This window comes from Cupriavidus sp. 96C5-1 (genome assembly GCF_057798855.1).
The window spans coordinates 91,623-147,086 of the sequence record NZ_JBYOJU010000021.1 but is presented as its reverse complement, the minus strand read 5'-3'; the positions used below and the strand labels follow the sequence as shown (position 1 = coordinate 147,086).

52 protein-coding genes, 3 pseudogenes and 1 riboswitch (1 of these 56 cut by a window edge) are annotated in these 55,464 nt (G+C 65.9%); of the genes and pseudogenes, 36 read left to right on the top strand and 19 right to left on the bottom strand.

The window, feature by feature from the left end; translation table 11 throughout:
• Positions 1–315, top strand: a pseudogene (locus tag AC3FOF_RS22600) (hypothetical protein); its annotated part reaches 1,219 nt to the left of the window's first position; the annotation flags it as partial.
• Between the two features lie 284 nt (positions 316–599).
• A pseudogene (locus tag AC3FOF_RS22595) lies at positions 600–764 on the top strand (IS5/IS1182 family transposase); the annotation flags it as partial.
• Positions 765–905: 141 nt separating this feature from the next.
• Here the strand turns inward: AC3FOF_RS22595 and AC3FOF_RS22590 are convergent.
• Genes AC3FOF_RS22590 through AC3FOF_RS22580 form a run of 3 tightly spaced genes read right to left on the bottom strand, consistent with a single transcriptional unit; the run spans position 906 to position 3,558 of the window.
• Positions 906–1,259 carry a hypothetical protein gene (locus tag AC3FOF_RS22590; protein WP_488727842.1) on the bottom strand — a complete coding sequence of 118 codons (354 nt, stop codon included), beginning with the start codon at positions 1,257–1,259 and terminating at the stop codon, positions 906–908.
• 13 nt (positions 1,260–1,272) lie between these two features.
• Positions 1,273–2,616 carry an NTP/NDP exchange transporter gene (locus tag AC3FOF_RS22585; RefSeq protein ID WP_488727841.1) on the bottom strand — a complete coding sequence of 448 codons (1,344 nt, stop codon included), beginning with the start codon at positions 2,614–2,616 and terminating at the stop codon, positions 1,273–1,275.
• A 9-nt stretch (positions 2,617–2,625) separates the two neighbouring features.
• The gene (locus AC3FOF_RS22580; RefSeq protein ID WP_488727840.1) at positions 2,626–3,558 is read right to left on the bottom strand and encodes an aldo/keto reductase; all 933 of its coding nucleotides are present in this window, start codon (positions 3,556–3,558) and stop codon (positions 2,626–2,628) included.
• A 160-nt stretch (positions 3,559–3,718) separates the two neighbouring features.
• Here AC3FOF_RS22580 and AC3FOF_RS22575 point away from each other — a divergent pair, with 160 nt between their 5' ends.
• From AC3FOF_RS22575 to AC3FOF_RS22565, 3 genes and pseudogenes are all read left to right on the top strand, one after another.
• A complete protein-coding gene (locus AC3FOF_RS22575; RefSeq protein WP_276265176.1) occupies positions 3,719–4,174 on the top strand; it encodes a DUF3995 domain-containing protein in 456 nt (151 codons plus the stop codon).
• 52 nt (positions 4,175–4,226) lie between these two features.
• Positions 4,227–4,505: pseudogene (locus AC3FOF_RS22570) on the top strand (P-loop NTPase family protein); the annotation flags it as partial.
• A gap of 143 nt (positions 4,506–4,648) precedes the next feature.
• Positions 4,649–5,290 carry a DUF6869 domain-containing protein gene (locus AC3FOF_RS22565; RefSeq protein WP_488727839.1) on the top strand — a complete coding sequence of 214 codons (642 nt, stop codon included), beginning with the start codon at positions 4,649–4,651 and terminating at the stop codon, positions 5,288–5,290.
• Here the strand turns inward: AC3FOF_RS22565 and AC3FOF_RS22560 are convergent.
• A complete protein-coding gene (locus tag AC3FOF_RS22560; RefSeq protein WP_488727838.1) occupies positions 5,271–5,516 on the bottom strand; it encodes a hypothetical protein in 246 nt (81 codons plus the stop codon). The two genes, AC3FOF_RS22565 and AC3FOF_RS22560, sit on opposite strands and share 20 nt — an antisense overlap.
• 54 nt (positions 5,517–5,570) lie before the next feature.
• On the opposite strand from AC3FOF_RS22560, the gene AC3FOF_RS22555 reads away from it, so the two are divergent.
• Together AC3FOF_RS22555 and AC3FOF_RS22550 are read left to right on the top strand one after the other, a co-directional pair.
• Complete coding sequence (locus tag AC3FOF_RS22555) at positions 5,571–6,257, top strand: alpha/beta fold hydrolase (protein WP_488727837.1); 687 nt, start codon at positions 5,571–5,573, stop codon at positions 6,255–6,257.
• Between the two features lie 70 nt (positions 6,258–6,327).
• Positions 6,328–6,885 carry an NADPH-dependent FMN reductase gene (locus AC3FOF_RS22550; RefSeq protein ID WP_488727848.1) on the top strand — a complete coding sequence of 186 codons (558 nt, stop codon included), beginning with the start codon at positions 6,328–6,330 and terminating at the stop codon, positions 6,883–6,885.
• 65 nt (positions 6,886–6,950) lie between these two features.
• On the opposite strand, the gene AC3FOF_RS22545 is transcribed toward AC3FOF_RS22550, so the two are convergent.
• Positions 6,951–7,838: an isocitrate lyase/PEP mutase family protein gene (locus AC3FOF_RS22545; protein ID WP_488727836.1), complete on the bottom strand. Its 888-nt coding sequence runs from the start codon at positions 7,836–7,838 to the stop codon at positions 6,951–6,953.
• A 187-nt stretch (positions 7,839–8,025) separates the two neighbouring features.
• Here AC3FOF_RS22545 and prpR point away from each other — a divergent pair, with 187 nt between their 5' ends.
• The 5 genes from prpR to AC3FOF_RS22520 all read left to right on the top strand — a co-directional run bounded on the left by prpR (position 8,026) and on the right by AC3FOF_RS22520 (position 12,530).
• On the top strand, positions 8,026–9,981 hold the full coding sequence (gene prpR / locus AC3FOF_RS22540; RefSeq protein WP_488727835.1) for a propionate catabolism operon regulatory protein PrpR: 1,956 nt from the start codon (positions 8,026–8,028) through the stop codon (positions 9,979–9,981).
• 102 nt (positions 9,982–10,083) lie between these two features.
• Positions 10,084–11,034 carry a fatty acid desaturase gene (locus tag AC3FOF_RS22535; RefSeq protein ID WP_488727834.1) on the top strand — a complete coding sequence of 317 codons (951 nt, stop codon included), beginning with the start codon at positions 10,084–10,086 and terminating at the stop codon, positions 11,032–11,034.
• A gap of 343 nt (positions 11,035–11,377) precedes the next feature.
• Positions 11,378–11,698 (top strand): YgaP family membrane protein, encoded by a 321-nt coding sequence (locus AC3FOF_RS22530; RefSeq protein ID WP_488727833.1) that lies wholly within the window; start codon positions 11,378–11,380, stop codon positions 11,696–11,698.
• Between the two features lie 2 nt (positions 11,699–11,700).
• Entirely contained in the window at positions 11,701–12,237 is a 537-nt protein-coding gene (locus tag AC3FOF_RS22525) for an RNA polymerase sigma factor (RefSeq protein WP_488727832.1), read from the top strand.
• Positions 12,238–12,287: 50 nt separating this feature from the next.
• Entirely contained in the window at positions 12,288–12,530 is a 243-nt protein-coding gene (locus AC3FOF_RS22520; protein ID WP_488727831.1) for a hypothetical protein, read from the top strand.
• A 51-nt stretch (positions 12,531–12,581) separates the two neighbouring features.
• Here AC3FOF_RS22520 and AC3FOF_RS22515 read toward each other — a convergent pair whose 3' ends face one another.
• The 3 genes from AC3FOF_RS22515 to AC3FOF_RS22505 are packed head-to-tail and all read right to left on the bottom strand — an operon-like array spanning position 12,582 to position 16,217.
• Positions 12,582–13,703 carry a Rieske 2Fe-2S domain-containing protein gene (locus AC3FOF_RS22515; RefSeq protein ID WP_488727830.1) on the bottom strand — a complete coding sequence of 374 codons (1,122 nt, stop codon included), beginning with the start codon at positions 13,701–13,703 and terminating at the stop codon, positions 12,582–12,584.
• A gap of 4 nt (positions 13,704–13,707) precedes the next feature.
• Positions 13,708–15,294 carry a GH3 family acyl-acid amido synthetase gene (locus AC3FOF_RS22510; protein WP_488727829.1) on the bottom strand — a complete coding sequence of 529 codons (1,587 nt, stop codon included), beginning with the start codon at positions 15,292–15,294 and terminating at the stop codon, positions 13,708–13,710.
• Positions 15,294–16,217, bottom strand: coding sequence for a fatty acid desaturase (locus AC3FOF_RS22505; RefSeq protein WP_488727828.1), 924 nt, complete (start codon positions 16,215–16,217; stop codon positions 15,294–15,296). Before AC3FOF_RS22505 ends, AC3FOF_RS22510 begins: the two co-directional genes overlap by 1 nt.
• Positions 16,218–16,371: 154 nt before the next feature.
• On the opposite strand from AC3FOF_RS22505, the gene AC3FOF_RS22500 reads away from it, so the two are divergent.
• The 3 genes from AC3FOF_RS22500 to AC3FOF_RS22490 are packed head-to-tail and all read left to right on the top strand — an operon-like array spanning position 16,372 to position 19,282.
• Positions 16,372–17,472 (top strand): acyltransferase family protein, encoded by a 1,101-nt coding sequence (locus tag AC3FOF_RS22500; protein WP_488727827.1) that lies wholly within the window; start codon positions 16,372–16,374, stop codon positions 17,470–17,472.
• On the top strand, positions 17,430–18,374 hold the full coding sequence (locus AC3FOF_RS22495; RefSeq protein WP_488727826.1) for a metal-dependent hydrolase: 945 nt from the start codon (positions 17,430–17,432) through the stop codon (positions 18,372–18,374). The genes AC3FOF_RS22500 and AC3FOF_RS22495 overlap by 43 nt, the downstream gene beginning before the upstream one ends.
• On the top strand, positions 18,371–19,282 hold the full coding sequence (locus AC3FOF_RS22490; protein WP_488727825.1) for a lipase family protein: 912 nt from the start codon (positions 18,371–18,373) through the stop codon (positions 19,280–19,282). The genes AC3FOF_RS22495 and AC3FOF_RS22490 overlap by 4 nt, the downstream gene beginning before the upstream one ends.
• Before the next feature lie 5 nt (positions 19,283–19,287).
• On the opposite strand, the gene AC3FOF_RS22485 is transcribed toward AC3FOF_RS22490, so the two are convergent.
• The gene (locus tag AC3FOF_RS22485) at positions 19,288–20,403 is read right to left on the bottom strand and encodes a hypothetical protein (RefSeq protein WP_488727824.1); all 1,116 of its coding nucleotides are present in this window, start codon (positions 20,401–20,403) and stop codon (positions 19,288–19,290) included.
• Positions 20,404–20,411: 8 nt separating this feature from the next.
• Positions 20,412–21,122, bottom strand: coding sequence for a hypothetical protein (locus tag AC3FOF_RS22480; RefSeq protein ID WP_017225051.1), 711 nt, complete (start codon positions 21,120–21,122; stop codon positions 20,412–20,414).
• Between the two features lie 119 nt (positions 21,123–21,241).
• Between AC3FOF_RS22480 and AC3FOF_RS22475 the strand changes: the two genes are divergently transcribed.
• The 8 genes from AC3FOF_RS22475 (at position 21,242) to AC3FOF_RS22440 (ending at position 29,847) form a co-directional block, all read left to right on the top strand.
• Positions 21,242–22,675, top strand: coding sequence for a fatty acid desaturase (locus AC3FOF_RS22475; RefSeq protein WP_488727823.1), 1,434 nt, complete (start codon positions 21,242–21,244; stop codon positions 22,673–22,675).
• Between the two features lie 106 nt (positions 22,676–22,781).
• The gene (locus AC3FOF_RS22470; protein ID WP_017225053.1) at positions 22,782–23,465 is read left to right on the top strand and encodes a vWA domain-containing protein; all 684 of its coding nucleotides are present in this window, start codon (positions 22,782–22,784) and stop codon (positions 23,463–23,465) included.
• Positions 23,466–24,230, top strand: a complete 765-nt coding sequence (locus AC3FOF_RS22465) for a PP2C family serine/threonine-protein phosphatase (RefSeq protein WP_276265164.1) — start codon at positions 23,466–23,468, stop codon at positions 24,228–24,230.
• The gene (locus AC3FOF_RS22460) at positions 24,227–26,533 is read left to right on the top strand and encodes a TonB family protein (RefSeq protein WP_488727822.1); all 2,307 of its coding nucleotides are present in this window, start codon (positions 24,227–24,229) and stop codon (positions 26,531–26,533) included. Before AC3FOF_RS22465 ends, AC3FOF_RS22460 begins: the two co-directional genes overlap by 4 nt.
• Before the next feature lie 260 nt (positions 26,534–26,793).
• Positions 26,794–27,333 carry a P-loop nucleotide/nucleoside kinase family protein gene (locus AC3FOF_RS22455; RefSeq protein WP_488727821.1) on the top strand — a complete coding sequence of 180 codons (540 nt, stop codon included), beginning with the start codon at positions 26,794–26,796 and terminating at the stop codon, positions 27,331–27,333.
• Between the two features lie 61 nt (positions 27,334–27,394).
• Positions 27,395–27,841 carry a hypothetical protein gene (locus AC3FOF_RS22450; protein ID WP_488727820.1) on the top strand — a complete coding sequence of 149 codons (447 nt, stop codon included), beginning with the start codon at positions 27,395–27,397 and terminating at the stop codon, positions 27,839–27,841.
• A gap of 250 nt (positions 27,842–28,091) precedes the next feature.
• A complete protein-coding gene (locus AC3FOF_RS22445; RefSeq protein ID WP_488727819.1) occupies positions 28,092–29,120 on the top strand; it encodes a c-type cytochrome in 1,029 nt (342 codons plus the stop codon).
• 205 nt (positions 29,121–29,325) lie between these two features.
• Positions 29,326–29,847 (top strand): hypothetical protein, encoded by a 522-nt coding sequence (locus AC3FOF_RS22440; RefSeq protein ID WP_276265159.1) that lies wholly within the window; start codon positions 29,326–29,328, stop codon positions 29,845–29,847.
• Positions 29,848–29,975: 128 nt separating this feature from the next.
• On the opposite strand, the gene fabV is transcribed toward AC3FOF_RS22440, so the two are convergent.
• Positions 29,976–31,166 carry an enoyl-ACP reductase FabV gene (fabV, locus tag AC3FOF_RS22435; RefSeq protein ID WP_017226079.1) on the bottom strand — a complete coding sequence of 397 codons (1,191 nt, stop codon included), beginning with the start codon at positions 31,164–31,166 and terminating at the stop codon, positions 29,976–29,978.
• A gap of 252 nt (positions 31,167–31,418) precedes the next feature.
• On the opposite strand from fabV, the gene AC3FOF_RS22430 reads away from it, so the two are divergent.
• Positions 31,419–31,883, top strand: coding sequence for a cupin domain-containing protein (locus AC3FOF_RS22430; protein ID WP_017226078.1), 465 nt, complete (start codon positions 31,419–31,421; stop codon positions 31,881–31,883).
• A 247-nt stretch (positions 31,884–32,130) separates the two neighbouring features.
• Here AC3FOF_RS22430 and AC3FOF_RS22425 read toward each other — a convergent pair whose 3' ends face one another.
• The 5 genes from AC3FOF_RS22425 to AC3FOF_RS22405 form a co-directional block, all read right to left on the bottom strand.
• Positions 32,131–32,457, bottom strand: coding sequence for a hypothetical protein (locus tag AC3FOF_RS22425; RefSeq protein WP_017226077.1), 327 nt, complete (start codon positions 32,455–32,457; stop codon positions 32,131–32,133).
• A 360-nt stretch (positions 32,458–32,817) separates the two neighbouring features.
• Positions 32,818–34,179, bottom strand: coding sequence for a GntP family permease (locus AC3FOF_RS22420; RefSeq protein WP_035809987.1), 1,362 nt, complete (start codon positions 34,177–34,179; stop codon positions 32,818–32,820).
• A gap of 137 nt (positions 34,180–34,316) precedes the next feature.
• The gene (locus AC3FOF_RS22415) at positions 34,317–34,709 is read right to left on the bottom strand and encodes a RidA family protein (protein ID WP_035861414.1); all 393 of its coding nucleotides are present in this window, start codon (positions 34,707–34,709) and stop codon (positions 34,317–34,319) included.
• An 85-nt stretch (positions 34,710–34,794) separates the two neighbouring features.
• Positions 34,795–36,291, bottom strand: a complete 1,497-nt coding sequence (locus AC3FOF_RS22410; RefSeq protein WP_488727818.1) for an N-acyl-D-amino-acid deacylase family protein — start codon at positions 36,289–36,291, stop codon at positions 34,795–34,797.
• Between the two features lie 2 nt (positions 36,292–36,293).
• Positions 36,294–37,199 carry a MurR/RpiR family transcriptional regulator gene (locus AC3FOF_RS22405; RefSeq protein ID WP_488727817.1) on the bottom strand — a complete coding sequence of 302 codons (906 nt, stop codon included), beginning with the start codon at positions 37,197–37,199 and terminating at the stop codon, positions 36,294–36,296.
• Between the two features lie 224 nt (positions 37,200–37,423).
• On the opposite strand from AC3FOF_RS22405, the gene AC3FOF_RS22400 reads away from it, so the two are divergent.
• The 4 genes from AC3FOF_RS22400 to AC3FOF_RS22385 all read left to right on the top strand — a co-directional run bounded on the left by AC3FOF_RS22400 (position 37,424) and on the right by AC3FOF_RS22385 (position 40,963).
• A complete protein-coding gene (locus tag AC3FOF_RS22400) occupies positions 37,424–38,692 on the top strand; it encodes an amino acid deaminase (protein WP_488727816.1) in 1,269 nt (422 codons plus the stop codon).
• An 82-nt stretch (positions 38,693–38,774) separates the two neighbouring features.
• The gene (locus AC3FOF_RS22395; RefSeq protein WP_488727815.1) at positions 38,775–39,710 is read left to right on the top strand and encodes a sugar kinase; all 936 of its coding nucleotides are present in this window, start codon (positions 38,775–38,777) and stop codon (positions 39,708–39,710) included.
• A 122-nt stretch (positions 39,711–39,832) separates the two neighbouring features.
• Positions 39,833–40,477: a bifunctional 4-hydroxy-2-oxoglutarate aldolase/2-dehydro-3-deoxy-phosphogluconate aldolase gene (eda, locus tag AC3FOF_RS22390; protein WP_276265153.1), complete on the top strand. Its 645-nt coding sequence runs from the start codon at positions 39,833–39,835 to the stop codon at positions 40,475–40,477.
• A 39-nt stretch (positions 40,478–40,516) separates the two neighbouring features.
• On the top strand, positions 40,517–40,963 hold the full coding sequence (locus tag AC3FOF_RS22385) for a phospholipase D-like domain-containing protein (protein ID WP_488727814.1): 447 nt from the start codon (positions 40,517–40,519) through the stop codon (positions 40,961–40,963).
• A 110-nt stretch (positions 40,964–41,073) separates the two neighbouring features.
• On the opposite strand, the gene AC3FOF_RS22380 is transcribed toward AC3FOF_RS22385, so the two are convergent.
• From AC3FOF_RS22380 to AC3FOF_RS22370, 3 genes are all read right to left on the bottom strand, one after another.
• Positions 41,074–41,205 carry an entericidin A/B family lipoprotein gene (locus AC3FOF_RS22380; RefSeq protein ID WP_006163387.1) on the bottom strand — a complete coding sequence of 44 codons (132 nt, stop codon included), beginning with the start codon at positions 41,203–41,205 and terminating at the stop codon, positions 41,074–41,076.
• 141 nt (positions 41,206–41,346) lie between these two features.
• Entirely contained in the window at positions 41,347–42,684 is a 1,338-nt protein-coding gene (locus AC3FOF_RS22375; RefSeq protein WP_488727813.1) for a GGDEF domain-containing phosphodiesterase, read from the bottom strand.
• Positions 42,685–42,975: 291 nt separating this feature from the next.
• Positions 42,976–44,289, bottom strand: a complete 1,314-nt coding sequence (locus AC3FOF_RS22370; protein WP_035818258.1) for a hemolysin family protein — start codon at positions 44,287–44,289, stop codon at positions 42,976–42,978.
• A 438-nt stretch (positions 44,290–44,727) separates the two neighbouring features.
• On the opposite strand from AC3FOF_RS22370, the gene AC3FOF_RS22365 reads away from it, so the two are divergent.
• The 8 genes from AC3FOF_RS22365 to AC3FOF_RS22330 all read left to right on the top strand — a co-directional run bounded on the left by AC3FOF_RS22365 (position 44,728) and on the right by AC3FOF_RS22330 (position 55,321).
• Entirely contained in the window at positions 44,728–46,872 is a 2,145-nt protein-coding gene (locus AC3FOF_RS22365; RefSeq protein ID WP_276264805.1) for a hydantoinase/oxoprolinase family protein, read from the top strand.
• A gap of 11 nt (positions 46,873–46,883) precedes the next feature.
• Positions 46,884–49,208, top strand: coding sequence for a hydantoinase B/oxoprolinase family protein (locus AC3FOF_RS22360; RefSeq protein WP_488727812.1), 2,325 nt, complete (start codon positions 46,884–46,886; stop codon positions 49,206–49,208).
• Positions 49,209–49,312: 104 nt separating this feature from the next.
• On the top strand, positions 49,313–49,819 hold the full coding sequence (locus tag AC3FOF_RS22355; protein WP_017230922.1) for an acetone carboxylase subunit gamma: 507 nt from the start codon (positions 49,313–49,315) through the stop codon (positions 49,817–49,819).
• Positions 49,820–50,198: 379 nt separating this feature from the next.
• The gene (locus AC3FOF_RS22350) at positions 50,199–52,220 is read left to right on the top strand and encodes a sigma-54-dependent Fis family transcriptional regulator (RefSeq protein WP_276264804.1); all 2,022 of its coding nucleotides are present in this window, start codon (positions 50,199–50,201) and stop codon (positions 52,218–52,220) included.
• A 96-nt stretch (positions 52,221–52,316) separates the two neighbouring features.
• Positions 52,317–53,192: a helix-turn-helix domain-containing protein gene (locus AC3FOF_RS22345; protein WP_017230920.1), complete on the top strand. Its 876-nt coding sequence runs from the start codon at positions 52,317–52,319 to the stop codon at positions 53,190–53,192.
• A 130-nt stretch (positions 53,193–53,322) separates the two neighbouring features.
• Positions 53,323–53,479: riboswitch (FMN riboswitch) on the top strand.
• Positions 53,480–53,594: 115 nt separating this feature from the next.
• Positions 53,595–54,293, top strand: a complete 699-nt coding sequence (gene ribB / locus AC3FOF_RS22340; RefSeq protein WP_276264803.1) for a 3,4-dihydroxy-2-butanone-4-phosphate synthase — start codon at positions 53,595–53,597, stop codon at positions 54,291–54,293.
• An 83-nt stretch (positions 54,294–54,376) separates the two neighbouring features.
• The gene (locus AC3FOF_RS22335; protein WP_017230918.1) at positions 54,377–54,931 is read left to right on the top strand and encodes a surface-adhesin E family protein; all 555 of its coding nucleotides are present in this window, start codon (positions 54,377–54,379) and stop codon (positions 54,929–54,931) included.
• 189 nt (positions 54,932–55,120) lie between these two features.
• Positions 55,121–55,321, top strand: a complete 201-nt coding sequence (locus AC3FOF_RS22330) for a hypothetical protein (protein WP_017230917.1) — start codon at positions 55,121–55,123, stop codon at positions 55,319–55,321.
• Positions 55,322–55,464 lie beyond the last annotated feature (143 nt).

Here is a 55,464-nt window from a genome sequence, read left to right as displayed (position 1 = left end):
CCCCAACACGCCCGGGCCGACCGCGGCGCGTTGCTGGCCAGCAAGGGCAAGCTGAAACGCGAGGCGGAACAACTGGATGAGGCCATCAAGAAGCTCGATAAGGAGATGCAAAAGGCGACCCGCATAGGCCCGAGCGGCCCGTTTGGCGGTGGCGGCGGCTCGTATCCGACAGCGGATCAAGCCAACCGACGAAACGGTCTCTACGCACGACAGCAGGAAGTCGAAGCCGAGCTGACGGCGATTCACGACTTCCTGAGCGAGATTAGCCCGGCGAGCTGGTGGGAAAAGGCGTTGGATGCGGTGATGCCCGGTTGATCGTTCGAAGGGGGATGCCGTCATCGCGACGGCGATCATGAACGGGATCAGGTTCGCTTTCTGACGCGGTAGCCGATCGGGAGGTGAACCTGGCCCTGTTCTCTTTTGGGCGATCAATTGACTTGATGATCGTAGCGGAAAACTCATCCGACGCGCGTTCCACGTCGACGGTGTAGCCAGCATTGCAGGTAGGTCCTGCATTGATCTGGACTACTTCCAAATGACTCCAAGGCACTGGCGGAATGCGGCGACGGCTTCGCCACGGAGGTCCCTGCCATTTCCAGCCCTTCGCGCAGGGTGCGCGCGAGACTCTGGGTGAGCAGGTCACCGTGCAGATCGCCAAGCGCAGTGAGTTGCATATCTTCAAGGTGATGCCCAAGCGTTGGATTGTGGAGCGCAGCTTCGCCTGGTTGGACAAGAATAGAAGGCTATGGAAGAACTGCGAGCGCTGATTCAATACCAGCTTGCAGTTCATTCACTTGGCATTCCTGGTGCTTCTACTAAAAGACTTTGAACACGTTCTTAGGAGTCAGGTGTTTCTGCAATATATCCGCACGGTTAGCAGATGTAACGCCGGCATGCCCCCCCGGTCAGCGGGCCGGACGCGGCGGCGGCGGCGCATCCGCGCCCGGTGCCGCCTGAGGCTGCGCTTGCTTTTTGTGGTGGTGGTGCTTGTGCTTATGCTTCTTGTGCCGGGCTGGCTGCGGCGGCAGCGGCGTCTGCGTGGCGCGCTCGCCTTGCGGCGCTTGCGGCTGCGGCGGCGGCAATTGCGCGTGGGCGATTCCGCCAACGGCAAGGGCGGCGGCCAGTGCGGCCACGTTCAGGCTCAGCATGCGTACCTTCATCGCGCTTCCTTGTGTGTAATATTCGGTCACCATTATCGGCAAAGCGATATCGGCAAAACTGTGGCAGCCGTAGTGTAGGACAAAGACAGCTTCGTGCAACGGCCTCGCCAAGTCAGTCGCTGCCCCGGTCGCGCACCGCTGGCGCCAGCCTGCCGGTGGCAGGCGCATTCCCTGCCCGGTTCTCATGCTGCCGCCCCAGCCACCATCCCAGCCAGGCCCAGGCCAGAGCCAGCGCTGCCCCGGCCAGGGCAACCACGGCGGGATGCCCGGAGAACGCATCGATGGCAGTCTTGATCCAGGCGCTGACGGCGTCGCCGGCGCGATAGACCGCAGTGTCGATCACGTTCTTCGCCTTGTATTTGGTTTCCGCATCCACCACCGTGAACAGCATTTCGCGCCCAGGACGCAGCAAGGCGTATTCGCCTACCCGGCGCAGGACCATCACGCCGGCCAGCACGCCGAAGGCGGGCCACAGCGCCAGCACCAGGAAGCCCCCAGCCACCATCAGCGGTACTACGCCGAGCAGGGAGGTCACGCCGTAGCGCCGGGCGATGCGGCCGGAGAAAAACACCTGCACGAGGATGGTCAGCGCTTGCACGATGGCATCGATGGCGCTGAACACCTGGGTTTGCTGGGTGCGGTGGGGAAAGGTCTGCGCCACCAGCCGGGCCTGCTCGAAGTAGAGGAAGGTGCTGGCGGTAGCCAGCAGGATCACGAACAGGCTGATGCCCAGCAGATAGCGCGAGCGTGCCACCAGCGTCAGGCCCGCCCACAGTCCGCCACCGATGGGGCGGGCCGGGTCTTGCGCCGGTACCGGGTCGTCCGCCTTCGGCACGCCCGCGCCGGCGCGCCTGCGCCAGCCGAACAGGTAGCCCACGCCGGGCAGGGTGGCGGCCAGCAGCGCGGCCGACAGCAGCATCAGCCCGGTCAGCCCGATGCGCGTCACCAGCCATCCGCCCAGCAAGGGCCCCGCCAGGCCGCCCGCGCTGGCGCCCGCGGCCAGCAGGCCGAACAGCCGCCGTGCCTGGCCGGGCCGGAATACATCCGCCATCAGGCTCCATGCCACCGACACCACGAACAGATTGAACACCGACAGCCAGACGTAGAACACCCTCGCCAGCCAGAGGCTGTCGGGCGCAGCGCGCGTGGCCAGCGCGAAGGCCACGAGGTTGGCGATAAAGAAGGCATAGACCCACGGCACGAAACGCCGGCGCGGCACACGGGCGCTGCACAGGCCATAGAAGGGTATGGCCACCAGCATCACCACGAAGGTGGCGGTAAACAGCCACTGCAGGTTCTGCACACCACCCGCGATGCCCATGGTTTCCCGCACCGGGCGCAGCATGAAATAGCTGGCGAACAGGCAGAAGAAGAACAGGAAGCCGGCAGCCAGCGCGCCGCCTTCCCCAGGCTGGATGCCGAGGCCTTGCCGCGCCGCTTGCGAGGTGCCGTCCATGGCATGCCCTCAGGCCAGCAGCGCGGCAATGCGCTCGCGCTGCCGGGCATCCGGCATGCGGCCGAAGCCGGCGCCCAGGTTGTCCTGCATGTTCCTTGGCTTGGCGGTAGCCGGGATGGCGGTCGTCACGGCCCCATGGCCGACGATGAATTTGAGGAAGATCTGGGCCCAGGAGGCGCAATCGATCTCGCCGGCCCAGTTGGGCAGCGGCCGGTCCTTGACCGCGCGGAACAGGCGTCCGTCCTGGAATGGGCGATTGACCAGCACCGCCACGCCGCGCTCCTGGCATAGCGGCAGCAGCGCGCGTTCGGCATTGCGCTCGGCCACCGAGTAGTTCAGCTGGACAAAATCCAGGCGTTCGCCGCGCACGATCTGCGCCAGTGCCTCGTGCGCGTCCTCGCGGTAGTGGGTGATGCCGATATAGCGCGTCTTGCCCTGTTCCTTGAGCTGGCGCGCAAAGCGCAGGTTGCCGCGCCAGTCGATCAGGTTGTGTACCTGCAGCAAATCGACGGTATCGCTGCGCAGGGCACGCAGCGACTGCGCCCACTGCGCCTGCGCCGCGCTGCCGGCGGAGGCCGAGATCTTGGTGGCCAGGAACACCTTGCCGCGGGCGTGGGCCTGTTGCAGCAGGTCGCCGGTGACGGTTTCCGCGCTGCCGTAGCTGGGCGCCGTGTCGATCACCGCGCCGGGCGTTTGCAGCAGCAGGGCCAGTACCTCGGCCAGCGGCGCGCGTTCGACAGGTTCCGGGCCGACATCGAAGGTGTTGGCCGTACCCAGGCCGATCACCGGCAGCGTGTCCCGGCTGCCGGGGAGCGGGCGGCGCCAGGGGGCTGGAGCAGGTACCGCGACCAGGGAGCCGGCGGGCCAGGCGGCGCAGGCCAGGCCCAGCGCGGCGGCCAGGCGGGCACTGCGGCCAATGATGCGGCGTCGATCGGGTGACATGGCGATCTCCTTGCTTGCGGGCGCGGATGATAGCGCTACGGTGGCGACGGCGGTGGCCGGGCTGCGGCATATCGTCACTGGACGCGCACACCCGGCTCGGCTGGTCTAAGCTCACGGGCGTCGTGCCAGCCATCTTCTCACAGATAAGAATCCCGCCGCCATGGTCGCTCTCGTCATTGCCTGCATCTATCTGCTGCTTGCCTGCATCCACGTTTATTGGGTGCTGGGCGGCGAACTGGGCAAGGACGCGGCGATCCCGCGCGTCCCGCGTTCCCCCGAGGCTGCGCGCGGGCCGGCCGGGCCAGACATGGTTCCGGCCTTCACGCCCTCGCGGGGCGGCACGCTGCTGGTGGCGGCAGCGCTGGCGGCCGTCGCCGGCATGGTTTGGGCACGCGCCGGCCTGGCCTCGGCGCCGTACACCGGGCAAGCGTTGCAATGGGCCATTGGCGTGGTTGCGGTGCTGATGCTGGCCAGGGCGGTTGGCGATTTCCGGCTGGTCGGGTTCTTCAAGCGCATCACCGGCTCGCCGTTCGCCCGGCTGGATACGCGGGTGTACTCGCCGCTCTGCCTGGCGCTGGGCGCCGGCCTGGCCTACGTGGCGATTGCCGCGCCCTGATCGTTGCATTCGTGCCGGCGTGCTGGAGCAGGGCACGGTCGACCTTCGGCAGGCGATAGCCCATGCGCTCATGGTTAACCCGGTCCCTCTGTTGCTCAACGAACCAATGGAAGGTTTGGCGCCTATTATTGTTCAGGAATTGCAGCGCGTGATCCGCAGGCTCATGGACGAGGGCGGCATGGCGGAATCGTCGTGGAGCAGCGCGCGCATCCGGCACTGGACATGACCCGTCGCGCAATGGTGCCCGCTCCGGCCAGGGGGGCACGAGTCGAACAGTGCGGAGCTGCTGGCGGACGACGGTGGGCTGGTCAGGTTGCTGGCCGTCGCCTGAGCCAGGTTCCGGCGTGGCCAGCCCGGGCCAGGCGATGGCCGGGGATCGCCAGCGATCGATTCCAGGCGTGCGCCGCGCCGGCGATAGCGCGGCGATCGTTTATCAGGCTGGGCTTACTTGCTGACGGGCAGTTGCGGGGGACTATGGAAACCCATGAGCAAAAACGGCTGGTCAATGCCTATATCAGGCGTTACAGCCGCTACGACCCGGCCATCGGCCGGCACGAAGTGCGCTCGTTCTGGGTCTGGCAGGCCTGCGACTGGCTCTGCGTCAACGATCCCGAGGGTTTATGGCAACTGGTGCTGGAGATACTGGAGCGCACCGATAGCCCCAGGGTGCTCGCCGCCCTGGCAGCCGGCGAGCTGGAAGACCTGATTGAATACCACGGCCCGGCGTTTATCGAACGCATCGAGCAACAGGCCGGGCGCGACTCGCGTTTCCGGCGCCTGCTCTGCGGCGTCTGGCGCAGTTCCACGCCGCAGGTGTGGGCGCGGGTACTGGCGGCCAGCGACAGCAATTTCAATGAAGTGCCGCAGCGCGCAATGTGGATTTGCTACAGCCTGCCGGCATCGGAGGCGGCGAAGGGACAACTGCCGGCCGCTGCCGCAGGCACCGGCGCCGCATTGCCAGAGGTGGCTCAGAAGATGGCGGCCCGTATCGCGCGGCCCCCATCCCAGGCGAGCCAGGCCCCGCAGATGCCCGGAAGCCAGCCGGAGCCGCCCCCTCGCCGGCGCGGCAGAGGGGGGCCACGCCGCTCGCCCGAGCCTACTCGCCTGGATCCTTGAAATTGTCGAATTTGTCGAATTCCACGTTGTAGAGTTCGCCGCCGGTTTTCTCCATGCGTACCGCCAGCGCCTGCGCCAGCCGCTTGACCACGCCGGGCGCGAGGCCGGTGGTGTCCTTGCTGAAGATCTGCACCTTGTGGCCCGCCACGGTGCCGCCGTTGGGTATCTGGAACGCCTTGGGTGGGGAGGGCGGCTCGCCCGAGCGTGCGATCGGGAGAAGCGGCATGTCGACCGCACGCAGTAGAATCGCGTTTCCGCCGCCATGCTCGCACCGACCGCAATGCTTCCCCTGGTATTCCTGCCTGCCATGCCCTGCGACGCGCGTTTGTATCAAGCGCAAATCGACGCGCTGTCGGACATGGTCGACCCCATGGCCGCAGTGCTTGCCGAGGCATCGTTCGCGGCGAGCGCCGAACGCCTGCTATCCCAGGTTCGCGGCCGATTCCTGCTTGCCGGCACCGCCTACGGCGGATGCCTCGCGATGGAAATCTGCGCGAAAGCGCCAGACCGCGTGGCCGGCCTCTGGCTGATGAACTGCAACCCCGGCGCGCACCCGGATCCGGCTGGCGTGCGCCTGACCAGCGCAAGAATCCGGCAGGGCGAGCACAACGTGGTGATACGGGAGTTCGCGGAGAAGGCGATTCCGCCGGAGGACCAGGCTTCCCGGGCGATGTTCACCAGGATGGCGCGGGACGTTGGCCAGGAAATCTTCGCACGGCAATCGGACGCGGCGCTGACCAGGCGCGATCACTGGGGCACAATGGCTTCGGCGGCGGTGCCCACGCTCCTGATATGGGGGGCGGCCGACACCTTCGTTCCAATCGAGGTCGGGCAGCGGCTGGCGCGAATCCTGCCGGACGTCCGCTTCGAAGCGCTTGCCGGATGCGGCCATTTTCCGTCGATGGAGCGCCCGGAGGCTACCACGGTCATCGCCCGCGGGTGGCTTTCGGATCGACGATTCCGCTGACAATCAGTACAGCCAATCCACATCTCCAATCCATATCGCCAATCGGCATCGCTTGGCCGACACAGGAAATATGAAAGTACTAGCGTTATCCGGAAGCCTGCGCGCTGCCTCCATCAATTCCGCGTTGCTGCGTGCGGCCGCAAGGCTGGCGCCACCGGAGGTATCTGTTACCGTATTCACCGGCCTTGGGGATTTGCCGTTGTTCAACCCGGACCTTGATGCCAGCTATCCAGAGCCTGTCGCCAGCCTTTTCTTCCAGGTGGCCCAGGCCGATGCACTGCTTATCGCTAGCCCGGAATATGCGCACGGCGTCACGGGGACCATCAAGAATACGCTCGACTGGCTGGTTGGCTTCGAGCCTTTCGCCAACAAGCCGGTTGCCGTACTCAACGCCTCCCCTCGTGCCTATCATGCCGACGCGGCGCTGCGCGAGACCCTGAGGACCATGGCCGCGGTGCTGATCGAGCCGGCATCCGTCACCTTGCCGCTTCTGGGTGCAAAGCTTGACGAAGACGGCATGGTGTCGAGCCCGGGCGTCGCCGCGGCGATCCGGGAGGCGCTGGCGGCGCTATACGATGCGGTCGTGCTTCACAAGCTGGCGTCGAATGCGTCGTTTCCCATCCGGTGAATGACCAGCGGGAGGCGCGCTCGACCCGATGCCCGATGCCCGATGCCCGATGGCGGTCTCCGGCGCTATTCTTCGCCGGCCTTGTATTGCTGCTCGAGACGGTCGAACAGCGCCTTGTCCACCAGGCGCTGGCGTTCGCTGAACGATGCGACCAGCGACGGATCCTCGTCCAGCCGCCCGCTGTCGCGCAGCACGGCCAGCGCCTGCTGCATGCCATGTACTGCGCCCTGCAGTGCCGCGTTCGCGTACAGCACGATGCCGTAGCCCAATCTGCCGAGCTCGTCGCGCGGCAGGGTCGGCGTTTTACCGCCGATCACGACATTGATCAGTTGCGGCGTATCGAATAGCGCGGGCAGGCGCTGGATATCGGCGAGCGACTCGGTTGCCTCGATGAAGAGCACATCGGCGCCTGCCTCGACGAAGCGATGGCCGCGCTCGATCGCGGCTTCGATGCCGTACCCGGCACAGGCGTCGGTGCGACCCACGATCAACAGGTTGCTGTCTTCCCGCGCATCGACCGCCGCGTGAAGCTTGCCGATCATCTCGCTGGTCGAAATCACTGCCTTTCCGGCAAAGTGGCCGCATTTCTTTGGCAGCACCTGATCCTCGATCTGGATGGCGTCCGCGCCTGCACGCTCGAGCGTGCGCACCGCGTGGCGTACGTTCAGCGCGTTGCCGAAGCCCGTATCCGCGTCCACGATCAACGGCAAATCGACGGCGTCGCGCACGCGCGCCGTATGCTCGGCAATATCTTGCAAGCCGATAAAGGCCAGGTCGGGCAGGCCGAACGACATATTGGTCACGCCGGCCCCCGTCAGGTAGAGCGCCTCGAAGCCGGCGTCGGCGATGATGCGGGCGCTTAGCGCATTGAACGCGCCAGGCACCAGCAGGCCCCTGCGCTCGTCGATCTTGCGGCGGAACGCCGCGCGGCGGATGGCTGAATGAGATGACATGGCAATTTGCCCCCGGACTCTGAATTAAGGAAATGCTCTTTCAGCACAATCCGTGCCAGTGGCCAGGTTCTTCATATTCCAAGATAAATCAATAGCTTATGCCGGTTTATCGACGATTGATCCATGCGACAATGTTTCATTATTTTTTTGAAACGTTTCGAGAAACGTTTCATGGTCCAGATGGAGGATGCCTTTCGTGCAGACGCTTTCCCAATTCACTTCCGTTTCGAGGCACGACGCGCATCGGCCCGGCATCGCCCTGGTCAGCATCAGCCGCCTGCAAGCCTTGTGCGAAACCGTGGCGCCGCGCTATGGCGACCGTGCGAAGATCCTTGCGGTGCGGGAAGGGTACGGCGCCGCGGTCGCCGCCCTGCAGGCATACGTCGACGCGGGCACCGTGGATGTCGTGCTCGCTGCGGGCTCGAACGGCGCCTATCTGCGCGATCACCTGAGCGTGCCGGTAGTGATGGTCAAGGTGAACGGCTTCGACGTGCTCAGCGCGATCGCGCAAGCCGCTTCGGCCTGGCCGGGAGAACGGATCGGGCTCATCCTGCATGAGACGGCTTCGCAGGAACTCGACGACTTGAGAGCCTGGCTGAAGGTGGATCTCCTCCAGCGCGCCTACCGCTCGATCGACGAGGTGCGGAGAGCAGTCGAATCGCTTGCCGGAGAGGGTTGCACGGTCATCATCGGACCGGGCATGGCGTGCGACTTTGCGCAGCAGGCGGGCCTCGGAAGCGTGTTCCTGTACTCCCTCGGGGCGGTAGAGGAGGCCTTCGAACGCTCCATCGAGCTGGCAAGGGTCAGCCGGCACAAGGAGTCGAAGCGCGTGCGCCTGAACACCATCGTGGCGCATCTGCGCGATGGCGTGGCCGCGTTCGACGACGCCGGACAGCTCGAGGCCGTCAATCCCGCCATGGTCGGCCTGCTGGGCCTGGCGGGCGACAAGGATATCCCGAGCCAGCTGACGGCAGCGGTGGGGCCCTTTCTGCGCGAATCCATCAGCACCGAAGGCCCGCTCGAAGAACGGATCGCGCGCATCGGCGGGCGCGCGCTGATCGTGGCCTGCCTGCCCATCGTCGAACATGGCCTGCGCACCGGCTCGGTGGTGACGGTGCAGGACGCGCAGGCCGCGCAGCGGATCGACCGGTCGTTACGGACCACCCAGCGTCCGACGCACCTGGTCGCGCGGCACGGCCTGGATGACCTGACGGGCAGCTCTGCAGCGCTGGAGAGGGTGCGGCGCCTCGCGCGTGCCGGCGCGGCGCACGACGCGACCATACTGCTGACGGGCGAGAGCGGGACCGGCAAGGAACTAGTCGCGCAGGGCATCCACAATGCGAGCGGGCGCCGCGGCAACCCCTTCGTCGCCTTCAATTGCGCGGCCTTGCCGGAAGGCTTGATCGAGAGCGAATTGTTCGGGCATGAGGAGGGCGCGTTCACGGGCGCGCGGCGCGGGGGCAGGCCAGGCTTGTTCGAGACCGCCCACACCGGGACGATTTTCCTCGATGAAATCGGCGAGATGCCTGCGGCCCTGCAAAGCCGGCTGTTGCGTGTATTGCAGGAGCGCGAGGTGATGAAGCTCGGCTCGGGACGCGCCACGCCGGTCGATGTCCGTGTCATCGCGGCTACGCACCGGGACCTGCACGGGCTGGTGGCAAAAGGCCAGTTTCGCGCAGACCTCTACTTCCGGCTGAACCTGCTGCAGATCGAACTTCCGGCACTGCGCGAACGGCGCGGGGACATCCCCGAACTGGCGCATCGCCTGGCAAAGCGAAGCATCGCGCAATATGGCCTGCCGGACCAAATCACGGCACGCGTGCTGGAACTGCTGGCACCACTGTTCCACGGCTATGCATGGCCGGGCAACGTGCGCGAACTGGAGAACCTGCTGACCCGCGCGGCGATCTACCTTGGTGATCCGCAGGCCGGGTCCGTGCAGGAGATTCGCGCGGTCTTTCCGGAGTTCGAGCGAATGCGTCACCAGCCGCCGACAGGCGGCAATGATGCGCAGCGGCCAGCGCCGACACGGGCCGACGTACTGCGCGCGCTCGAACAAGCCGGCGGCAACCGCGCCGAGGCCAGCAGGCAACTGGGGATCGGACGCACCACGCTGTGGCGGATGCTGAAAACGGGAGGGTAGGCCCGGCTTGCCGAGGGTGTCCTGCGGAGACGCCACCGCGTCCATTTGCACCGGTGCGGCGCAACTCCGGCTACCATGTGCACTCGCCGCGCATGGCCGCCTATGTCCGCCACCAACCGAATATCCGCTATGTCCGTATTTCCCACGCCCGCAGAACTGTGCCGGGTCCTTCCGTTTGCCACATCCGCCAGGCCGTGGCGGCTCGTGCGCTATGCGTGCACCGACTGGCTTGTCATCGCGCTGTGCTGGACGGCGATGGCACTGATCCGCGATCCGGTCGTGTATGTCGCGGGCGTGCTGCTGATCGCGGGACGCCTGCAGGCGCTCGGCGTGATCCTGCACGATGCCTGCCACCTGCCGTCGCGCCGCAGGACCATGCCGCTTGCCATCGTCGAAGTGCTGGCCGGCTGGCCGATCGGTTCGACGATCGCCGCGATGCGCTATCACCATCTGCGCCATCACCGCGCGGTCTGCACGCCTGAAGACCCGTACCTGCACCGCCTTGCCGCGCGCGGCGGCTGGATCAAGCGCGCGATGATGCTGCGCGGGGCCCTGTTGCCCATCTGGTGGCCATTGCGCGCGCTGACCGCGCCGCTCGCGCTGGCCTGGCCGGCGTTTCGTCCATGGTATGCGCGTGGCTTCCTGCAGGAGCGCGCTAAACGCGACCTGCGTCATCATCCCGAGATCATTGCGTGCGCGCGCAACGATCTGCCGCATTGCGCGGCTTATCTGTTCGCGATTGCGGTCGTGGTGTACTGGCAGCTGCCGTTTTTCGCGTATTACGGGCTGCCGTGGATCCTGGGCGGCATCATGAATGCGAATCGCGTGCTGATCGAGCATGATCACGTGGTGAGCGGCGAGCGCTCCCAGGAAGGGGTATGGGCGATGACCCATACCTGGCATTTCGGGTGGCTGGGGAAACTGGTCCTGTTTCCGCGCAACATCGGCTTTCATCAGGTCCATCACGTGTACCCGGCGCTCGCACTTGAGCATCTGCCTGCGGTGCATCGGCATCTGGTCAGCCGTCTCCACGCATCCAGGCCGGGAGGCTGAGACTCGGGCAAGGTCCCCAAGCCGCTCTATTGCAGCGACAGCTTCTTCCTGCTCGGGACGATACTGCCGGTCGCCATAGTCGCACTGCGGGTGGTTGACCGAGTGGTGCCCGAAGGCGGCAAATGACATCCCGCGCTGGCCACTTCTCCGCAAAGAGAGTCGCCATGCCTAAAACTCTAGTCCTAGCTGCCAACGTGTCGATACGCACCCAGCAAGCGTCGCTGGAGGCGGCTGGGTGCGCAAGCCATGTGACTACCGCGACGCAGCGTAGCTAGCGGTCGAGAGTTGCCTGCTGCAAAACCGGGCCAAAGTCCTGGAAACCAGGCTGTAACTGGCGCTTGCATTGGGCGGCAGTTGGAACGACGAAAAAAAAACAGAAATCCTTGAATCCTTTGCGGTGCTGGCCGCCTCCTACCCTATAGGAACGCTGTCCTTCAACCACAAGAGAGGTTATATGTTTTTTCAGAAGAATCTTCCAAAATGGGAGCGCGCACTGCGCTTGTGCATCGGCTTGGTTATCGTAATCGCCTCCTTCGTCATGCCGATAGAACCTGCCTTCAAATGGGTGGCGGTGGCCGCTGGCGTTGTGTTTGCCTGCACCGGCTTTATCGGCTTCTGCCCGATGTGCGCCATGTTCGGCCGCAAGCTGAAACGGTCCGACTGATCATGGGACTCGATGCTCAGTTGGTGGAAGCTGCCTTTCAGGGTGACGCCCGCGCGCTCGATCAGTTGCTCATCGCCATGCAGCCGGACCTCAGGCGCTTCGCCCGCCGCACCTGCGCCACCAGTGAAGACGCTGAGGACGCGGTTCAGGTCGCACTGTGGAAGCTGCACAGCAAGATCCACACGCTGCAAAAGCTGTCGGCACTGGCAGCCTGGATGTTTCGCATCGTCGAGCGTGAGTGTTTTCGGCTGTTTTCGGCCTTTAAAAGGACCGTGCCACTATCGGAAGCGCTTGAGGAAACGTTGTACCAAGTGCCGGTGCCGCATCAGTTGCGTCATGATCTGGTGGTGGCGATTGCTGCGTTGCCGGCGCATTACAGGGAAATCCTGATCTTGCGCGATATCGAAGAACTGTCCGCGCCGGACACCGCGACGCACCTCAATATCTCCGTGGCCGCGGTCAAAAGCCGCTTGCATCGCGCCCGCAGTCTGATGCGCGACCAACTCATGGCTGGCAGCTATTGGGCCGGCGATGCGTGATGCCGGTGCGGCGGCGTCCATCCTGCCCTCATTCATAGGAAGGGAAAGCTATGTTCTGCAGTCGATCCATCGGTGCTCACCTGCTCAAGGGCCTGGGCGCTTTCGTGCTGATTGGCCTGGCGCTGTATTTGAGCGCGTACCAACAAGCCTATGTCTTTGTTGCTCCCGTGCTGTTTATCGGCGCATTCCTGCTGTTTCGGGGTTGCCCGATGTGTTGGTTGGTGGGGTTGTTCGAAACCGTCGCCAACCGTAAAGCTCGCAATCTGGATGCGAAGTTCCCGGCTGAAAATTGAGCGGAGAAGGTATTGGGCAAGCGTCCAGTTCCGTTTCTTGACTCTTGCCCTCTAAAGCTCGAAACGCATCAGCTTCTCGCCGCGCTCCGCTTCGGGCAGTGCTTCTCCTTGCCGGATGGCGGCCAGCAAGCGCTCGATTCCCACATGCACCACGTCGGCGCGCACGTTGTGTGGCTTGAAGCCAGGCGCGTTGTCGAGTCCTTGCCGGTGTGCCCGCATGATCCGCACATCCTGCTGGATCACTACGTGCGTGTAGAGATGGAGAAGTGGCCGCAGCGCGCGCAGCAGCCAGCGCGGTAGCGCGAAGCGGTACGCGATGTAGGTATAGACACGCGAGCGCCGCGCGTCGATCGGCGTGATCTGGCTGACGATCAGAAAGCCTGACTGGCTGCCCCAGAGATAGTCGCAGCGAGTGACATTGGGCGCAAAGAAGCGGTCGGTATGGACCAGCGGCTCGCGGCGCGGGTTGGTGAGCCAGTCCATCATGCCGATCTTGTCGTGTTCGTCGTGATAGGTGACCTCGACGCTTTCCGCCTTCAATGCCACCGTTGCTTCCATCGCGCTGCCACGGCTCGAGCGGAAGATGCCGTCGTGCACGAAGACCGTATGCGGCACGTCCATGAAGTTCTGCGCCAGCATGCCGATGTCGCCATCGAAACTGTTCACCATGAAATACGATTGCCACTGCTCGTCCGCATGGAACGGCATGCGGAATGCCTGCCTTGCGGATGCGTCGCCGGTACCGGGATACACCCAGATCAAGCCATCCTGCTCGCGCACGGAGAGCTGCCTCTGGCGGAACGGATAGTCGGCCGGCGTGGGCCCGGGCCGCACGCCGTCGATGGTGGGGATATGCACGACACGGCCCTGCGCATCGTAGCGCCAGCCATGATATGGGCATACGAGGCAATCGTCCGCAAGCTTGCCGGCGGACAGGCGCGTGCCGCGATGCACGCACTGGTCGATGAGCGCGGTTACGTCGCCGTTGCGCTGACGAAACAGGACAATGCCAAGGCCGAGGATCTTCACACCGAGCGGCTTGTTCGGCCGCAACTCGCTTTTCGTGCAGGCGACGAACCATTGCTCGTGCAACCCGTCGCGGGGTTCTTCAGCGGCAGCGGCGGCGGGCCGGCAGGCGGCCATATGGTCCGTTTCGCGGCCTGGATTCGACATGATGTCAGGCGTCGGTGAGGGCGAGGAGGGCATTCGCGGTGGCAAGTCGATTGATGAGTATACGGGGCTTCACGTCGCCCGCGCGGATGCCGGTCTGCTCGGCCGCTTGCTGGAGCGCGTCGGCAAGCCGCGCGGGCGGTCCGGCGAGCAGGCGCACGCGCAGCGGTCCCAACTGGCATAGACGGCGCGCGTGCGCGTAGTGGAACGAGCGCGTCAGCGCAGCTTCGACCGATGCGCGCAGCGCTTCGGCGTCACGCTGTCCGGCACTGGCGACCAGCAGCACGTAGTGCGGCGGCTCGGCCGACGCACACGGCACCAGACACGCATGGTCGCGCGCGTCGACGGTCGCCGCCAGCACGGCGCCCAGTGTGTCCTCGTCCAGCTTCTCGCCGGCCAGGTCGCTGTGCGCTCCCGCTCGCCCGACGAATCCGATGCGCGGCGTGCGGCCTGCCAGCGCGGTGACGCGCACGCGGTCCTCCAGCGCATAGCGGTACAGGCCGCCGCCGGTGGTCAGGATGACCTGCGCGGTATCGCCCGGCCGCAATGCGGCGGCATCGCACACGCTGCCGTCGTCGAGCAGGAATTCCAGGAAATGGCTTTCGATAGCGAGCGGACAGCCCTCGCCATGGCCAAACGGCAGGCTGACCACCCCCTCCGTCGCGAACAGGCCCTTGGGTAGCCAGCGTACATGCGGGAAGCGCTCGCGCAGGTGCGCCGCGTAGGTCTGGCTGGGGCCATCCATCCAGCAGCTCACCGCGGCGAGCCGCGGCCACAGGCCGTCGCAGGTTCCGGCAGCCAGCGCCCGCCGCAGCGCGGCCTGGCGCGGAGCGGGCAGGGCCGTGTCGAGCCACGCAAGCGTCCCGGCATGCGCCGGATCGCCGGCATCGAACAATGGGCGCAGCAGGCTGGTCAGGAAGGTCGGGCTCCATACGCTAATGAATGCCAGATCGTCCGCGGCCAGCAGCGCGAGCAGCGTCTGCCTGCGCCAGGCGGATGCGTCGTTGGCGAGCGGCGGGACGACCAGCGTCGGCGCGAGCCCGGCGACCGGGCTGCCGGCGAGATAGTCCAGGTCGCTTGCCGAACCGATCGGGATGCCGTTGGGCGCATGGCACGGCATCTGCAAGGGCGGCGACATCGACCAGTAGGCACGTCCCGCGCCGATCTCCGGCAACTGGCGATACAGGTCCGCCAGCCAGATCGTCAGTGCGCGTTGCATCTCGCCGAGGAAGTCCGGTGTATATGGAATCAGTTTCTGCTGTGCGCCGTTGCCGCTCGTGCGCTCGAAGAAGCGTGGAGGCTGCACGGTCAGCACCGGCTGCGATTCGCGCAGGGCCCGATCGATCCATGGCAGCAGCCCGGCATGGGAGTGAACCGGGACGCGCTCGCGAAACTGCGCGGGGCCGGCGATTCGGGCAAAGCCATGCGCGCGTCCGAACGCCGACTCGCGGTTGTCCGCCAGCAGCCGCGCCAGCACCCGTTCCTGGGTTGCGGCCGGGGCTTCGAGCGCGGCCTGCCACCTGTCGAGCGCGGGTTGCGCGGCAGCGGAGAACGTCCGCCATGCCGCTTGCGTGTCGTTTGGGTCCGGGCGCATCAGAAGTAGGTCTTGTCGAGTTGCGCAAGATCGTCCGGCAGCGGTTGCGGCGGCAGGAATATCTGCAGCCAGCCGAACCAGAGCGGGCGCGTTTCGGCCGCGTTCGACGCGCTATGCAACTGCTGCCAGCGCAGCGCCGGCCGCCGGTGGTGCGTCAGGTTGTAGTTGAAGTTCAGGAATGCCCAGCGCACGAGGAGCGGTGCGCGCATATTGTAGGTACCCTCGACCGCGTCGAGCGGCGTGCGCATGTGATAGACCCATTGCAGCGATGACCACGAAAAGGCGAATGCCGCATAGGCGATCGCCACCACCAGCGGCTTCCAGTCGAGGAGCCAGCCCGCCAGCAACCACGCAGCAGCGCCGGCTATCACTTCGACGCGGATGCGCCGGAAATCGCGCAAGGAAAAATCCTTGAACGCGGCAGCGTAGGTATTGTCGTCGCCGCGCCTGGACCAGTGGCTCGCGACACCGGCCGGCAGCAGCGCCAGCACGATGCTGCCGATGAATCCGCCGAGCCAGATGCCGCCGAGAATCGCCGCGTAGTACTCGAGCCGCTTGCGCAGCAGCGATTCGCCGGGACTTGCGAAGTCGGCCCGCTCGGCACGCGTACGGTTACGTACGTGGTGTCCGAGGTGGTTGATGTGAATCAGCGTGGCAGAGGCGCCAAACATCGTGGAAGCCCACCACATCATCGTATAATTTGCGTTTTTCCGACGATGCCCGAAGCCGTGAAAAGTCTCGTGCATCATCGAGAATACACCCTGCATGAGCAGGCAGAACGGGATCAGGACCAGCCATTTCAGCGGACCTGCGCCGGTATTGGACAACCACGTGAGCGTCCCGGCCCATCCTGCGGTCTGCAGGGCCAGCACAACGAGGTTAGCCAGGTCGAAACGGTGCGATTGCGCGGCGCTGTCTTGCATATAGGGTGTGGGCGTACAGGAGATAGGCGGCTTGATGTACGCGAAGGATACATCGGATACATCTGTTTCATCCAATCGGCGCGGGCTGGGAAGCGCTCCGGCGGCGCCGCGGCACGAGCCGGAGCTGGCAGCCGGATCGCGTTGCGCGGTGGCCTTGCCAAGGTTGCCGGGCATTCAGGCATTGCGGGGCATCGCGATCACGCTGGTGCTGATGCAGCATTACGCGATGGCATTTCCCCAGGCAGGAGCCGCGGTCGGGAGCCTGTCGCTCTGGGGTGGTGTCGACCTTTTCTTCGCCATATCGGGCTTCGTGATCAGCCGCTCCTTGCTGGCCGGCGGCGCTGCCGATCGCATCGATGGTGCGATGTGGCGTGCATTCTGGATCCGGCGGCTATGCCGGCTGCTGCCCGCCGCCTGGACATGGCTCGCGATCAGCGTGGCGCTCGGTTTTGCCCTGGCCGCATTCGGCCATTTGCAGCCCGCAGCCGAGTTGCGCGGTGCGATCGCCGGCGCGTTCGGCTATGCCAACCTGTTCTGGGCCAATTGCCACGCCAGCGGCACGGCCGCGGGGTGCGGACTGCCGCAACTGACCGGCAGTTACTGGAGCCTGTCGCTCGAGGAGCAGTTCTACGCTCTGCTCGCCACGGCATTGCTTGTCATGCGGCTGCGCACCCTGGCAATCGTTTTGCTTGCGGGCGTATTGATGCTCAATGCGCTGCCATTCCATGCGTTCGATCTGCGCTGGTTCCTGCGCATCGACGCGCTCGTGCTTGGCGTAGCGGTGCACGCGCTGTGCCGGAGCACGGCATCGCTGCGCGTGGCGGCGATCATGCGCAGGCATGGGCTCGTGGCGCCCGTCACGCTTGCGCTGTACGTGGGCATCGTATGCGCACCGCTGATCTCGGCACGCCATCCCATTGGCGTCATCGCGCTCAGCGCTGCCGGCCTCGTCTGGATGGCTGCCTGCGATCATCGCGGCGCCGCGCGGATGAGCCGCCTGTCGGCGGTATTTGGCTGGCTCGGCGAGCGTGCCTATTCGATCTATCTCTGCCACCTTCCCGTCCTGCTTGTCATCCATGAAATGCTATGGCGCGCCGGCGGTCCGGCAACGCTCCCGGGGCCGTGGCTGGCCGCGGCTGGCCTCGGCTCGGTGGTCCTGATCCTGTTCGTTGGTACACTCTCGCACCGCTTTCTGGAGCAACCAGGCATGCAATGGGGCAAGCGGCTTACGCGCCCGGCAACCCGATCGATATGAGCTTCTTCAGCAAGCGCTCGCGCGCTACCGGCGCAGTGACGCCGCCCACCGACATCCCGCACCGCGATCTGCGCTTCACGCTCGACGCCACCGTGCCGCGCTACTGGTACCGGGGCTGGGTCCATGTCACGCGTTTTTTCGATGCCTTCTCCATCATGTTTCCACTCGGCGAGAAGTTCTTCATCGATAGCGTGAAGCACTTTCGCGGCGAGATACCCGCCGGGACGCCGCTTGCGGCCGATGTTGCAGGCTTCATCCACCAGGAAGCGACCCATATCCGCGAGCACCGGCTCTACAACCAGCGGCTGGCCGCCCAGGGCGCGCCCGTCGACGAGCTCGAGGCACTGATCAGGCGTCGCCAGCAGAACAGCCTGCGGGTTGCCTCGCCGGCCATGCGGCTGGCGCTGACAGCGTGTCTCGAGCACTATACCGCCATCCTTGCCGACCAGTTGCTGCGCCACCCCGACATGCTCGACGGCGCCCATCCGGAAATGGCCGCGATCTGGCAATGGCACGCGATCGAGGAAACCGAGCACAAGGCCGTCGCGTTCGATGTCTTCAGGGCAATCGGATCCAACCCGTTGCGCAGGTATCTGGTTCGCTGCGGCGCGATGCTGGGCGTATCGGTGTATTTCGTGATCGATCTGGTCTATTTCATGTATCGCCTTGCCGCCTGTGACAGGCAACGCGCCAACTGGCGCGAATGGGGGCGCCTTCAATGGTGGCTGTTCGTACATCCCGGCGTATTTACGCGCGTGCTGCCGGCGTGGCTGTTCTGGTTCGCCCCTTGGTTTCATCCCAACCGGATCGACAGCCGGGCGGTGCTGGAGGTCGCCCGCCGCCATCTTGATGGACAACGGCAAACCATCGCCGCAGCGCCCGATACGCGAGACCCGCTATGACAGCAAGGCAGTCCTGGACACCCCACGGCTTTGACGAGTGGCGCCAGCACTATCCGGCTACGCCGTTCGCGCGGGCAGGGGAGGGCCTCGACTGGACCGGGCGCTATGTCGATTGCTGGAAGCGCGCGCGCACGGACCTGCCACGGGCGACCGTCGTGGTCCTTGTGGCCGGGCTGTACTCAGAGGGGTTGCCGCGCTGCCATCGCGATGCGGTGCTCGCGCTGCGGCAGGCGGGTTACAGCGTGCTGCGGTTGCCGATGCGCTCGTCGCGCGGCGTGGTGGCGCAAGGCAAGCACATCGCAGCGACGCTCCACAAGCGCTTGCGCGGCGGTGAGCGGTTCGTCGCGCTTACGCACAGCAAGGGCGGCATCGACATGCTCGCGGCACTGGACGGCGCCCCTGCGCTGCGCGCGCGCTGCGACGGGGTCGCGCTGGTTCAGCCGCCGGTGGGTCCGGCGTCGATCGTCGACGACATCATGGGCTGGGGTGCGACACCGGCGCCAGGCGGGCCGAGTTGGAAGGACCGCGTCGCACGCCCTTTGCTGCGCACACGCTGGGTGGCCGACGGCACGCGCGACATCAGTAGCCGCCGCGATCCCAGCGTCGCGGAGATGCTCGCGAGGCTGCCGCGCGAGTTGCACTGCGTGCACGCGGTCAGCTGGTCGATCGAGCGCAGTTCGCGTTTCGACGCCCACCATGCGCGGCTGAATGCGCGCCGCCCCGGTTGCGCGCACGACGGGCAGTTCTATCTCGAACATCAGGTACTGGCCGGCATGCCGCAGGTGTGCCTGCCGCACCTGGACCACGGCCAGCCGGTGCTGGGCGGGCTGGGTTTCGATGCCGGACGCTTCTGGCTGGCGCTGGCCGAAGTGCTGCATGCGGGCAGGCCCGGCTCGCAAGGCGGATGACCGGGTCAGACGAGATAGATCTCAAAGCCGGGTATGCGAGCAGCCGATGCCGGATCGACCGCGGGCGCGTTGCGTGTGCCGGATAGCGTATACAGGTCCATCGGCAGGCGCGTCAAGCGGTAGGGAGCCATCGCGAGCCAGAGCGGATCGTTGTCGTACAGGCAGAGCTGCATCAGCGCGTAGCGGCTGCGCAGGCCTGCCCAGGCGGCATCGAGCAGTGCGGCGAACACGGCAGGATCGCGTTGCCGCACTTGCAGGTGGGTGAGATAGATATCCTGGAGCGGCTCGCCTGGCGCGGCGATCCTGGGCCGGCCGAAAGCCGGCGCCAGTGCGTTGTAGGCAAGACGGATTGCCTGGATGGATGGCGGGAACCTCTCCAGCACGATCCGCTTGATGCGCCCGGCATCCCAGGGCGCGACGCAGCCGTGCAGGTTGCCGCGGGCATCGAGTGCCAGCAGGAAGGACTCGATGCCGAAATCGGGCCAGGTCTGCAGCCGGCGCCCGAACTCAGCCTCGGAAAACACGCAGCCGAATGGCTGCCGGGCCGATTCGGCGTCGAGAAAGTGGCGCAGCGCATCGGCATGATGCGGCTGCGCCTGCACGACCCGGACCGAACCGGCGGTGCGCGTTGCGCCGCGCCAGCCTCGCCGGCCGTACACCGACACGTTGCTGTAGCCACGCCAGTGCGACAGCGCAAGGCGGCCCGCGCGCCGGGAGCCCAGCAGCGACTGCGCCGCCAGCCGGTTGTCCCGGATCATGCAGCAGTAGGCATGATGCACGCCGGCGTCATGCTCCAGGCCGGCGAGACGGGCACGCACTTCCTCCATCCATGCGCGTGACAGGATCCGGTCAGGGACCAGGCGCAGGTCGCCGAGGTAGGCTACCGGCTGCACCCGTTCCATCAGGTATCCGTCGCGCACGACCAGGCTTGCAATGCCTTTCATGTCGCCGCCTTCGCCCTCGGCCAGCCATGTCCGGTGATCGGCCGCATGGCAGCGATGCAAGGCAAAGTAGTCCGGCGCGCGATCGAAGCGCAGCGGCAAGGCGCCCTGCATCGCGTGCTGCGCCAGGAAATCGAGGATGCGCGGATTGTCCGCGGGCTGCGCGCGCCGGATCTGCATCGTGCGGCTTACGTGGAGCAGAACAGGCGGCGCGCCATCGGCCGCAGGTTGGCCGTCGACAGTTCGCACAGGCAGACCAGCTCGTCGCCGTTCGCATAGCGCGGGTTGCGCGCCAGGAAATAGGCGACGTCCGGCAGCCGCCGATGGGCGTCGGGCACTTCCGCCAGCGTCGGAGTGAGCCGTCCCTGCGGCGTGGGGAACGACAGGACCCCTGTGTTGCCGTCGTACGCCGCGCCAAACCGCTGGTTCGCCAGATGATCCGTCAGCGCCTGGACGTCTGGCGCGGTGGCGGCGTCGAAGCGTGGCGCGTAGTCATGCGCGAACGCGCGCAGGTAGCGGTAGGTACGGTGCCCCTTGCATATCAGGAGCCAGTAGAGCGGTACGCCGGGCGCGCTCCGGCTGATTTCGCCTGCAAGGCGAATCCATGCGAAGGCGAGTTGCTGGCTGCCCCAGTGCGCCGGGTCGATGATCGTGTCGCCCGAGAAAATCACCCGCAGCGGGGTTCCGCCCCATGTGGTGGCGTAGAGCTTCAGCGTTGAGAATCCCTGGATCACGCTCTCGGTATCGCACAGGATGATGCAGTGGGTCTTGTCCGAGAGATCCCGATCGAAGAGATCGCGGTGGGCATCGCAGTATGACGCCGAGTAGAGCGCGAACATCCGGTCGATCTGGTCCGCGCTCAAGGCGGCGCGTTCAATGGGCGTAGCGCGAAGGCGCATGGGTGAATTCTGCATGACTGGACAGCTTGTTATGATACCCGACCGATTACCGTGATCTTGCCGCGATGAAGATGCCGCCGACTCGCCTGCCTGCCGGCACCATGCCCATGGCCAGTCCCATGAGATGGCTCCTGGCCTACCTGTTCGCGTCCGGGGCGCTGTATTTCATCGTGACGCATTTCCCGCTGGGGCCGGTGCGGACGGTTCCGCCTTCCATGTTCGATGCCTGGACGCCGATCCTGCCGGCGACCGTGCCGCTCTATCTGAGCTATCTGCTGGTGATGCCGGTACTGGTATGGCTCGGCCGCAAGCGCGACTGGTTGCTGCCGGCCTTTTTTGCCGGGGCGCTCGCCGCCATCGCCTGTCTCGTCAGCCACCTGTTCTGGCCGACGGCGATCGTCTGGCCTGTGGCCGGCTCGGGCTGGCTTGCCTGGCTGCACCGCATCGATTCACCGCTGGCAGCGTTGCCGAGCGGCCATGTCGCGTTGCCGGTGGCGATCAGCGTGCTGCTGGCCATGCTGCGTGAGCGCAGCGCATGGTTCTTCGCGGCATGGAGTGCGCTGCTGATGCTGGCCGTCCTGACCACCGGGCAGCATCTGTTCTACGATGCCGCCTGTGGCGCCGCGGTGGGCGTGCTGGCCAGCACGGCAACGGCCGTACTGCTGCGCATGCGGGTGGATTTGCGTTCGATGGCAATGATCCTGGTGGAATGGCTATGCATTGTCGTGACGCTGCGCGTTGCGCTTGCCGCCGGCGACTGGCGTCTTTATCCGCTGGCCTTTGCCATCATCGCGACGCGGCAGCACGCGCTGTTCATCCTGTACCACGACGCCGCCCACTACCATCTGAGCCGGCATCGGCGCAGCAACGATTTCCTGATCAACCTCGCGATCGGCGTGCCTGGCACGGTGCCGATCGAATTCTATCGGCCCCTGCATCTTGCGCATCATCGGCATGTCGGCACCGCACTGGATCCCGAGCGCCGTTTTCTGTATCAAGACCAGCCGTGGCGGTTCCGGCCGCTCGATGCGATAGCGCTCGCCAGGCAGTTGCTCGGAGACGCATCGATGCTCAACACGTTGCGCACGATGCGTGCCTACCGGAAAGCCGGCGGGCAATTCGTCCGGCCGACCGGCCCGCTGCTGGCCGCGGCGATAGCGTGGGGCGCCATCGTCGCGATGCTGGCCTGCCTGTGTTCCGCGCAGACGCTGGCGCTGCTTGCCGCGCTATGGTTCGGGCCGCTCTTCACCACCGGTGTCCTGCTGCAGAAGATCCGCAGCTTTGCAGAGCACAGCGGCGGACCGGATGTCACGCCCGGCTGGGGCGACTGGACCTATTCGTGGCGCGTGGGATGGCTTGGGCGGCTTTTCATCTGGCCATATCACATCAACTTCCACCTGCAGCATCATCGTAATCCGAACACCGCGTGGCATGCCTTGCCATCGGAGGTGCGAGCTGGCGACCGCATGTTGCCATCGTCTGGCCTGCCGGCGCTGCTTTGGTCGGGGGCGCGCCGCAAGCCCTGTGCGAGCAGGGGGAACCGGGCACCGTGACCCGGTCTGGTGGCCTTGCTGCCGGCCATCCCGCCGCCGCATTTTCCGATGTGGCGAATAAGGCTGGTAAAATGCAAAATTCGCCGAAAACGCCGCAGGAAACAAGATGTCGAAAACGATCATTCCCGACGTTGCCTTGATCGATAACACCGAGCAACGCACGCCCCTCGTGCTTGTGCTGGATTGCTCCGGCAGCATGGACGGCGAGCCCATCCAGCAACTCAACGAAGGACTGAAGCTGCTGGAGCAGGAACTGAAGTCCGATGTGATCGCAAGCAAGCGGGTCCGCATCCTGGTGGTGAAGTTCGGCGGCTACGACAGCGCCGAGATCGCCGGCGACTGGTGCGACGCAATGGATTTCAGCGCGCCGCAATTGCGGGCCGACGGCACGACACCCACTGGCCAGGCCATCGAACTGGCGCTGGCGGAGATCGAGCAGGAAAAGCTGCGTTTCCGCCAGGCCGGCGTGGCCTATACACGCCCATGGCTGTTCCTGATGTCGGATGGAGCGCCCACCGACCAGTGGGAGCCGAGCGCCACGCAGGCGCGCCGGGCCGAGCAGGCCAACAAGGTGGCGGTGTTCCCGATCGCGGTGGGCGCCGGCGCCAGCGCCGATGTACTCCAGCAGTTCAGCAACCGGGGTGCCGGTGGCGTGAAGCAGCTCAAAGGCCTGCAGTTCCGCGAGTTGTTCCTCTGGCTCAGCGCCAGCATGCAGGTCGTATCGCAGTCCACGCCGGGCGGACAGGCGCAACTGCCTTCCACCGACAGCTGGTCGACGGTTTCCATCTGAATGACGAGCTGGCGGATATTTGCCGCTTCGGCGACGGGCAAGTCGCACGCCGACCGCGGCGTGCCGTGCCAGGACGCTTTCGCGCATGCGCTGGTGGGCGACGTGCTGATCGCGGTGGTTTGCGATGGCGCGGGCTCGGCGCGCTACAGCCAGGCGGGCGCGGAGTTTATCGCCAGGTCGGTGGTGCATGCGCTGTCCACGCGGGTGGGGCAGGGCGAGGAGTTGCCCGAGCTGTCCGGCGATCAGTTCGAGCAGGCCGTGGCGAGTGTGATCGGGCTGGCGCGCAATGCGCTGCAGGAAGTGGCGCGTGCCGCGGGGGCCGGCCTGGCGGACTATGCCAGCACGCTGGTCGGTGTGGTGGCCACGCCGGAGCGAGGCAGCTTTTTCCATATCGGCGACGGGGTGGGCGTGGCCCAGCCATGCGATACCACGGCAGTGCCGGATATTTCGCTGCCTGCCAACGGCGAGTACGCCAACGAGACCTACTTCGTGACCGGGCCGCACTGGCGCGAACGGCTCAAGGTGCTGCCTATCCGGCAGCCGCTGCGCGGTGTGGTGCTGATGTCGGATGGCGCCATGCCATTCGCCATGAGCAAAGGCAATGCGGGGCTCTACCCGCCCTTCATGACCCCGGTCGAGCGCTATCTGCTCGGGGTGGCCGGCGAGGACGAGGGCAACCGTGCGCTGGCGGCCACGCTGGACGATCCGCGCACGCACCACATCACTGGCGATGACAAGACCTTGCTGATCGCGCTGCGCGCATGAGCGCACGCAGCGGCGGCAAGGTCTGGCTGGACCGCCAGCGCAACCTGACGCTGGCGCGGCTGATCAAGAGCGGCGGCGCCGGCAGCGTGTACCTGTTGGCCGAGTCGCCGGCCCAGGTGGCCAAGCTCTATCACGCGCACATGGACCTGGCCAGCTACCGGCGCAAGATCGACGCGATGCTGCGCCTGTCGCCGGAGCTGCCCGACCAGACCGAGAGCGGCAGGCGCTATGTGCAGATCGCCTGGCCGCAGGCGCCGCTGCAGGACGCCCACGGCCGCTTTATCGGCTTCGCCATGCCGACGCTGGATATCCAGCAGACGGCCGAGCTGGAGGAAATCCTGCAGGAGCGCCAGGCGCGCGCCGCCGGCCTGCCCACCGGGCTGGGCGCCAAGATCACGCTGGCCGCCAACCTGAGCGGGGTCATCGCCGCCCTGCACCAGCAGCATCACTATGTGGTGGACCTGAAGCCGGTCAACCTGCGCTTCTATCGCGATTCGCTCTATATCGCGATGCTGGATTGCGATGGCTTCAGCATCCAGGGCGAGTCGGAGCGCTTCCCGGCGCAGCAGTTCACCGTCGACTACCTGGCGCCGGAACTGCAGGGCGGCGGGCTGACCGCCGCGGGCGAGGAAGCACAGGACCGCTTCGCACTGGCGGTGGTGATCTTCCAGTTGCTGAACTTCGGCATCCATCCGTTCAGCGGCCGGCCCGCCAATGCGCAGGTTCCCACCGATCTGCCCGGACGCATCCGCGGCCGCTACTATGCCTACGGCCTGCGCGCGCACAAGGCGATCTCGCCCAACCCGGTGAGCGGCCACGCGCAGATGCCGGCGGAGTTGCGCCAGATGTTCGACAGCGCCTTCGCCGGTCAGCCGGGCACGCGGCCTGCGCCGGCCGAATGGGCGCGGGTTCTGCGCGAGTATGCGCTGCGCAGCAGCCAGCGCCTGCAGGTATGCGGGGCCGACCCGTCGCACCAGCATTTTGCGGGCCTGGCCTGCGCGGCTTGCGCGCGCGGCGCGTTGATCGCCGGGGCCGCCAGCGCAGCAGCGGCTGCCACTGCCGCGCAGGCTGGCGCCAGGCGCAAGGCTGGCCGGGGCAAGCGCGGACGGCAGGCCGCCACCCGGCAACAAGGTCTGCAGCAGGTACCGCAGCCCTTGGCGCAAGCCATCCAGGCAACGATGGGCCAGGCCCAGGCGCCGGTCGCGCCATCCGCCGCCAACACGCCGACCCGCGGCGGCGCGGGCGTGGGGGCCGTTATCGCGGTCTCCATCTTTATCATGGTGGGCGCACTGGTGCTTTCCGGGCGCCTGGACAGCAGCAAGAGCACGCCTGTGGTGCCCGATGCCGCCGAAGCAGCGCTGCCGCTTGAATGGAGCCGCGATGCGCGCGCCGAGCGTTCGTCATCGCTGGCCAGCGGGCGGGCCGAGATCCGGGGGATCATCGAGGCTGTCGCAGCAGGGCGCTTGGATACCATCCAGTTCGATCTGCTGCGCCTGAAAGCGCAGGTGCCCGTCAGCGCCCCTGGCAGCTTGATGGAATACAAGCGCGACCAGGCCAGCTACCGGAATACGCTGCGCGAGGCGCGCATGGCAGTGGCGAGAGCGCAGGGCGGAACCCTCGCCGCGGAGGCTGAACTCGAAAAGCATTACGATCAGCACCGCGACCTGCTGGCGAGCGATCCCGGTGCGTCCTTCGTGGCCGCTGAACTTGGGGAGTACCATCTGCTCCACAAGGAACCGGTGGCTGCGCGCCTGTATTTCGAGCAGGCGGTGTGGGTCAATCCTGGCGTTGCCGTCGGGTGGGCGGGGTTGGGTGCGGTCGCGGTGCGCGCGCCGCGCGACAAAGAGGCGGTTGCGTGCTTTGCGATCGCCCGCTGGCGGACGACGATGGACGATGCGGGCGCACTGAATGTTTTCCTGCCCAGGCTGCGCCTTCGCCTCATGTCGGACCAGAAGCGCTGGGAGGGCGCCAACCACGCTGCGGAGGAACTGGCTGCGAAGCTGGCCGAACTGCCACCCGTGGCCAACCGCGGCGCCAGCGTGGACCCGGTATCGCAGCAGCGCCATCCGGCGCGCTATGCGAGTGAGCTGGAGCCGCAGGCCGCTGGCGTGGTCGAACTGGAAATCAGGCTGGATGCCGCCGGCGATCCCATCCGGATCAAGGTGGCCACGTCCAGCGGACGCCGCGCACTGGACCAGGCCGCGCTGGATGCCGCAAGGAATTGGCGCTACTCGCCGGCGGTCTGGCAGGGCGCGCTGATCAACGACACCATTTTGGTCCCGGTGATCTTTGCCGCAACCTGAAGCGCGCCACACACCGGTTATCCGAAATGCACCCAAGCCCCCAGGCCACAGCGGCCGGCCTCGAGGACCTGCTGGTCGAGGAGCCGCAGGCGCAGCGTACACCGTGGGCGCGATGCTGGCGGTTGGCCCGCGCGCCGGACACGCGCCGCCCTGACCCCGCTGCCGTGGCTCGGCCGCAAACGGCCGTTCGGCTAGGATTCACATGAGGGGATCGGGCGTCAGGTCCCTCATGGCGTTGTTTGACGACCCAAAGGACGAATATGCTGATTGTTCTCGGCGGTCTGCCAGGCACGGGCAAGACCACCATAGCGCGCGAGCTGGTTGCGCGTTGTTCCGCGGTTTATCTACGCATCGACACCATCGAGCAGGCCCTCCTCTCGTCAAACGCGCTCGCCGGGGAGGTTGGCCCGCTGGGCTACCTCGTTGCCTACGAGCTGGCCAGGTCCAATCTCGCGCTTGGGCTGACGGTGGTGGCGGACTCCGTCAATCCGCTGGCGGTCACTCGCGAGGCATGGCGGGACGTCGCTGCCAGCACGTCTTCGGGCTTGATCGAGGTGGAAATCGTATGCTCGGACGCGGCGGAACATCGACGGCGCGTGGAAGGGCGCAGCGCCGATATTCCCGGGCACGTCCTGCCGACCTGGGCGTCGGTACTCCGCCACGAATATGAGCCATGGAAGACCGATCGGGTTGTTATCGATTCGGCGCTCGTTGATGCCAGGGTGGCGGCATCGTTGATCCTGGCGGGCTGCGTAGCAGGGTTGTGCGCGAATAAAGGGGATGTAGCCGCGAGACAATGAAATGGCAAGAACAATGTAGCATATGATATTGTCTTTTTTAACAATGATGGTATTCAAGCCAATGACACGCACTAATTCCGCGCTGACCTCCGCGCTCCTGGCGGCATTTCTTTTCACCGCTTATCCGGCGCAATCGCAGGCGGAAGGCAAGCTGAACGTACCCGTATTGAAGATGGAATTTTCCGAGATCATTGCTGCCTATACGGCGGATCCTGTCGCGGCGGCCAAGCGATATGATCACAAGCGCATCGCGTTTACCGGCCGTGTCATCGCCATGGGCTCCTCGCCTACCACCACTTATTTCGGCGCTTATACCGCGGATGGGCACAAGTTTGATACGTCCTTTGATGTAGAGGCGCGCGAGGCATTGAAGTCAAAATTTGCAAACAAGGAAATCGTTGCGTTCAAATCGTCCAACGAATTCCTGATCGACTGTTTGAACGAAGGCTATCTGCCCGGCGCAATTGTGCCCAGCATCAAGCTGACCCATTGCCGCGTGGCTCGATAGATATCGCGTGGCCATTGTGGCGCCTGAGCGCGCCTGCGCTCACGACAATGGCGGGTAACAGGGACCCGGCGCTCGACATCGATCTCGCGCTGGCGAATGCGGGATGGTTCGCGGTGAGATCATGCGCCGGGAAGGGCGGGTGGAGGAGCAGAGGAATCTGGCTTTCAGGTGAGCGAGCCGGCGCCGGACAAGTTGTTCTGGCTCGCGCGCCAACGCAACCCCGATTGTCACGACTTCACGGAGTAAGCACATGGGCCGAGCTTTGCCTCTGCTGTTCTGGTGCGCCTGCGGACTCGCCCAGGCCTTCGATATCACCCCGTATCGCGTGGGCGACAGCTTGCCCGCGAGCGAAGCCCGGGTCCTGCTGGCGCGCTATGCCGCACGGCCGCAGCAGCCATGGCGCGAACCCGACGAGGCGCGCATCCCTGCTGGCCCCGAAGGCGACCAGATCCGCGACGGCATCGACCTGCTGCGGAACACTTCGCGCCGCGTGGGCAAACTGGCTCCCGATGAAACCAAGCGCATGAACTGGAATAGCCTGAACTGCGTCAACTGCCATCAGGCCGGTCCATCGGGCTTGCCCGGCAGCAAGAAGTTCGCGCTGCCTCTGGTCAACGCGGTCAATGACTACCCGAAGTTCGACATCAAGTCGGGAAAAATCATCTCGCTGGAGCAACGGGCATTGGGCATGTTTGGCACGGGCAGCGTGCCCATCCTGGCCGATACCCCTGAGTTCCAGTCCATCATGGCCTACTTGCGCTGGCTGGCCCGGGACACCCGGCCAGGCGCTGCCATGGACGGGGCAGGGCTGATGCCGATGGACGCCATGCCGCGCGCTGCCGACCCACTGCGCGGCCAAAAGCTGTTTGCCACAAAATGCCAGGCCTGCCATGGTGCGGATGCCACTGGCCAGCGCAAGGCCGATTTCAACAATGGTGGTGGCTACCTGTTTCCCCCGCTGGCAGGCGACGACACCTATGACAACGCCGGCCATATGTTTGCTGTGCCGTTGCTGGCACGATACATCCGTGCATCCATGCCCTTGGGAGCCAGCCATGACAAGCCGCAACTCACTGCCGCGGAGGCGCTCGATATCGCTGCTTATGTGAACGACGACGCCACGCCACGCAGGCATAACCCGAATCGTGCCAAGCTTTACCCCGATGCGGCATTGCGCCCACAGGGTTTTGCCATCCCCGAGCACTTCGCCGGTCAGTCACCACGGGCATACCAGCGCGCCAAGTTTGGCCCCTTCCGCAACGTAAACGAACACTACTGAACACATTGCGCCGCCGCCCGATGTTCGCTTGCTGCTCCGCGCACCAAGCGGCGCCTGCACTGCTTGTTTCCGTGCGATGGAATATTCTCCCCTCCCAAAGCGTTTACTCAGGGGTAGGGCGCGCAGGCAGGTGCACGTGCGTGAACTATGCTGAAAGGGTTCCTGGCCCCGAGAACGCAATCCGCGTCGATGCTGGAGGATGGTCATGCAATATCACTTAGCCAGATGGATGGGCGCGGCGCTGGCCGCGGCCGCGCTGTGTGCCTGTGCGTCCCTGGAGCCAGTCCAGACCGCGCAGAAAATGATAGGCAGCCCGGAAAGCGCCGTGCGCGGCACCTTCGGCGCGCCCACGGAGACTTATCAGCTCGCCGGCGGCACCAGCCGCTGGATCTACTCGAAGCAGCCGCTCGGATTCGACGTCTACGCGGCGGATTTCGACGCCGCCGGAAACCTGGTCAGATTCCGTCAGATGCTGACGGAGAAGGAGATCTACGAGGCACGGCCGGGCATCTGGACCAAGCATGACGTGGCAGAGCGTTTTGGCCTGCCGCGCGAGCCAGTCCAGTACTATCCGCTCATGAAGCGCGAGGCATGGTCCTACCGGCTCTATGTGGGCGCCTACCAGCCGGCGCACTTCAGCGCTTACTTTGACGACCGCGGGGTACTGGATCGCACCATGATCATCGTCGATCCGCTGGGCGGCGACGGCCACGATCGCAGCAAGTGATTCCGGCGCGCCGGCAGCCCTGGTGGGACGGGACATCGGGTGAAGCCCTTCCGGCTTGCGCGAAGGCCCCGTGAGCATCGGCAATAAAACGGCTTGGAGCGTGATTTCTCCAAGCCGTTGGGCTGAATCTAGACGAGATTGGGAATCGCCACGTCTGGATTCACGTCGGCCTCATAGTTCACGCCATCGATCTCGAAGCCGAAGAGGCGCAGGAATTCCTTCTTGTACCCGGCAAAATCGGTTAGCTCATAGATGTTATCGCTGGTGACCTGATTCCAGAGTTGCTGTACGCGGCTCTGGACATCCGGATGCAGTTCCTTGTAATCCGCGCGCAGGCGCCCCTCCTGATCCAGGCACGGAGCCTCGCCGTACAGGCTGTCCTTGTAGAGTCCGTAGACCTGCTCGATGCAGCCCTCGTGCGTGCCTTGCTCCTTCATGACCTTGAACAGCAGCGACAGGTAAAGCGACATCATCGGAATGGCGGAGCTTGCCTGCGTGACCACGGCTTTCAATACGGAGACGCGGGCATCGCCGCCGGTGGCGGACAGGCGGCCGCGGATACCGAGGACCTTTTGATCCAGGTCTTTCTTGGCCGCGCCGATGGATCCGTTCCAGTAGATGTCGTGCGTTATCTTTTCGCCGAGGTAGGTGAAAGCGGTAGTCTTCGCGCCGTCGGCGAGGACGCCCGCCTCGAGTAGCGCGTCGATCCACATCTGCCAGTCTTCGCCGCCCATCACCGCAACCGTGTTGTCGATCTCGCTTTGCGTGGCCGGTTCCAGGACGGACTCTTTGACGATTTCCTTGTCGGTATCGAGGCCGCGCAGGCTGACTGCCTTGCCGATGGGTTTCAGCGTCGAGTTGAAAACCTCGCCGGTCTTCGGGTGCGTCCTTCTCGGCGCGGCGAGGCTATAGACAACCAGGTCGACCTGTCCGAGATCCTGCCTGATGACGTCGATCGTCTTCTGCTTGATCTCGTCCGAAAAACCATCCCCGTTGATGCTCTTCGCGTACAGGCCTTTCGCCGTGGCAAACTTATCGAAAGCGGCCGTGTTGTACCAGCCAGGCGTACCCGGTTTGCTGTCGCTGCCGGGACGTTCGAAGAACACACCGAGGGTATCGGCACCGGAACCAAATGCGGCTGCGATGCGGGCGGCAAGTCCGTAGCCGGTCGATGCGCCGATCACCAGCACTTTCTTGGGCCCGTTGGCGATAGGTCCGCCTGCGGTGACGTACTCGATCTGTTCCTTGACGTTGGCTTCGCAGCCAGCCGGATGGGTAGTAACGCAGATGAAGCCGCGCACGCGTGGTTTGATGATCATGGAGACCCTGCTTTTGAGATGCCGAGACTAGGTTAGGACACGAGAAACGTCCGGCATTGTAAATGAGGCGGCGCCCCCCGAGCGCTTCACCCGACGGATCGAGGGTGGGGCGGCCCTGCCCCCGTTCTCGTTCAGGGTTTCTCCCAGTCTCAGGCAAGCTGTTCGCCGGTGCGACAATCCGATGGCAACGCAGCGCCATCATGCCGCTATTGCACCGCACAACACCAGCAGACAACGAAAGGAGAAACGAGCATGCGTCGCTTTGCCACTCTTGCTGCCATTCCGGCCGCATTTGCTTGCGGTTTTCTTGTGTCCCGCCTGGCCACGCCGGCAGTGGCGCAGACGCCGCCTCCGACGTTATCGGCGCAGATCATCGACGTGGCGGCCATGACCGATGCCGATATCGGCGCACAGGTCCCGAACTTGGGGACGCTGCGTTCAAAGGGCCTGGTCGCGACGCCATCGGGGACCATCGCGGTGCAGTCCGGCAATGTGCCCAAGCATACCCATGCGGGCTCCGATGAAATCCAGTATGTCATTTCGGGGAGCGGCACATTCTGGCTGGGGAACGAGCAGCGGCAGATCCACGCCGGCGACCTGATCATTATCCCCAAAGGCACCGTCCATGCGGGTTCCGTACCGGCCAGCGGCGAGTTCAAGGTCCTCGCGATCAAGCTGCCGCCGCAGGCTCCGGGCGATATCCAACTGGTGCCGTGAGGCCCGGAACGGCGCTGTCCAGGACACGGCTCTCTGACTTCGCACCGAGCCGTGTGCACGCCCCGCTCCCTTTCTTGCCGCACCTGCCGGCGCAAGGATGGATGCCATTGTCCGCCCCCTATCCCCACAAGGCCCGGACCGCGTCCGGCTATGTGCCCCGGATAGGAGGCAATTCGTGCGTGCCACGCATGTGGAGCCACAGCGCATGGGGCAGTGCAACGTTCCCGCGCCCAGGGGGCGGGGTGGCTTACTTGGCGGCTTCCTCCGTGCGCCTGTCGGCGTCGCGCAGGCGCTTCACGGCTTTGCCCAGCAGGCCGCCTTCGCTATTCGATACGGCTTCTTCCAGCGTAGCCAGGGCAGCCTTGACCGCAGCGGCGTGCGCGGTGGAGAACGCCTCGGCTTCGATCAGGCTGTCGGCTTCCTTGCGGGTACGCTTGCCCAGCTTGCGGGAGAACTCGGGATCCAGCTGGCCTTGCGCGGTGGCGTTGGCTATATGGTCGAGCAGGGCGATCAGGCCTTGCGCCGTGGTGGTGGCCGGGATGGCTTCCTCGGTTTTCCTTGGCTTTTTCGGCATAGTTTTTTTCCTCCGGTTAGGGCTCGATTCTATCGCTGAGGGGGGAAGCCTTACCTGCTTCCCAATAAGAAAGAATTGTGACATGTCATGGGCCGCGGACGGGATGACAAGGCATGCCAGAGACCCGGCCCGATAGCGTCGGGGCTGCCGGCTGGCGTGACAACAGCGATTGTTGCGGTGCACACATTAGCACATCTCGGCACAATCTCGGCCGGAAGAGCACCACGGGTCACGATGACGCCCGGTAGTCGGCACAAGGAAATGCGCAAAAAAGGGAGGGGCACTGCGAGTGCCTCCTCCCCCCAGGCAGGCGTCCAGCGACGCTTTGCGGACGAACGGACGGATCAACCCGCCGGACGATCAGACCACAGTGGCGAGCGCCAGCGTCAGCAGCAGGGCGATCACCGAGATCAGCGTTTCGCAGACCGACCAGGTCTTGAACGTCTGGGCCACGGTCATATTGAAATACTCCTTGACCAGCCAGAAGCCGCCGTCATTCACGTGCGACAGGATCAGCGATCCGGCGCCGGTGGTCAGCACCAGCAGTTCCGGCCGGGTGCCCGGCACGCTGGCGGCGATCGGGGCGACGATGCCGGCCGCGGTGGTCATGGCGACGGTGGCGGAACCGGTGGCGATGCGGATCAGCACGGCCACCAGCCAGCCCAGCAGCAGTACCGACACATGGGCGCCCGTGGCCACATCGACAATGGCGTTGGAGATGCCCGAGTCGCGCAGCACGCGGCCAAAGCCGCCGCCCGCGCCGACCACCAGCGTGATGATGGCGGTGGGCGCCACGCATTCATTGGTGAACTTGAGGATGTTCTCGCGGGTGAAGCCGCGCGCCTTGCCGAAGGTGTAGAAGCTCACCAGCGCCGCGATCAGCAGGGCGATGACCGAGTTGCCGATCAGCTTGAGGAAGTCGTTGAGGAAGGTCTTGGGCGTGCTGATCACGTCAGCCCAGCTGCCGATCAGCATCAGGAACACGGGCAGCAGAATGGTGAACAGCGTAATGCCGAAGCCGGGCAACTGGTGCGATGCCTTGACGCTTTCGTCTTCTTCGGTGAACTGCGCGGCCAGCGGATTGATGTCCGGCAGCTTCACGTAGCGGTCCATCAGCTTGGCGAACAGCGGGCCGGCGATGGCGGCGGTCGGGATGCCGACGATCAGCGCGTACATGATGGTCTTGCCGATATCCGCCTTGTACGCGGTCACCGCCAGCAGGGCGGCGGGGTGCGGCGGAATCAGGCCGTGCACCACCGACAGGCCGGCCACCATGGGGATGCCCACCAGCACCATGGAGGTGCCCGTGCGCTTGGCCACGTTGAAGGCGATCGGCACCAGCAGCACGAAGCCTACCTCGAAGAACACCGGCAGGCCGACGATAAAGGCAATGGTGACCATGGCCCAGTGCACGTTCTTCTCGCCGAAGAAATCGATCAGGGTGCGCGCGATGCGCTCGGCGCCGCCGGATTCTGCCATCATCTTGCCCAGCATGGTGCCCAGGCCCACCACCAGCGCGATATGGCCAAGGGTGCCGCCCACGCCGGCTTCGAAGGACTTGACGATGTCGCCCATCGGCATGCCGACGGCAAAGCCGAGCAGCACGGAAACCACCACCAGGGTGATGAAGGGGTTGAGCTTGAAGCGCGCGATCAGCACGACCAGTGCGATCACGGCGATCAGCGCGTACAGCAAGAGTGTGGTTCCTGTTACGGCGCCCATATTGTCTCCTTTATGCGGGGTCCGCCGGCAATCCGGCGGGGCTCCCCCGCGTCCGCTATGAAAAGGGCCGCGCTGGCGGCGGCCGGTTTTGGAATTGTTGGCAGGCCGGCTGTCCCGCGGGACTGGCCGGCCATGGCTCAGGCCGCCGGCTTCTTGTAGGCGATGCAGTCGACTTCCACCTTGCAGTCGACCACCATGCTCGACTGCACGCAGGCGCGCGCGGGCGGGTTGGCGCCGAAGTATTCCTTGAATATCTTGTTGAAAGAGGCAAAGTCGCGCGCGTCGTCCAGCCACACGCCGCAGCGCACGATATGTTCGGTGCCGTAGCCGGCTTCGGCCAGGATGGCCAGCACGTTCTTGATGGCCTGGTGGGTCTGGGGCACGATGCCGCCGTCGATCACCTCGCCGGCGACCATCGGCACCTGGCCGGACACGTAGAGCCAGCCGTCGGCTTGTACGGCACGGGCAAAGGGCATGTGCTGGCCACCGGTGCCGGCGCCGCCTTCCACGCCAAATCGTTTGATATCCATGGGGACTCCTGTTCCTGAAAGAGATTGCAGATGCGTTATTGCCGGATGCGCGGGGCTGCCTGCGCGTTGCCGGATGCGGGTTGCCCTATTGCGCAGGCGCTGCGGCGTTCGCGCCGGCGGGCCTGCCGCGGGCGAGGAAACGGCCCGCGCGCGCGCCGGTCGGCTTGCGCTGGCGCCACGACAGCTCGCCGTTGACCCACACCGCGGCGATGCCTTCGGCTGGCTGCATGGGGTCGGTGAAGCTGGCGGCGTCGCGGATGGTGGCGGCATCGAACAAGACCAGGTCCGCCCAATAGCCTTCGCGCACGAAGCCGCGTTCGGCCAGTCCGAAGCGCGCCGCCGACAGGCCGGTCATCTTGTTGACCGCCACGGTCAGCGGAAATAGTTCGCGGTCGCGGGCGTAATGGCCCAGCACACGTGGAAAGGCGCCCCACAGCCGGGGGTGTGGCAACGGGTCGTTGGGCAGGCCGTCCGAACCCACCACCGTAGCCGGGTGGCTGAGGATGCGGTCCACGTCCGCGTCTTCCATGCAGTGGTAGACGGCGCCGGCCGGCTGCAGGCGGCGCGCGGCGTCCTCCAGCCCGAGCGCCCAGTCGGCCGCGATATCGGCCAGCAGCCGGCCGCCCATCTCCGGGTGGGACTCGGACCAGGTCACCATGATGTCGAAATCGCTGGTGACCTGCTTGATATCCAGCGTGGAGGAGCTGGCGGTATACGGATAGCAGTCGCAGCCGATGGGTTGCCAGCGCTCGGCGCGCTCGAGCGCGTCCAGCACTTCGCCGCTGCGGCCCCAGTTGTCCACGCCGGCGCACTTCAGGTGCGAGATCACCACCGGCACGCGGGCGTGGCGGCCGATGCGGAAGGCTTCGTCCATGGCCTCCAGGATTTCGGCGAACTCGCTGCGCAGGTGCGTGGCATAGAGCGCGCCGGCGCGGGCCAGCGGTTCGGCCAGCGCCAGCACTTCGTCCGTGCTGGCCGAAAAAGCATTGGCATAGGCAAGGCCGGTGGACAGGCCAAGCGCGCCATGATCCAGCGCTTCTTCCAGCTGCGCGCGCATGGCGGCGATCTCGGCCGGGGTGGCGGTGCGGTCCAGCCGGTCCATATGATTGCTGCGCAGTGCGGTATGGCCCACCAGGGCCGCCACGTTGACAGCCGGCTGCGCGGCCCGCACGGCCTCCGCGTAGGCGCCGAAGTCCGGATAGCGGAAGGCGTCGGCGGTGCCCAGCAGGTTCATCGGGTCCGGCGGCTCGCCGCGCAGCGTCACCGGCGCGGCGCTGATGCCGCAGTTGCCGACGATCACGGTGGTGACGCCCTGCGAGAGCTTGGGCGTCATCTCGGGCTGCCGGACCACATTGGTGTCGTCGTGGGTGTGCACGTCGATAAAGCCGGGGGCCAGCACCAGCCCTTCGCCTTGCACGACATGCCCGGCGCTGCCGGGGTCGATGCGCTCCGCGTCGTCCTCCAGCATGGCAATGCGGGCGATACGGCCGGCGCGCAGCGCGACGTCGGCCAGGCGCGCTTCGGCGCCGGAGCCGTCGAGCACGGTCGCGCCGCGGATCAGGGTGTCGAACAGTTCAGGCATGGTCAGTCTCCGAGCGGCTGGCGGTTGTCCGGGCTATCCGGTGCGGCCGTGTTGCCCCGGTGCGCGTCGAGCACGTATTTGAGCCGGCGCAGCCGGTCCTGGCTCTGGTCCTGCTGCAGCAGGGCGAGCTGGGTGGCCAGCACGTCCATCACCAGCAACATGGCGTAGCGTGAGGCCGAGGGCTTGAAAATAAAATCGGTCTCCAGCGTGCGCACCGGAAGCAGCACGTCGGCACGGCCCGCCAGCGGCGAGCCCAGCGCGGTCACCGCGACCAGCCTGGCGCCATATTCGCGGGCGATATCGCAGCTGGCGAGCATCTCGGGCACGTTGCCTGTGGCGGAGAAGGCAAGCACGACATCGTCCTTGTGCAAGGTGGCCGCCACCATCTTCTGCAGCAGCGCATCCTGGTAGCTGGCCACGGGACGGCCCAGGCGGGCCAGCCGGTAGCGTGCCTCGTCGGCCATGAAGGACGAGCCGCCACCCATGCCAAAAGCGTAGACCATGCGCGCCTCCAGCAACAGGCGTGCGGCGTGCTCGATATGGTCGGGGTCGATCAGCTTGCGGTTGATCTCAAGAGAGTCCAGGATATCCGCGTGGATGCTGTCGGCCAGCGTGGCCGGCGCCGGCTCCGCCGTCCGGGCGCTCTGCGCATGCAGGAAACGCTGGCCTACCGCGGTGGCCTGCGCCAGGCGCAGCTTGAGGTCGCGCACGTCGCGGCAGCCGATGGCCTTGGCGAAACGGGTCACGCTGGCCTCGCTCACCCCGGCCTGGCGTGCCAGTTCGTTGATGCTGGTGGCCGCGGCGCCGGCCAGGTCCTGCAGGATCACCTGGGCGACTTTCTGCTCGGCCAGGCGCAGCGTGGGGCCACGCTCGGCGATGCGGGTCAGGATGTCGAAGGGCGCGGACATGGTTGGCGAGTGGCGGACTGGGGTGGCGGCTTGAAGGGGAGGGGCGGGCGCAACGGCGATGTCGGCCTCTCGATATCCGCCGTTCGCATCGTTTCCCCGCCAGCCCGGGCCGATCGGCATGTGGCCCGTGCTTGGCTAGAATTGTTACTTTATAACAAGGATGAAATATCGTAAATTCAAGGCTATCATTACGTCAATCGGAATTTTTGCAGGGTGATGACAGCATGCGTGAAACAAAGTACCAAACCGGCACGATCGATCCGCTCAACAAGGCGTTGGGCAAGCTCGATGCCCCGCTGGCTCCCGATGCCGCCGGCCAGGTGGGCTGGCAACTGCTGGCGGAAGACCTGAGCCTGCCGGCCGCCGTACTGTATGAAGAACGCCTGGCGCACAACCTCGAATGGATGCGCCGCTTCATGGGCGAGTACGGCGTGCAGCTGGCGCCGCACGGCAAGACCACCATGGCGCCCAAGCTGTTCGCCCGCCAGCTGGCGGCCGGCGCATGGGGCATCACCCTGGCCACCGCCCACCAGACCGCCGCCGCGTACGCGCATGGCGTGCGGCGCGTGCTGATGGCCAACCAACTGGTGGGCCGGCGCAATATGGAGATCGTGGCCGACCTGTTGCGCGATCCTGATTTCGAGTTCTTCACCCTGGTGGATTCGCCCGAACTGGTGGACCTGCTCGGCGCCTATTTCAGCGGCCGCGGGCAGCGGCTGCAGGTCTTGCTGGAGCTGGGCGTGGCCGGTGGCCGCACCGGCGTGCGCGACGCGGCGCAGCAGGCGGCGGTGCTGGCGGCATTGGCGCGCTGGCCTGGCGTGCTGTCCCTGGCCGGTGTGGAAATCTATGAAGGCGTGTTGAAGGAGGAGGCCGACATCCGCGACTTCCTGCGGCGCACGGTGGCGGTGACGCGCGAGCTCTTCGCGGCGGGCCGGTTTGGCCGCAGCCCGGTGGTGATGTCGGGTGCGGGTTCGGCGTGGTACGACGTGGTGGCGGAGGAGTTCGCCCGTACCGAGATCGGCGCGCCGATCGATATCGTGCTGCGTCCCGGCTGCTACCTCACGCACGATGTGGGTATCTACCGCGCCGCGCAGCAACGCATCCTGGCCAGCAACCCGGTCGCGCAGAAGATGCGCGAGGGGCTGTTGCCGGCATTGCAGCTGTGGGCCTATGTGCAGTCGATTCCGGAGCCCGGCCGCGCCATCATCGGCATGGGCAAGCGCGATGCCGCCTTTGATGCCGGCATGCCCATCCCCGCGCAGTCGTACCGGCCCGGTGCGCCTGCGCCGGTGGCGGTGCCTGCCCACTGGGAAGTGACCGGCATGATGGACCAGCATGCCTACCTGCAGATCCGCCCGGGCGATGACGTCAAGGTGGGCGATATGATCGCCTTCGATATCTCGCATCCCTGCCTGACCTTCGACAAGTGGCGCCACATCCCGGTGCTCGACGCGGACCTGCGCGTGATCGACCTCGTGCAGACGTTCTTCTGAGCCGCGCAACGGCAAGGCGAAGACAGCGACAATGGCAGCAACAGCAATGACAGCAACGGCTACAACTGGGGGCGCTTGCACCATGAGCATCGACATTCTCGCGTTCGGCGAAGCGCTGGTTGAATTCAACCAGCAGCCCGACGATCCCACCCGCTACCTGCAGGGGTTCGGCGGCGACACTTCCAATTTCTGCATCGCCGCTGCGCGGCAAGGCGCGCGCGCCGGCTATATCAGCGCGGTGGGCGAGGACACCTTCGGCGAACGGCTGCTGGCGCTGTGGACGCAGGAACGGGTCGATACCCGTCACGTGCGCATCGATGCCGGCGCCCCGACCGGCGTCTACTTCGTCACCCACGACGCGCATGGCCACCGCTTCGACTACCTGCGCAGTGGTTCCGCGGCCAGTCATTACAGCCACGAGAACCTGCCGCACCATGCCATCGCCGAGGCGCGCTACCTGCATGTGTCCGGCATCAGCCTGGCCATCAGCACCAGCGCCTGCGATGCGGGCCTGGCGGCGATGGAGCATGCGCGCAAGGCCGGCGTCAAGGTCACGCTCGACACCAACCTGCGCCTGCGGCTGTGGACGCTGGCGCGGGCACGCGGCATCATGCGCGAAGCCTTTGCGCTGACCGACGTGTGCCTGCCGAGCTGGGACGACATCACCGTGCTGACCGGCCTCAATGACCGCGATGCCATTGCCGACTACCTGCTGGACTGCGGCATCGGCCTGGTAGCGCTGAAACTGGGCGCGGAGGGCGCGTACGTGGCGACCCCGGAAGCCCGTTCGCTGGTGCCGCCGTATCCGGTGCACCCGCTCGACGCCACCGGCGCCGGCGATTGCTTCGGCGGCAGCTTCGTGGCGCGCCTCGCGGCCGGCGACGATCCCTTCGAGGCTGCGCGCTATGCCAACGTGGCCGCGGCGCTGTCCACTACCGGCTACGGCGCCGTGGCGCCGATCCCGTTTGTCGAAACCGTGCTGGCGCGAATGGCCCAGGCGGTTTCCGTGATTGCCTGATAGCGGCGGTATTGCCTGATGCCCGGGGCGGCCTCGGGCCGCCGCGCATGCTGGCCTGCAAACTGAAGCCTTACGTTTTCCCGACCCCATCGACCCATCGATCTCACCGAACACAAACTGCCATGCAAACTCAATCTCCCTCGCTGATCGAACGCCTTGTCAATGTGCCGGTGATCCCGGTACTTGAGTTCTCCTCCGTCGACGAAGCCCTGCATGTGTCCGAAGCATTGATCGGCGGCGGTCTGCCGGTGCTGGAAATCACGCTGCGCACGCCCGTGGCGCTGGATGCCATCAAGGCCGTGGCCGCCGCTTTCCCGCAGGCTTGCGTTGGGGCAGGCACGGTGCTGACAGCGGCGGACCTGCAAGCCGTCGGCAACGCCGGCGCGCAGTTCGCGGTCTCGCCGGGGCTCACGCCGGCACTGGCTGTGGCCGCGCAGGGTGCGGGTGTGGCGCTGCTGCCCGGGGTCGCCACCGCCAGCGAGGCAATGGCCGCGATGGAGGCCGGCTTCAAGTTCCTGAAGTTCTTCCCGGCGGAAGCCTCCGGCGGGGTGCCGATGCTGAAGTCGCTGTATGGCCCTTTCGCGCAGCTCCGCTTCTGCCCTACCGGCGGCATCGACGTGGCCCGTGCCCCGTCCTACCTGGCGCTGCCCAACGTAGTGTGCGTGGGCGGCTCGTGGGTTGTACCAAAGGACGCAGTGGCAAAGGGCGACTGGGCGCGGATCCGCACGCTGGCGCAGGAGGCCGCCGCGCTGCGCAAGTCGGCCTGACGCCGGGCGCGGGACCCCTCCGCGTGCATCCCGCCTTGCATGGTGGATACGCCGGACAAGGCGTCGCCCGACAAGGCGCCGGAGGGTATCGATACCACGATCGCGGAGCTGGGCCGGATGCCGAGCGATGCGCACCAGGAGATCATCCTGATCTCCCCGTATTTTGTCCCGGGCGACCGGGGGGTGGCATCGATGGCGAAGCTGGTCAGGCAAGGGGTCAAGCTGCGGGTGCCGACCAATTCGCTGGCGGCGACCGATGCGCCCATCGTCCATGTCGGCTACCGGCGCTACCGGGTTGCGCAGCTATTCGCCGGGGCAATCGACGACAACAGCTACCTGCTGCGCCTGTCCGATCGGGGCGCGGTGCAGTGGGTGGATGGCAAGGGGGATAGGGCGGTGGTGCTGGACGCCGAGCCGGACACGACATGGTCCAGGCGCCTGGGGATCGACTTGCTGGCGCCGTTTACGCCGGAGGAACTGTTGTAGCGGCGGCTCCGTTGCCGAAGCCAGCCTTGCTGCCGGCGGGGTTGCGCAGGCCGACGGGCTGCCGGCGCGATGCCGGGCCCATGGCCGCCGGCATTTCCTGGCTGCCGCGGCTACTTGCTGCGGTCGGCAGCGCCTTCGAGCTTCTGCCCGCCCTTTTGGATATCCTGGCCGAGGCCGGCCATGGTATTGCAGCCAGCCAGCAAGGTGGCAAACAGAACGCAGAAGATCCATCCTTTTTTCACGCCAGACTCCTTTGGGTCAATAATCTCGCCGCAATTCTACCGTTGCGGCCATGCTCTATTGAAGCATGGCACGCGCCAATTTGTAACCACTCGTGCCAGGCAAAGGTGGGCTGGTGTCCTGGTTCAGACTCAGGACCCCGTCTAGCCAAGCAATTCGCGCGCACGCGCGCAGATGGCGGCATGCGTCTGGGCGAGCCAGTGGACCGGGAAGGGTTGGGCCAGCAGGTAGCCTTGCATATCGCTGCACCCCCACTGGCGCACCACACCAAGCTGAAGGCGTGTTTCGATCCCCCTGGCGCAAACCGGCAGAGCAAGGCGCTGCGCCTGCTCGCAAGCCGCCTGCAGCCGGGCCACGGCAGCATTGCGCTGGTCTGGCGGCCCTGCCTGATCGGCGTTGCCGATGCTGCGTGCGTTGAACGTGAGCAGGTCGGGTTGCAGCCGCTCCAGTGTCGCTGTGCCGTCCGGCGCCTCGGCGAAATCGCTCAAGGCGAACCGCAGTCCCGCGCGCCGCAGCCTCGCCAGCTTGCCGGCGGCCTCCCGATCGCCTGCGGGCAGTGCCGCGGCGGGGATCTCCAGGCAGACCCTGGCGGGGTCGAGCTGCTCTTGCTCCAGCGTGCGCAGCAGGGTGTCGATCATGGGGGTGCCGTGCAATTGCGCGCTGGAAACCGGAAAAGACAGCGCCACCGGGCTGGGGATGCCCGTGCAGCCCAGCATGGGCAGGGCATTTTCCATCAGCCAATGGGCGACATCGCCCATCAGGCCCAGCGCTTCCAGTGCAGGCAGGAAGTCCTGGGGCGCAACCCGCCCCAACTCGGGGCTCTGCCAGCGCAGCCTGACGGTGTAGCCGGTCACGCAGGCTGTGGCGAGCGACGCCCGGGCCTGCAGGTTCAGCGAGAGCTGCCCGCGGGCGAGGGCGTACGGCAGGGCTGCCAGCAAAGGCGTGGCGAGGGGCGGGGACGCCGCAGCCGTGTCGCCGGCTACGCCGTCGCCGCCGCGTTTGCGCACGCGCAGCATCGCGTCATACGCTTCATGCAGGCAGCGTTCGGCGGGCTTGACCGGGTCGTCCATGGACACGCCGATGCTGCTGGAGAGGAACAGTTCGAAACCATCCTGCTGGAACGGTCGTGCCAGGCCGGCGGCCACGCTACGCCCCAGGCGCAACGCGGCTTCCATGGGAGGCGCTCCGCCAGGCGGCAGCGCCACGATGACGCCGATGTCGGCCTGGCCCAGCCAGGCGATTTCGGCCGGATGCGCCAGTGCGGCGATGCGTGCCGCCGCTTGCGCGCGCAGGCGCAAGGCCGGCTGCGCGCCGAGCGTCTCGTTTGCGTGCGTGAAGCGGTCGAGATGAATCACCAGCACGACGAGATGAGGCGTGGCGGCGGGTTGTTGACGGTGCGCCGCCAGCATGGCGGCAAAATCGTTTGTGTCCTGCGAGTCCGCCTCTGGCTGGCGGACAGTGCCGTCTGCGTCAGGCTGCATGAGGGGTCCCTGTGGGCGGCGGTGGTTTGCCGCGCGCTAGCATGGGCGCCGCGGTCCGGCGACGCCGTGGCCGTGGCAACCGCCGTGGCTTCCTTGCGGGGCTGGAGGGGTACACCCTCCAGCGGGCCTCAGGGATGTCACGGCACAGTCACGATGATACGGCACGGCGGGCGCCGCCCGAAGCAGGGGCGGATACAGGGATAGTGCGGATTTGCAGGCGCGTGCCGGAGATCAAGAATCCTGAACCGGCGGCGCCGCGGGCGCGGCAACCGCCGTGCGTACCCTTGCCCGTCAGCCGGTGGTCTCGGCGTCGGCGCCATCCTCGGGGGGGACGCGGGCGGCCAGCACCTTGTCGATGCGCTTGCCGTCCATATCGACGATCTCGAACTTCCAGTCGCCCCAGCGCACGGTGTCGCCGGTCTGCGGAAGCCTGCCGAGCAGCAGGAGCAGCATGCCGGACAGCGTGTGATAGCGCTCCTTGTCTTCCTCCGGGACGTGGCGCAGGCCGATGCGATCCTTCAGCTCCGGGATGGGGATCAGGCCATCGAGCAGCCATGAGCCGTCTTCACGCTGTACCGCCCATTCCTCGCCGGCCCCATCGGCCTTGAACTCACCGGTAATGGCTTCGATCAGGTCCTGCAGCGTCACCAGGCCCAGCACCTCGCCGTACTCGTCGATCACAAAGGCGATCTGGCCGCCGGAGGCGCGGAAGTTCTCCAGCAACTCCATGCCGGTCACGCTCTCCGGCACGAATACCGGGGTCTGCAGCACGGCGGTCAGGTCGGTGGGCTCGCCGCGCAGGCGGCGCGCCAGCAACTGCCGCGCGCTCACCACGCCGAGCATGTCGTGCATGCCGCCGCGCACCACCGGGAAACGCGAGTGATCGGACTCCTCGATGCGGCGCAGGTTTTCTTCGAGCGGGACTTCCACATCCAGGCAGACGACGTCGCCGCGCGGCACCATCAGCGAGGTGAGCTGACGGTCATCGAGGCGGAATACATTGCGCACCATGGTGTGCTCGTGCTGCTCGATGACGCCGGCTTCCGAGCCTTCCACCAGCAGCGCATGGATCTCTTCTTCGGTCACGGCCGGGCCGCGGCCGCTCTTCACGCCCAGCATGCGCAGCACCAGCCGGGTCGAACTGGAGAGCAGCTTGACGAAGGGGGTGGAGGCCAGCGCCAGGAAGGAAATCGGGCGCGATACCAGGCGCGCGATGGATTCGGGCGCCATCTGGCCGAGACGCTTGGGCACCAGTTCGCCCAATACGATGGAAAAGTAGGTCAGTCCTGCGACCACGATGGTGGTCGCCACATAGCCGGCGGTGGTTGCCTGCAGGCCAAAGCCCTGCAGCCACACGCCGAAGGGCTGGGCGAGGGTGGATTCGCCAACCACACCGTTGAGCACCCCGATCGAGGTAATGCCAATCTGCACGGTCGACAGAAAGCGTGTGGGGTCTTCGCCCAGCTTCATCGCCTCGATGGCGCCGCGGTCGCCATCCTCGATGCGTCGCTGAAGGCGGGCCTTGCGGGCCGTCATCAAGGCGATCTCGGACATCGCGAACAAGCCGTTGATCAGGATCAGCGCCAGTAATATGGCAATTTCCATCAGGGTGCGCGCCCTGTGCGCGCAGGAGTTATTGAGGCCCAAAGCATAACATTGCCATGCGTCAAAACAGATTTCGGCGCGTGCGCGAGCCGCCGCACGGCTTGTTCGCAGGCCTGTCGCGGCACTTCCTCCATGGCCCTGGGCCCCCCCCTGCGCCAGGCCGTGCCAATCCGTTCCCCCCACATTCCGCCCACCGCCACACAGCGCGAAAACCGAACGGCTTCACCGTTCGAATTCCAGACGCCCGCTACGGAGCGGATCCCGTTCCTGTCCGTCACGTTTTCACTAAGTTATTGATACATAAGAAAATAATTCTCTTTCGGCTAGCTGGCACAGGGGTTGCGACAGAGAGACCGGACCGCCATGCAACGTGGTGAGTCTGGCAACGGTGCTGCCTGGCAGCCGCCGTGAAAGCGACTAATGGAAGGAGACATGGATATGGAAGTGCAATCACAAGTCCAGGTGATGGGCATCGACGCCGGCGGCACGATGACCGACACCTTCTTTGTGCGCTCCGATGGCCGGTTCGTGGTCGGCAAGGCACAAAGCAATCCGGATGACGAGTCCCTGGCGATCTTCAATTCCTCGGAGGATGCGCTGGCCCACTGGCAGCGCGGCGTCGACGACGTGTATCCCGAACTGCTGACCTGCGTGTACTCGGGCACGGCGATGCTCAACCGCGTGGTGCAGCGCAAGGGGCTGGACGTCGGACTGATGGTTAACAAGGGCTTCGAACATGTCCACTCGATGGGCCGGGCCATCCAGAGCTACCTTGGCTACGCGCTGGAAGAGCGTATCCACCTCAATACGCACCGCTATGACGAGCCGCTGGTGCCATTGTCGCGTACGCGTGGCGTGACCGAGCGTACCGACGTGCAGGGCGAGATCGTCATTCCGCTGCGGGAGAAGGAAACGCGCCAGGCCACGCGCGAACTGGTCGCGGCGGGGTCGAAGGCCATCGTGATCTGCTTCCTGCAATCGCACAAGAACGGCACCAGCGAGCAGCAGGCGCGCGATATCGTGCGCGACGAACTCAGGAAGCTCGGGGCCGATATCCCGGTCTTCGCCTCGGTGGATTACTACCCGCAGCGCAAGGAAAGCCACCGGATGAACACCACGGTGCTGGAAGCCTATGCCGCCGAGCCGTCGCGGCAGACGCTAAAGAAAGTCAGCGACCGGTTCAAGAAGCACGGCGCCAAATTCGACCTGCGGGTCATGGCCACCCACGGCGGCACCATCAGCTGGAAGGCCAAGGAACTGGCGCGCACCATCGTTTCCGGCCCGATCGGCGGCGTGATCGGTTCGAAACTGCTGGGCGAAACCCTGGGCTACGACAATATCGCCTGCTCCGACATCGGCGGCACCTCGTTCGACATGGCGCTGATCACCAAGGGCAACTTCGCCATCGCCGCCGATCCCGACATGGCGCGCCTGGTGCTGTCCCTGCCGCTGGTGACGATGGATTCCGTGGGCGCGGGGGCGGGCAGCTTCGTGCGGCTCGATCCCTACAGCGGCGCCATCAAGCTTGGCCCGGACAGCGCGGGCTACCGCGTCGGCACCTGCTGGCCGGAGAGCGGCCTGGATACGGTTTCCGTGTCCGACTGCCACGTGGTGCTGGGCTACCTCAATCCGGACAACTTCCTCGGCGGCGCCATCAAGCTGGACGTGGAGCGGGCGCGCCAGCATATCAAGGCGCAGATCGCCGATCCGCTGGGCTTGTCGGTAGAGGATGCCGCGGCGGGCGTGATCGAGTTGCTCGACCTGCAACTGCGCGAGTACCTGCGCTCCAACGTCAGCGCCAAGGGCTACAACCCGACCGAGTTCGTCTGCTTCTCCTACGGCGGGGCGGGGCCGGTCCACACCTACGGCTATACCGAGGGCCTGGGCTTCAAGGACGTGATCGTGCCGGCCTGGGCGGCGGGCTTCTCGGCATTCGGCTGCGCCTGCGCGGATTTCGAGTACCGCTATGACAAGAGCGTCGACCTGGCGCTGCCGCAGGACGCGGCCGAGGCGGACAAGGCGCAAGCCGCGCAGACCATCCAGAAGGCCTGGTCCGACCTGGCGTCCAAGGTGATCGAGGAATTCAAGATCAACGGCTTCCAGCCCGAGGACGTGATCCTGCGCCCGGGGTACCGCATGCAATACATGGGCCAGCTCAACGACCTGGAAATCAATTCTCCGATCGTCAACGCCGCCACCGCGGGCGACTGGGACCAGATCGTCGATGCCTTCGAGGAAACCTACGGCAGGGTGTATGCCAGTTCGGCGCGCTCCCCCGAGCTGGGCTTCTCGGTGACCGGCGCGATCATGCGCGGCATGGTGATCACCCAGAAGCCGGTGCTGCCGGAAGACCCGGAAGGCGGACCCAGGCCGCCCGCGCAGGCGAGGCTGGGAACGCGCCCGCTGTACCGGCAGAAGCAATGGCATGAGGCCGTGTTGTGGAAGATGGAAGCGCTGCAACCCGGCAACACCATCACCGGGCCGGCCATCATCGAGTCGGACGCCACCACCTTCGTGGTGCCCAAGGGTTTCGCCACCACGCTCGACAAGCATCGCCTGTTCCACCTCAAAGAAGTGAAGTAAGGAGACACGCCATGAATATGATGTCCAGCAAGGAAGTCGGCCTGACCGACCTGCTCAAGACCGGCCAGACGCTCAAGGAATTCCGCGATGCCATCCTGGAGCGCACCGAGCAGACCGGCCACTACAACGGCCTCACGCGGCTTGCATTCCGCGAACGGGATCCGATCCGCTACGAGAAACTCTTCTCCAAGCTGCGCGGCGGCCTGGTGCACGCCCGCGAAACCGCCAAGAAGATCGCCGCCAGCCCCATCGTCGAACAGGAAGGCGAACTCTGCTTCACCCTCTACAACGCCGCCGGCGACTGCGTGCTGACCTCGACCGGGATCATCATCCACGTCGGCACCATGGGCGCCGCCATCAAATACATGATCGAGAACAACTGGGAGGCCAATCCCGGCATTCATCCCGGCGACATGTTCACCAACAACGATTGCTCGATCGGCAACGTCCACCCGTGCGATATCGCCACCATCGTGCCGATCTTCGCGCACGGCAAGCTGGTGGGCTGGGTAGGCGGCGTGACCCATGTGATCGACACCGGCGCGGTCACCCCGGGATCGATGTCGACCGGGCAGGTGCAGCGTTTCGGCGACGGCTACATGATCACCTGCCGCAAAACCGGTGTGAACGATACGCCGCTGCGCGACTGGCTGCACGAAAGCCAGCGCTCGGTGCGTACGCCGAAATACTGGATCCTCGATGAGCGCACCCGCATTGCGGGCTGCCATATGATCCGCGACCTGATCGAGGAAGTGATCGAGGACGAAGGGCTGGAAGCCTACGAGGAGTTTGCCTACGAGGTGATCGAGGAAGGGCGCCGCGGCCTGCAGACCCGCATCAAGGCCATGACCCTGCCGGGCAAGTACCGCAAGGTGGCCTTTGTCGACGTGCCGTACAACCATCCGGACGTGCAGACCTCGTCGGCCTTCGCCAAGCTCGACTCGATCATGCATTCGCCGGTGGAAATGGAAATCCGCAAGGACGGCTCGTGGCGCCTGGACTTCGAGGGCGCCAGCCGCTGGGGCTGGCACTCCTACAACGCGCACCAGGTGGCCTTCACCAGCGGCATCTGGGTGATGATGACCCAGACCCTGGTGCCGACGCAGCGCATCAACGACGGCGCCTACTTCGGCACGGAGTTCCATCTGCCCAAGGGTACGTGGATGAACCCGGACGACCGCCGTACCGGCCATGCCTATGCCTGGCATTTCCTGGTCTCCGGCTGGAGCGCGATGTGGCGCGGGCTGTCGCAGGCCTATTTCAGCCGCGGCTACCTGGAGGAAGTCAACGCCGGCAATGCCAACACCTCCAACTGGCTGCAGGGCGGCGGCATCAACCAGGAGGGCGAGATCCACGCGGTCAACAGCTTCGAGGCCTCGTCCTGCGGCACCGGCGCCTGCGCCATCAAGGACGGCCTGAACCACGCCGCGGCGATCTGGAACCCGGAGGGCGATATGGGCGATATCGAAATCTGGGAAATGGCCGAGCCCTTGCTCTACCTTGGGCGCAACGCCAAGTCCAACTCCGGGGGCTACGGCAAATACCGCGGCGGCTGCGGCTTCGAGACGCTGCGCATGGTATGGAAGGCCCAGGACTGGACCATGTTCTTCATGGGCAACGGCTATATGAACAGCGACTGGGGCCTGATGGGCGGTTATCCGGCCGCCACCGGCTACCGCTTCGAAGCCCACAAGACCGGCCTGAAGGAGCGCATCGCCGCCGGTGACAGCCTGCCGCTGGGCGGGGACGCCAACCCGGACCTGCCGGACTACGAGAACCACCTGAACGCCGGCGCGCGCGTCAAGCGCGACCAGCAGTGCATGACCACCGAGGATTGCTACGACAACTACGACCTGTACCTGAACTACCTGCGTGGCGGCCCCGGTTTCGGGGACCCGCTCGACCGCGAGGTGGAAGCCATCGAGAGGGACCTGAACAATGCCTTGCTGCTGCCGGAATATGCCCAGAAGGTCTATGGCGCGGTGGCGACGAAGGACGGCAACGGCATCTGGAAGGTGGATGCCCATCAGACCGCGCTGCAGCGGGTCGAGATCCGCAACCAGCGGCTGGCGCGCTCGCAGCCGACGCAAGAGTGGATGAAGGGCGAGCGCGAGCGGATCCTGGTCAAGCATGCCTCGACCCAGGTGCAGCACATGTTCGCCACCAGCTTCGGCTTGTCGGAGAAGTTCGAGCAGCAGTTCCGCGCGTTCTGGGACCTGCCCGAATCCTGGACGCTGACCGAGGAAGAACTGGACGTGCCCACCTACGGTTCCAAGTACCGCATGGACCTGTCCAAGATGCCGGATGTGCACACCGTGGTGCTGGTCGAGGAGTAAGCCAGGCGGATACGGAGCGACGCCGGCGCGTGGCAGGCTGCGCCGGCGAACGACACCAGACAGGATTCAAGACTCAAGACTCAAGACTCAAGAGAGGATTCAGGATGTCTACCTACACCAGTGAACAGGTCAAGAACCTGGTCGACGGCAAGCTCGACTGGGATACCACGCTGCGCATGCTGTCCATGCCCAAGGATGCCGCGCGCTTTCAGCTGTACGTGGAGGCGCTGCAGAAAAAGCTCGACTGGGACGACCGCATCGTGCTGCCGCTGAGCCCGCACATGTTTATCGTGCAGCAGGCCAAGACCCGGAAATGGGTCACGCAGTGCGATTGCGGCCATGTCTTCTGCGACTACCGGGAGAACTGGAAGCTGCACGCCAACGTCTATGTGCGCGACACGGACGAAGCCATGGCCGAGGTCTATCCGCACCTGATGGCCCCGGATACCCAGTGGCAGGTGTACCGGGAATACTACTGTCCCAAGTGCGGCACCATGCACGACGTGGAAGCGCCCACGCCGTGGTATCCGGTGATCCACGATTTCGAGCCGGATATCGAGGCGTTCTACACCGACTGGGTAAAGCTGCCGGTGCCCGAGCGCGTGGATTGAGGCCGGATCGGCCTTGATGTAACCGATCAGCCATACACCGAGGCTGAATCCGGCCAGGCCATCGTCCATTGCCGATGGCCTGGCGGCCGTTCGATTTTCGGACGGCCGTTTTGTTTTCGGCCGTCCGATAGTGGGCGATCCGGCAACCGGACGCCATCGGACGGCGCGCGGGCGGTGGCTACACGGTGGCCTGGAATTTGCAGGAAGAACGGCTGGCGAGGTCAAGTCCCGGCTGGCACTGGTGGTGCGGTCGGGAGTAGCATGCACAGAAGCGGGCGCCAGTACCGCAGCAATAAAAACAGAGAACAAAGCCCGAGAGCGAGCCGGCACACCGGCCATTCCCGATCCGCATCGAGCGGACCCCGCAAGGAGACACGGCATGCAAGAGGCCACCACACCGATGGACTGGTTTTCCCATCCCGACCATGACGCCAGCATCATGTCCGCCTGGGAGCACCTGATTGACGGCGGCGAGGCGAATGCCGGCGAGTTGCGCTGCGTGGTGGATGACTCCTGGCGGCGCTGCCTGGTGGGACAAGTCGATCCCGGCGCGGGGGCCGCGCCGCCCCCGCTCGACGAGGGCGGGCTGAGGGAACGGCGGGAGAGGAACGAGCGGCTGGTCAGCGCCAGCCTGCCGCTGATCCAGCAGACGCGGGAGTTCCTGTCGCAGACCGGCACCATCATGCTGCTGGCCGATCCGGACGGGATGATCCTCCAGCAGGAAGGCGATATGCGCATCGTCGAGCCCGCCGGGGAAGTCGGCCTGATTCCCGGCTGCGACTGGACCGAGCTGAACTGCGGGACCAATGCCATCGGTACCGCGCTGGCCTTGCAGCAGCCGGTGCAGATCCATGGCGCCGAGCATTTCTGCGCGGGCATCAAGCGCTGGACCTGCTCGGCCACGGTGATCCGGGATCCGCTGGACGGCGGCGTACTTGGCGTCATCGACGTCTCGGGCCTGGCGCAGACCTATAGCCGGCACAGCCTGGCGCTGACGGTTTCTCTGGCCGGCCGCATCGAGAGCCGGCTGGCCAAGCTGGCGATGGAACGCCGCCTGCGGCTGCTGGATCGCTGCGCGAGCCATTTCGGCTCGGCGCGCAGCGACGGCGTCCTTGTCCTCGACGAACGTGGCAAACTGGTCAAGGCCAATCCGCAAGCGCCTTCGGCACTCACACGGCTGGGCGTCAACACGGCGCTGAACAGCGCCTTCTCCGTCCCCGGCCTCGACGCGCGTACCACCGGCTCCGCCACCCGGCCCACGCCGGCATGGCTGCGCCTGGCCCGGGTCGACGTGATTCGCGAGGGTGGCGAGATGCTGGGTTTCCTGGTGGTGATTCCGGCTGCGCCAAATCGCCTTGCCGCCGGGGCTGCCGGCATGCCGGCCGGGCGCCCCGGCCTGGCGCCGGCCTTCTCCCGTATCGTGGGCAATGGTGCCGCCTTGCGCTCGGCGGTGGAAAAGGCGCAGCACCTGGCGCCGTCCCGGGTGCCGGTGCTGCTGCTGGGTGAAACCGGCGTGGGCAAGGAACTGTTCGCGCAGGGCATCCACCAGGCCAGCGCCTGTTCGGACGGACCGTTCGTGGCGCTGAACTGCGGCGGGCTGTCGCGGGACCTGCTCGCCAGCGAGCTGTTTGGCTATGCGGAAGGTGCCTTCACCGGAGCACGCAAATCGGGCGCAGCCGGCAAGATCGAGGCTGCCAACCGGGGCACCCTGTTCCTCGACGAGATCGGGGAGATGCCGCTCGACATCCAGCCGCACCTGCTGCGCGTGCTGGAGGAAGGGGAGATCTACCGGCTGGGCGAGAACGCGCCGCGCAAGGTCAGTTTCCGCCTGGTTGCGGCCACCCACCGGAACCTGCGGGACGATGTGGCCGCCGGCAAATTCCGCATGGACCTGTTCTACCGCATTGCCGTGACCAATATCGCCATCCCGCCGCTGCGCGAGCGCAAGGACGATATCCCCGCGCTGGTCTCGCACTGGCTGGCCCAGTTGTGCGAGCGCTACGGGCTGCCGATGGCGACATTCGACGACGATGCCTACCGGTGCCTGCTTGCCTACGACTGGCCAGGCAATGTCCGCGAATTGCGCAACGCGCTCGAGGGCTCCTTGCTGATGGCCGATGGCGGCGTGATCACCGTGGACAAGCTGCCGCTTGAAATCGGAGCGGCGGGTGGAGGGCCCGCCGCCGACCAGTGCAAACGCATTGGGGGCGAACTTCCCGAAACGGTTTGCTCGCTGGAAGTGGCTGAGGCCGAATCCATCCGCAAGGCCCTGGCGTACAGCAGCGGCAACCTGACCAAGACCGCTTCGCGCCTGGGCATAGCCAAGAGCACGCTTTATCAGAAGATCCGCAAATACGGCCTGAGCGTTGCGCTGAGCGAAACCCGGGGCAGGGGCGCTTAGGGCGGTCGTGCTGCCCGGCACGCGCTGGAGACACGGCAAAACATTATTACCAGGCAGGTAATCGCGCGGTGGCCTTCGCCGTGCTGTAATGCCGTCATGGACACCCTGACCCCCAGTTCCGAAACCGCCCTCGACTTCCCCGGCCTGCTGCGCTACTGGCGCGGCAGACGTGGCTATAGCCAGCTCGCGCTGTCGCTGGCGGCCGGGGTGTCGCAGCGGCATATCAGTTTTCTCGAATCCGGCCGCGCCCGGCCCAGCCGCGAGATGGTGCTGTCCCTGGCTGACCGGCTGGGCGTGCCGCTGCGCCAGCGCAATCGCCTGCTGCTGGCCGGCGGCTTCGCGCCGGCCTACAGCGAGCACGGCCTCGCCGCGCCCGCGCTACAGATGGTGCAGCAGGCGGTCGCGCTGATCCTGTCCAAGCAGGAACCCTATCCGGCGGTAGTGCTGGACCGCTTCTGGAACATGCTGGATGCCAATCAGGCCTACCGCCGCATGATCGGCAAGCTGCTGGGCGAGCGAGCCCCGACCGTGCTGGAGGAGGGGGGTGGACGCATCAACCTGATGCTGACGGTATTCGATCCCGAGGGCCTGTGGCCGGTCATCGAGAACGCGCGCCAGGTCGGCCGCTACTTGCTGCGTCGCGTGTGGCAGGAATTGCAGATCCAGGCGCAGGACCAGACCGCGCGCGAGATCTTCGGCCGCATCGCCGCCTGGCATCCGGATCTGGTCGGCCCGGGCGGCCTGCCGCTGTTCGAAGACGATGCCGCCGAGCGGACGCCGCCGCCAATGCTGCCGGTGGCGCTGGCCGCGGACGGCTTTCGCGCTTCGCTGTTTTCCACCTTGACCACGCTCGGCATTCCGCAGGACGTCACGCTACAGGAAATGCGCATCGAGTGCTTTTTCCCGGCCGATGAAGCTTCTCGCCAGGCGCTCGAGGCACTGTCATTGCCTGCAGCCGCTGCTGCCGCGTAGCTTGGCGGCTCGGGCAGCGCCCGCCCGCACCTGCCGCGAGCGCTTGGGCCGCATGCGGATTTCCCCGCGCTCGTGCTAACATTTGGCGCGCGGCACGCCGGCCAGCACGAAGGGCAGGCGCGCCGCATCGTTACGTCTTCAGGGCGGGGTGCAAGTCCCCACCGGCGGTATGCCGCGCGCTTTGTGCGCCGTGGCGAGCCCGCGAGCGCCCGCACTCCCGTGCGGGGTCAGCAGACCTGGTGAGAGGCCAGGGCCGACGGTCATAGTCCGGATGAAAGAAGATGGGCGGTAACACTCCGGCTGGATGTCCGGCATGCGCGCATGCGCGTGTCCGGCGCCAGCGTGCCCGTGCGTCCGCCGATCCCCTGAAACGCCCGCTTATCGCTGTTCAAGGAGCGTTTCATGCTGTCCCTTCCTACTCAAGATCAAGACAATGCCGCTGTCACCGTGCGGCAAGCCAGCCGGCTCGAAGCCACGCACGATACCCGTCCGCTGGGCGAGCGCATTGCCCAGGCGCTGAACGCCATGCGCGAAGGCCGCCCCGTGGTGCTCCTCGACGATGACGATCGCGAGAACGAGGCCGATCTGATCCTTGCCGCGGAGTGCCTGACCCAGGCCAATATGGCCATGATGATCCGCGAGTGCAGCGGGATCGTCTGCCTGTGCCTCACGCGCGAGAAGGCCGCCAGGCTGGGGCTGCGCCCCATGGTGGAAAACAACCGCAGCCAGTACGGCACCGCGTTCACGGTCTCGATCGAGGCTCGTGAGGGCGTGACCACCGGCGTGAGCGCAGCCGACCGCATCACCACCATCCGCGCCGCCATCGCCGACGACGCGGGGCTCGATGCGGTGGTCAGCCCGGGCCATGTCTTCCCTTTGGTTGCCGTCGACGGCGGCGTGCTGGCGCGCCGCGGCCATACCGAAGGCTCGGTGGAACTGGCTCGCCTGGCCGGGCTCGCGCCGGCAGCGGTGCTGTGCGAGTTGATGAACCCGGACGGCACCATGGCGCGCCGCCCGGAGGCACTGGCTTTCGCCGAAATGTACCAGTTGCCGGTGCTGACCATCGCGGACCTGGTGGCCTGGCGCGAACAGCAAGACTGACGGGCAGGGCGCCTGTCGGCGGGAGGGCAGGACGCGGTATGCGACAATGCTGGCTGTTTTCTGGTCTACACGAGGGTCCGTCCATGTCCTTGCGCGCCTTTTTCCATGCTGCCGCCGTGCTGGCGGGCAGCTGCGTCTGTCTTGCCGCGTATGCCGAACCGGTTGCCGATACGGTTCGCCCCGCCGCCACGGCGGCTTTGTATCAATGCCAGGGTCCGAACGGTGGCACGGTCTTCCGTTCCACGCCGCGTGAGGGTTGTTCCGCACTGGCCGCGCCGGATACGCCCGCCCCCGACCCACAGCGCTGGTTGCCGCTGATGAGCGTCAATGGTGTGATTTCCTACTTTGACAAGACTTCGGTGCGCCGCCGCGGCCCCGAGGTCGGCGTTGCGGTCATGCGCAATGCGCCGGCCGGCATCATCCGCACCACCAGCGGCGAGCAGATCCGTTCCTCGCTCAAGCGCATGGTCTTCAATTGCGCCACATCCATGTATGCCGTGGTCGAGCAGACCCTCTACGCCAAGCGCTATGCGCGTGGCGAGTCGCTCTATACCATCAGTGCTCCGCAGGCGGGTATGCCGCAAGTTGCCAACGCGGGCACCATTGCCGGCGAACTGCTCGACCGCGTCTGTCATTGAGATCCATCAGGGCTCGCCAAGGCCCATCAAAGCCCAGGTGCCCGATGCTGCGCCGCAGCGTCGATAAGCATGCTGCCGCGTCAACCCATTGCCGCGGGGTACCGTTGTTGCTACTGAAGAAGTGCCGGTGCCAAAGGCCTCCAAGGGCCGCATGCGGGCTTCTTTCCACAACTGGCCAGGGAGGCTGACATGAAGAAGTGGATCGTGATGTTGTCGTTGGCGATGTTCGGAGCAGGCGCCTATGCGCAGGCTTCCGCTCCTGCCGCGCCGGCTGCGGGCACCGACAAGCCTGCGGCATCGAAGTCCGACAAGATGTCGAAGAAGCACGCCAGGAAGAAAAGAAACCACGCGCCGGCCGATGCCGACAAGATGATGAACAAGGGCGTCTAAACGCCATTTGTGAAGGGCGACTGGCCGCGAGCGCACCGCTGTGCGCGCGTGCTGCCGGGTTCGCCACGCCGCCCACGTCCGCGGTGCCGCGCGTCAATCGCGCGGCACCCCGGCGCGGGGACCCAAACCCACTGGCGCCCGGC

Coding starts and splice junctions, on each gene's coding strand:
- AC3FOF_RS22410 (WP_488727818.1), bottom strand. CDS start 36,291: ATGCCTGAACTGTTCGACACCCTGATCCGCGGCGCGACCGTGCTCGAC.
- AC3FOF_RS22355 (WP_017230922.1), top strand. CDS start 49,313: ATGTCTACCTACACCAGTGAACAGGTCAAGAACCTGGTCGACGGCAAG.
- AC3FOF_RS22585 (WP_488727841.1), bottom strand. CDS start 2,616: ATGGACGGCACCTCGCAAGCGGCGCGGCAAGGCCTCGGCATCCAGCCT.
- AC3FOF_RS22560 (WP_488727838.1), bottom strand. CDS start 5,516: ATGCCGCTTCTCCCGATCGCACGCTCGGGCGAGCCGCCCTCCCCACCC.
- AC3FOF_RS22365 (WP_276264805.1), top strand. CDS start 44,728: ATGGAAGTGCAATCACAAGTCCAGGTGATGGGCATCGACGCCGGCGGC.
- AC3FOF_RS22475 (WP_488727823.1), top strand. CDS start 21,242: ATGAGATGGCTCCTGGCCTACCTGTTCGCGTCCGGGGCGCTGTATTTC.
- AC3FOF_RS22555 (WP_488727837.1), top strand. CDS start 5,571: ATGCTTCCCCTGGTATTCCTGCCTGCCATGCCCTGCGACGCGCGTTTG.
- AC3FOF_RS22370 (WP_035818258.1), bottom strand. CDS start 44,289: ATGGAAATTGCCATATTACTGGCGCTGATCCTGATCAACGGCTTGTTC.
- AC3FOF_RS22480 (WP_017225051.1), bottom strand. CDS start 21,122: ATGCGCCTTCGCGCTACGCCCATTGAACGCGCCGCCTTGAGCGCGGAC.
- AC3FOF_RS22460 (WP_488727822.1), top strand. CDS start 24,227: ATGAGCGCACGCAGCGGCGGCAAGGTCTGGCTGGACCGCCAGCGCAAC.
- AC3FOF_RS22400 (WP_488727816.1), top strand. CDS start 37,424: ATGCGTGAAACAAAGTACCAAACCGGCACGATCGATCCGCTCAACAAG.
- AC3FOF_RS22405 (WP_488727817.1), bottom strand. CDS start 37,199: ATGTCCGCGCCCTTCGACATCCTGACCCGCATCGCCGAGCGTGGCCCC.
- AC3FOF_RS22485 (WP_488727824.1), bottom strand. CDS start 20,403: ATGCAGATCCGGCGCGCGCAGCCCGCGGACAATCCGCGCATCCTCGAT.
- AC3FOF_RS22515 (WP_488727830.1), bottom strand. CDS start 13,703: ATGTCGAATCCAGGCCGCGAAACGGACCATATGGCCGCCTGCCGGCCC.
- AC3FOF_RS22420 (WP_035809987.1), bottom strand. CDS start 34,179: ATGGGCGCCGTAACAGGAACCACACTCTTGCTGTACGCGCTGATCGCC.
- eda (WP_276265153.1), top strand. CDS start 39,833: ATGCAAACTCAATCTCCCTCGCTGATCGAACGCCTTGTCAATGTGCCG.
- AC3FOF_RS22550 (WP_488727848.1), top strand. CDS start 6,328: ATGAAAGTACTAGCGTTATCCGGAAGCCTGCGCGCTGCCTCCATCAAT.
- AC3FOF_RS22445 (WP_488727819.1), top strand. CDS start 28,092: ATGGGCCGAGCTTTGCCTCTGCTGTTCTGGTGCGCCTGCGGACTCGCC.
- AC3FOF_RS22495 (WP_488727826.1), top strand. CDS start 17,430: ATGGGGCAAGCGGCTTACGCGCCCGGCAACCCGATCGATATGAGCTTC.
- AC3FOF_RS22505 (WP_488727828.1), bottom strand. CDS start 16,217: ATGCAAGACAGCGCCGCGCAATCGCACCGTTTCGACCTGGCTAACCTC.
- prpR (WP_488727835.1), top strand. CDS start 8,026: ATGCCTTTCGTGCAGACGCTTTCCCAATTCACTTCCGTTTCGAGGCAC.
- AC3FOF_RS22430 (WP_017226078.1), top strand. CDS start 31,419: ATGCGTCGCTTTGCCACTCTTGCTGCCATTCCGGCCGCATTTGCTTGC.
- AC3FOF_RS22360 (WP_488727812.1), top strand. CDS start 46,884: ATGAATATGATGTCCAGCAAGGAAGTCGGCCTGACCGACCTGCTCAAG.
- AC3FOF_RS22525 (WP_488727832.1), top strand. CDS start 11,701: ATGGGACTCGATGCTCAGTTGGTGGAAGCTGCCTTTCAGGGTGACGCC.
- AC3FOF_RS22345 (WP_017230920.1), top strand. CDS start 52,317: ATGGACACCCTGACCCCCAGTTCCGAAACCGCCCTCGACTTCCCCGGC.
- AC3FOF_RS22375 (WP_488727813.1), bottom strand. CDS start 42,684: ATGCAGCCTGACGCAGACGGCACTGTCCGCCAGCCAGAGGCGGACTCG.
- AC3FOF_RS22455 (WP_488727821.1), top strand. CDS start 26,794: ATGCTGATTGTTCTCGGCGGTCTGCCAGGCACGGGCAAGACCACCATA.
- AC3FOF_RS22470 (WP_017225053.1), top strand. CDS start 22,782: ATGTCGAAAACGATCATTCCCGACGTTGCCTTGATCGATAACACCGAG.
- AC3FOF_RS22490 (WP_488727825.1), top strand. CDS start 18,371: ATGACAGCAAGGCAGTCCTGGACACCCCACGGCTTTGACGAGTGGCGC.
- AC3FOF_RS22520 (WP_488727831.1), top strand. CDS start 12,288: ATGTTCTGCAGTCGATCCATCGGTGCTCACCTGCTCAAGGGCCTGGGC.
- AC3FOF_RS22545 (WP_488727836.1), bottom strand. CDS start 7,838: ATGTCATCTCATTCAGCCATCCGCCGCGCGGCGTTCCGCCGCAAGATC.
- AC3FOF_RS22335 (WP_017230918.1), top strand. CDS start 54,377: ATGTCCTTGCGCGCCTTTTTCCATGCTGCCGCCGTGCTGGCGGGCAGC.
- AC3FOF_RS22415 (WP_035861414.1), bottom strand. CDS start 34,709: ATGGATATCAAACGATTTGGCGTGGAAGGCGGCGCCGGCACCGGTGGC.
- AC3FOF_RS22395 (WP_488727815.1), top strand. CDS start 38,775: ATGAGCATCGACATTCTCGCGTTCGGCGAAGCGCTGGTTGAATTCAAC.
- fabV (WP_017226079.1), bottom strand. CDS start 31,166: ATGATCATCAAACCACGCGTGCGCGGCTTCATCTGCGTTACTACCCAT.
- AC3FOF_RS22450 (WP_488727820.1), top strand. CDS start 27,395: ATGACACGCACTAATTCCGCGCTGACCTCCGCGCTCCTGGCGGCATTT.
- AC3FOF_RS22580 (WP_488727840.1), bottom strand. CDS start 3,558: ATGTCACCCGATCGACGCCGCATCATTGGCCGCAGTGCCCGCCTGGCC.
- AC3FOF_RS22385 (WP_488727814.1), top strand. CDS start 40,517: ATGGTGGATACGCCGGACAAGGCGTCGCCCGACAAGGCGCCGGAGGGT.
- AC3FOF_RS22535 (WP_488727834.1), top strand. CDS start 10,084: ATGTCCGCCACCAACCGAATATCCGCTATGTCCGTATTTCCCACGCCC.
- AC3FOF_RS22575 (WP_276265176.1), top strand. CDS start 3,719: ATGGTCGCTCTCGTCATTGCCTGCATCTATCTGCTGCTTGCCTGCATC.
- AC3FOF_RS22510 (WP_488727829.1), bottom strand. CDS start 15,294: ATGCGCCCGGACCCAAACGACACGCAAGCGGCATGGCGGACGTTCTCC.
- AC3FOF_RS22425 (WP_017226077.1), bottom strand. CDS start 32,457: ATGCCGAAAAAGCCAAGGAAAACCGAGGAAGCCATCCCGGCCACCACC.
- ribB (WP_276264803.1), top strand. CDS start 53,595: ATGCTGTCCCTTCCTACTCAAGATCAAGACAATGCCGCTGTCACCGTG.
- AC3FOF_RS22350 (WP_276264804.1), top strand. CDS start 50,199: ATGCAAGAGGCCACCACACCGATGGACTGGTTTTCCCATCCCGACCAT.
- AC3FOF_RS22440 (WP_276265159.1), top strand. CDS start 29,326: ATGCAATATCACTTAGCCAGATGGATGGGCGCGGCGCTGGCCGCGGCC.
- AC3FOF_RS22565 (WP_488727839.1), top strand. CDS start 4,649: ATGGAAACCCATGAGCAAAAACGGCTGGTCAATGCCTATATCAGGCGT.
- AC3FOF_RS22465 (WP_276265164.1), top strand. CDS start 23,466: ATGACGAGCTGGCGGATATTTGCCGCTTCGGCGACGGGCAAGTCGCAC.
- AC3FOF_RS22330 (WP_017230917.1), top strand. CDS start 55,121: ATGAAGAAGTGGATCGTGATGTTGTCGTTGGCGATGTTCGGAGCAGGC.